The sequence below is a fragment of the Shewanella algidipiscicola genome (assembly GCF_003605125.1).
In the GTDB taxonomy this organism is placed as follows: Bacteria; Pseudomonadota; Gammaproteobacteria; order Enterobacterales; family Shewanellaceae; genus Shewanella; species Shewanella algidipiscicola.
The window spans coordinates 1-57,671 of the sequence record NZ_QPQT01000009.1 but is presented as its reverse complement, the minus strand read 5'-3'; the positions used below and the strand labels follow the sequence as shown (position 1 = coordinate 57,671).

The 57,671-nt window shown below is 47.1% G+C and carries 46 protein-coding genes and 1 tRNA gene (1 of these 47 running past the window's edge); 21 read left to right on the top strand and 26 right to left on the bottom strand.

Annotated features, from left to right (window positions below):
• From DVO77_RS11305 to DVO77_RS11285, 5 genes are all read left to right on the top strand, one after another.
• Positions 1 to 957, top strand: the 3' portion of a protein-coding gene (locus tag DVO77_RS11305; protein ID WP_119978411.1) for a polyamine ABC transporter substrate-binding protein. The gene continues 144 nt to the left of window position 1, outside the view; 957 of the gene's 1,101 nt are visible here — the last part of the coding sequence; its start codon lies beyond the left edge, outside the window; the stop codon is at positions 955 to 957.
• 101 nt (positions 958 to 1,058) lie between these two features.
• Positions 1,059 to 2,195 (top strand): polyamine ABC transporter ATP-binding protein, encoded by a 1,137-nt coding sequence (gene potA, locus DVO77_RS11300; protein WP_119978410.1) that lies wholly within the window; start codon positions 1,059 to 1,061, stop codon positions 2,193 to 2,195.
• Positions 2,192 to 3,118: an ABC transporter permease subunit gene (locus tag DVO77_RS11295; RefSeq protein WP_110456760.1), complete on the top strand. Its 927-nt coding sequence runs from the start codon at positions 2,192 to 2,194 to the stop codon at positions 3,116 to 3,118. The genes potA and DVO77_RS11295 overlap by 4 nt, the downstream gene beginning before the upstream one ends.
• Positions 3,115 to 3,942 (top strand): ABC transporter permease subunit, encoded by an 828-nt coding sequence (locus tag DVO77_RS11290; protein ID WP_110456042.1) that lies wholly within the window; start codon positions 3,115 to 3,117, stop codon positions 3,940 to 3,942. Before DVO77_RS11295 ends, DVO77_RS11290 begins: the two co-directional genes overlap by 4 nt.
• 106 nt (positions 3,943 to 4,048) lie before the next feature.
• On the top strand, positions 4,049 to 5,335 hold the full coding sequence (locus DVO77_RS11285; RefSeq protein WP_119978409.1) for an NAD(P)/FAD-dependent oxidoreductase: 1,287 nt from the start codon (positions 4,049 to 4,051) through the stop codon (positions 5,333 to 5,335).
• A gap of 93 nt (positions 5,336 to 5,428) precedes the next feature.
• Here DVO77_RS11285 and DVO77_RS11280 read toward each other — a convergent pair whose 3' ends face one another.
• Together DVO77_RS11280 and DVO77_RS11275 are read right to left on the bottom strand one after the other, a co-directional pair.
• On the bottom strand, positions 5,429 to 6,367 hold the full coding sequence (locus tag DVO77_RS11280) for an SPFH domain-containing protein (protein ID WP_110456044.1): 939 nt from the start codon (positions 6,365 to 6,367) through the stop codon (positions 5,429 to 5,431).
• A 255-nt stretch (positions 6,368 to 6,622) separates the two neighbouring features.
• A complete protein-coding gene (locus DVO77_RS11275; RefSeq protein WP_119978408.1) occupies positions 6,623 to 9,118 on the bottom strand; it encodes a two-component system response regulator in 2,496 nt (831 codons plus the stop codon).
• Positions 9,119 to 9,391: 273 nt separating this feature from the next.
• Here DVO77_RS11275 and DVO77_RS11270 point away from each other — a divergent pair, with 273 nt between their 5' ends.
• On the top strand, positions 9,392 to 12,910 hold the full coding sequence (locus DVO77_RS11270) for an ATP-binding protein (RefSeq protein WP_119978407.1): 3,519 nt from the start codon (positions 9,392 to 9,394) through the stop codon (positions 12,908 to 12,910).
• A 671-nt stretch (positions 12,911 to 13,581) separates the two neighbouring features.
• Here DVO77_RS11270 and DVO77_RS11260 read toward each other — a convergent pair.
• The 5 genes from DVO77_RS11260 to rpsU form a co-directional block, all read right to left on the bottom strand.
• Positions 13,582 to 13,658 (bottom strand) — tRNA-Ile (locus tag DVO77_RS11260).
• Positions 13,659 to 13,854: 196 nt separating this feature from the next.
• The gene (gene rpoD / locus DVO77_RS11255) at positions 13,855 to 15,693 is read right to left on the bottom strand and encodes an RNA polymerase sigma factor RpoD (RefSeq protein WP_211328805.1); all 1,839 of its coding nucleotides are present in this window, start codon (positions 15,691 to 15,693) and stop codon (positions 13,855 to 13,857) included.
• A gap of 126 nt (positions 15,694 to 15,819) precedes the next feature.
• Positions 15,820 to 17,547, bottom strand: coding sequence for a DNA primase (gene dnaG / locus DVO77_RS11250; protein WP_110456056.1), 1,728 nt, complete (start codon positions 17,545 to 17,547; stop codon positions 15,820 to 15,822).
• A 96-nt stretch (positions 17,548 to 17,643) separates the two neighbouring features.
• The gene (locus tag DVO77_RS11245; RefSeq protein WP_119978405.1) at positions 17,644 to 18,087 is read right to left on the bottom strand and encodes a GatB/YqeY domain-containing protein; all 444 of its coding nucleotides are present in this window, start codon (positions 18,085 to 18,087) and stop codon (positions 17,644 to 17,646) included.
• 6 nt (positions 18,088 to 18,093) lie between these two features.
• On the bottom strand, positions 18,094 to 18,309 hold the full coding sequence (gene rpsU / locus DVO77_RS11240; protein WP_006080725.1) for a 30S ribosomal protein S21: 216 nt from the start codon (positions 18,307 to 18,309) through the stop codon (positions 18,094 to 18,096).
• Between the two features lie 324 nt (positions 18,310 to 18,633).
• Here rpsU and tsaD point away from each other — a divergent pair, with 324 nt between their 5' ends.
• Entirely contained in the window at positions 18,634 to 19,647 is a 1,014-nt protein-coding gene (tsaD, locus tag DVO77_RS11235; RefSeq protein ID WP_119978404.1) for a tRNA (adenosine(37)-N6)-threonylcarbamoyltransferase complex transferase subunit TsaD, read from the top strand.
• A gap of 43 nt (positions 19,648 to 19,690) precedes the next feature.
• Here tsaD and plsY read toward each other — a convergent pair whose 3' ends face one another.
• A complete protein-coding gene (gene plsY / locus DVO77_RS11230) occupies positions 19,691 to 20,302 on the bottom strand; it encodes a glycerol-3-phosphate 1-O-acyltransferase PlsY (RefSeq protein WP_119978403.1) in 612 nt (203 codons plus the stop codon).
• Between the two features lie 296 nt (positions 20,303 to 20,598).
• Here plsY and folB point away from each other — a divergent pair, with 296 nt between their 5' ends.
• The 5 genes from folB (at position 20,599) to DVO77_RS11205 (ending at position 24,203) form a co-directional block, all read left to right on the top strand.
• Entirely contained in the window at positions 20,599 to 20,952 is a 354-nt protein-coding gene (folB, locus tag DVO77_RS11225; protein WP_110456060.1) for a dihydroneopterin aldolase, read from the top strand.
• Between the two features lie 4 nt (positions 20,953 to 20,956).
• Positions 20,957 to 21,448, top strand: a complete 492-nt coding sequence (gene folK / locus DVO77_RS11220) for a 2-amino-4-hydroxy-6-hydroxymethyldihydropteridine diphosphokinase (protein WP_110456061.1) — start codon at positions 20,957 to 20,959, stop codon at positions 21,446 to 21,448.
• Between the two features lie 23 nt (positions 21,449 to 21,471).
• On the top strand, positions 21,472 to 22,272 hold the full coding sequence (locus tag DVO77_RS11215; protein ID WP_119978402.1) for an undecaprenyl-diphosphate phosphatase: 801 nt from the start codon (positions 21,472 to 21,474) through the stop codon (positions 22,270 to 22,272).
• A gap of 35 nt (positions 22,273 to 22,307) precedes the next feature.
• A complete protein-coding gene (locus DVO77_RS11210) occupies positions 22,308 to 23,162 on the top strand; it encodes a methyltransferase domain-containing protein (RefSeq protein WP_119978401.1) in 855 nt (284 codons plus the stop codon).
• Between the two features lie 99 nt (positions 23,163 to 23,261).
• The gene (locus DVO77_RS11205) at positions 23,262 to 24,203 is read left to right on the top strand and encodes a L,D-transpeptidase family protein (RefSeq protein ID WP_119978400.1); all 942 of its coding nucleotides are present in this window, start codon (positions 23,262 to 23,264) and stop codon (positions 24,201 to 24,203) included.
• Between the two features lie 185 nt (positions 24,204 to 24,388).
• Here DVO77_RS11205 and cynR read toward each other — a convergent pair whose 3' ends face one another.
• Positions 24,389 to 25,276, bottom strand: a complete 888-nt coding sequence (gene cynR / locus DVO77_RS11200; protein ID WP_119978399.1) for a transcriptional regulator CynR — start codon at positions 25,274 to 25,276, stop codon at positions 24,389 to 24,391.
• A 105-nt stretch (positions 25,277 to 25,381) separates the two neighbouring features.
• On the opposite strand from cynR, the gene DVO77_RS11195 reads away from it, so the two are divergent.
• From DVO77_RS11195 to DVO77_RS11185, 3 genes are all read left to right on the top strand, one after another.
• Positions 25,382 to 26,041 carry a carbonic anhydrase gene (locus DVO77_RS11195; RefSeq protein ID WP_119978398.1) on the top strand — a complete coding sequence of 220 codons (660 nt, stop codon included), beginning with the start codon at positions 25,382 to 25,384 and terminating at the stop codon, positions 26,039 to 26,041.
• Positions 26,042 to 26,070: 29 nt separating this feature from the next.
• Positions 26,071 to 26,541, top strand: coding sequence for a cyanase (gene cynS, locus DVO77_RS11190; RefSeq protein ID WP_119978397.1), 471 nt, complete (start codon positions 26,071 to 26,073; stop codon positions 26,539 to 26,541).
• A 69-nt stretch (positions 26,542 to 26,610) separates the two neighbouring features.
• Positions 26,611 to 27,828 carry a CynX/NimT family MFS transporter gene (locus DVO77_RS11185; RefSeq protein WP_119978396.1) on the top strand — a complete coding sequence of 406 codons (1,218 nt, stop codon included), beginning with the start codon at positions 26,611 to 26,613 and terminating at the stop codon, positions 27,826 to 27,828.
• A gap of 484 nt (positions 27,829 to 28,312) precedes the next feature.
• Here DVO77_RS11185 and DVO77_RS11175 read toward each other — a convergent pair whose 3' ends face one another.
• Positions 28,313 to 28,579 (bottom strand): Lpp/OprI family alanine-zipper lipoprotein, encoded by a 267-nt coding sequence (locus DVO77_RS11175; protein ID WP_119978394.1) that lies wholly within the window; start codon positions 28,577 to 28,579, stop codon positions 28,313 to 28,315.
• A gap of 188 nt (positions 28,580 to 28,767) precedes the next feature.
• Positions 28,768 to 30,027: a multifunctional CCA addition/repair protein gene (locus DVO77_RS11170; protein WP_119978393.1), complete on the bottom strand. Its 1,260-nt coding sequence runs from the start codon at positions 30,025 to 30,027 to the stop codon at positions 28,768 to 28,770.
• A 166-nt stretch (positions 30,028 to 30,193) separates the two neighbouring features.
• Here DVO77_RS11170 and DVO77_RS11165 point away from each other — a divergent pair, with 166 nt between their 5' ends.
• The gene (locus tag DVO77_RS11165; RefSeq protein ID WP_119978392.1) at positions 30,194 to 31,909 is read left to right on the top strand and encodes an ExeA family protein; all 1,716 of its coding nucleotides are present in this window, start codon (positions 30,194 to 30,196) and stop codon (positions 31,907 to 31,909) included.
• Positions 31,909 to 32,916, top strand: a complete 1,008-nt coding sequence (locus DVO77_RS11160; RefSeq protein ID WP_119978391.1) for a general secretion pathway protein GspB — start codon at positions 31,909 to 31,911, stop codon at positions 32,914 to 32,916. Before DVO77_RS11165 ends, DVO77_RS11160 begins: the two co-directional genes overlap by 1 nt.
• Positions 32,917 to 33,591: 675 nt before the next feature.
• On the opposite strand, the gene nhaD is transcribed toward DVO77_RS11160, so the two are convergent.
• The 7 genes from nhaD to DVO77_RS11120 all read right to left on the bottom strand — a co-directional run bounded on the left by nhaD (position 33,592) and on the right by DVO77_RS11120 (position 41,471).
• Entirely contained in the window at positions 33,592 to 34,839 is a 1,248-nt protein-coding gene (gene nhaD / locus DVO77_RS11155; RefSeq protein ID WP_110456070.1) for a sodium:proton antiporter NhaD, read from the bottom strand.
• A 419-nt stretch (positions 34,840 to 35,258) separates the two neighbouring features.
• The gene (gene hemL, locus DVO77_RS11150; protein WP_110456762.1) at positions 35,259 to 36,545 is read right to left on the bottom strand and encodes a glutamate-1-semialdehyde 2,1-aminomutase; all 1,287 of its coding nucleotides are present in this window, start codon (positions 36,543 to 36,545) and stop codon (positions 35,259 to 35,261) included.
• Positions 36,546 to 37,081: 536 nt separating this feature from the next.
• Positions 37,082 to 37,480 (bottom strand): c-type cytochrome, encoded by a 399-nt coding sequence (locus DVO77_RS11140; protein WP_110456072.1) that lies wholly within the window; start codon positions 37,478 to 37,480, stop codon positions 37,082 to 37,084.
• A complete protein-coding gene (locus DVO77_RS11135; RefSeq protein WP_110456073.1) occupies positions 37,480 to 37,869 on the bottom strand; it encodes a cytochrome C in 390 nt (129 codons plus the stop codon). Before DVO77_RS11135 ends, DVO77_RS11140 begins: the two co-directional genes overlap by 1 nt.
• Positions 37,869 to 39,095: a sulfite oxidase gene (locus DVO77_RS11130; protein ID WP_110456074.1), complete on the bottom strand. Its 1,227-nt coding sequence runs from the start codon at positions 39,093 to 39,095 to the stop codon at positions 37,869 to 37,871. Before DVO77_RS11130 ends, DVO77_RS11135 begins: the two co-directional genes overlap by 1 nt.
• Before the next feature lie 6 nt (positions 39,096 to 39,101).
• The gene (locus tag DVO77_RS11125) at positions 39,102 to 39,416 is read right to left on the bottom strand and encodes a c-type cytochrome (protein WP_119978390.1); all 315 of its coding nucleotides are present in this window, start codon (positions 39,414 to 39,416) and stop codon (positions 39,102 to 39,104) included.
• Positions 39,417 to 39,752: 336 nt separating this feature from the next.
• A complete protein-coding gene (locus tag DVO77_RS11120) occupies positions 39,753 to 41,471 on the bottom strand; it encodes a chloride channel protein (RefSeq protein ID WP_119978389.1) in 1,719 nt (572 codons plus the stop codon).
• A gap of 64 nt (positions 41,472 to 41,535) precedes the next feature.
• On the opposite strand from DVO77_RS11120, the gene DVO77_RS11115 reads away from it, so the two are divergent.
• Both DVO77_RS11115 and erpA read left to right on the top strand, forming a co-directional pair.
• On the top strand, positions 41,536 to 42,369 hold the full coding sequence (locus DVO77_RS11115) for a DUF6776 family protein (protein ID WP_110456077.1): 834 nt from the start codon (positions 41,536 to 41,538) through the stop codon (positions 42,367 to 42,369).
• Between the two features lie 115 nt (positions 42,370 to 42,484).
• On the top strand, positions 42,485 to 42,835 hold the full coding sequence (gene erpA, locus DVO77_RS11110; protein WP_110456078.1) for an iron-sulfur cluster insertion protein ErpA: 351 nt from the start codon (positions 42,485 to 42,487) through the stop codon (positions 42,833 to 42,835).
• Between the two features lie 266 nt (positions 42,836 to 43,101).
• Here the strand turns inward: erpA and DVO77_RS11105 are convergent, their stop codons facing one another.
• From DVO77_RS11105 to DVO77_RS19275, 6 genes are all read right to left on the bottom strand, one after another.
• Positions 43,102 to 43,563 carry a hypothetical protein gene (locus DVO77_RS11105; RefSeq protein WP_119978499.1) on the bottom strand — a complete coding sequence of 154 codons (462 nt, stop codon included), beginning with the start codon at positions 43,561 to 43,563 and terminating at the stop codon, positions 43,102 to 43,104.
• 104 nt (positions 43,564 to 43,667) lie between these two features.
• Complete coding sequence (locus DVO77_RS11100; RefSeq protein ID WP_110456079.1) at positions 43,668 to 44,039, bottom strand: DUF2750 domain-containing protein; 372 nt, start codon at positions 44,037 to 44,039, stop codon at positions 43,668 to 43,670.
• Between the two features lie 151 nt (positions 44,040 to 44,190).
• Positions 44,191 to 45,639 carry an alkaline phosphatase gene (locus tag DVO77_RS11095; protein ID WP_249038157.1) on the bottom strand — a complete coding sequence of 483 codons (1,449 nt, stop codon included), beginning with the start codon at positions 45,637 to 45,639 and terminating at the stop codon, positions 44,191 to 44,193.
• 4 nt (positions 45,640 to 45,643) lie between these two features.
• Positions 45,644 to 48,100 (bottom strand): alpha/beta hydrolase family protein, encoded by a 2,457-nt coding sequence (locus DVO77_RS11090; RefSeq protein WP_119978388.1) that lies wholly within the window; start codon positions 48,098 to 48,100, stop codon positions 45,644 to 45,646.
• A 74-nt stretch (positions 48,101 to 48,174) separates the two neighbouring features.
• The gene (locus tag DVO77_RS11085) at positions 48,175 to 50,616 is read right to left on the bottom strand and encodes a TonB-dependent receptor domain-containing protein (protein WP_249038156.1); all 2,442 of its coding nucleotides are present in this window, start codon (positions 50,614 to 50,616) and stop codon (positions 48,175 to 48,177) included.
• Positions 50,603 to 50,938, bottom strand: coding sequence for a hypothetical protein (locus tag DVO77_RS19275; RefSeq protein ID WP_249038155.1), 336 nt, complete (start codon positions 50,936 to 50,938; stop codon positions 50,603 to 50,605). Before DVO77_RS19275 ends, DVO77_RS11085 begins: the two co-directional genes overlap by 14 nt.
• Before the next feature lie 378 nt (positions 50,939 to 51,316).
• Between DVO77_RS19275 and DVO77_RS11080 the strand changes: the two genes are divergently transcribed.
• The gene (locus DVO77_RS11080; protein WP_119978387.1) at positions 51,317 to 53,503 is read left to right on the top strand and encodes a winged helix-turn-helix domain-containing protein; all 2,187 of its coding nucleotides are present in this window, start codon (positions 51,317 to 51,319) and stop codon (positions 53,501 to 53,503) included.
• 137 nt (positions 53,504 to 53,640) lie between these two features.
• Here the strand turns inward: DVO77_RS11080 and DVO77_RS11075 are convergent, their stop codons facing one another.
• Positions 53,641 to 54,753 (bottom strand): anhydro-N-acetylmuramic acid kinase, encoded by a 1,113-nt coding sequence (locus DVO77_RS11075; protein ID WP_119978386.1) that lies wholly within the window; start codon positions 54,751 to 54,753, stop codon positions 53,641 to 53,643.
• Positions 54,754 to 54,762: 9 nt separating this feature from the next.
• Positions 54,763 to 56,190, bottom strand: coding sequence for a peptidoglycan DD-metalloendopeptidase family protein (locus tag DVO77_RS11070; protein ID WP_119978385.1), 1,428 nt, complete (start codon positions 56,188 to 56,190; stop codon positions 54,763 to 54,765).
• Between the two features lie 127 nt (positions 56,191 to 56,317).
• Here DVO77_RS11070 and tyrS point away from each other — a divergent pair, with 127 nt between their 5' ends.
• Positions 56,318 to 57,514: a tyrosine--tRNA ligase gene (gene tyrS / locus DVO77_RS11065; protein WP_119978384.1), complete on the top strand. Its 1,197-nt coding sequence runs from the start codon at positions 56,318 to 56,320 to the stop codon at positions 57,512 to 57,514.
• Positions 57,515 to 57,671: the final 157 nt, after the last annotated feature.

Here is a 57,671-nt window from a genome sequence, read left to right as displayed (position 1 = left end):
GAGACGGGTATTAGAGTGGTATACGATGTCTTTGACAGTAATGAGGTGGTTGAAGCTAAACTGCTATCGGGTCGTTCAGGCTATGATTTAGTCGTGCCATCGAATAACTTTCTTGCTAAACAAATTAATGCGGGTGCGTTTCAAAAGCTCGATAAAAGCCAGCTGAGTAACTATAACAACCTCAAGCCTGAATTGATGAAGCAACTTGAAGCGGCCGATCCGCGTAATGAGTATTCGGTTCCCTATTTATGGGGCACCACAGGCATTGGTTATAATGTTGCGAAGGTGAAGGAAGTCCTAGGGGAAGACGCACCCGTTGACTCACTCGAGCTGCTATTTAATCCAAAGTATGCTGAAAAAGTGTCTAAATGTGGTATGTCTTTCCTCGACTCTGCCGATGAGATGCTGCCGATGGCGCTTGTGTACCTTGGTCTAGATCCTAACAGTACCAATAGCGATGATTATGTCAAAGCGGGTGAAGTATTGTCGAAAGTACGTCCTTACGTGACCTATTTCCATTCATCACGTTACATTACCGATTTAGCTAATGGCGATATCTGTGTTGCCTTTGGTTATTCTGGCGATGTGTTTCAAGCTGCAGCGCGTGCCGAGGAAGCTGAAAATGGCCAAGAGATTGGTTATGCCATTCCTAAAGAAGGGGCAAACTTGTGGTTTGATATGTTAGCTATCCCTGCAGACGCCAAAAACGCCAAAAACGCGCATACCTTTATTAATTACCTGTTACGTCCAGAGGTTATCGCGCCTATCACGAACTACGTTGCTTACGCTAATCCTAATGTACCAGCGCAAGAGTTTGTCGACGAAGAGATTTTAAACGATCCGGCTATCTACCCAACGCCTGAAGTACTTGAGCGTTTATATGTTGCCGATGTGCGTCCAATGAAAGCACAGCGCGCTATGACTCGCGTGTGGACTAAGGTCAAATCGGGCATGTGATCCACTCAATAAGGGCGAGCCAATAGGTTTGCCCTTTTTATTCACTTTTCATTTTTAGTGTTGCAGTAAGTGCCAGTAAGGCACTGTCGTGGAGAAGTACTATGACCAACAATTCGGGCGTCACCAATAAACCGACAACAAAGACGCAAGGAGAAGTATTGCTGAAGATCGATAGGGTCAGCAAATTATTTGACGACGTTCGCGCAGTGGACGATGTGTCATTGAGTATTAATCGAGGAGAGATTTTTGCCCTATTAGGGGGATCTGGTTCAGGCAAGTCAACATTGCTGCGCATATTAGCCGGTTTTGAAAAACCCTCTGAAGGCCGTATTTATCTTGATGGAGAAGATATTACCGATATGCCGCCCTACGAGCGACCTATCAATATGATGTTTCAATCTTATGCGTTATTTCCGCATATGACGGTGGCGCAAAATATCGCCTTTGGTTTAAAGCAAGACAAAATGTCTAAAGCCGAAATTGATACTCGTGTGCAAGAGATGTTGAAACTGGTGCAAATGGAAGCTTACGCTAAACGTAAGCCTAACCAACTTTCTGGAGGCCAGCGCCAGCGTGTTGCACTCGCTCGCTCACTTGCTAAGCGGCCTAAATTACTGCTACTTGATGAGCCCATGGGGGCACTGGATAAAAAATTACGTACTCAGATGCAACTCGAGGTGGTCGATATTCTTGAGGCGGTCGGTGTGACCTGTGTGATGGTAACCCATGATCAAGAAGAAGCAATGACTATGGCAGAGCGTATCGCCATTATGAGCGATGGCTGGATAGTGCAGACGGGCTCGCCAATCGATATCTATGAAAGTCCTGCTAACCGTATGGTGGCTGAGTTCATTGGCTCGGTTAACTTATTTGAAGGCGATATTGTCGAAGATGAGGTTGACCATGTAATTATCCAATCCCCCAATATAGACCAGCCATTCTACGTAGGTTACGGGGTATCGACTAGCGTAGACACCACGCAAGTATGGTTAGCGATTAGACCGGAAAAAACGCAGATCAGCCGAGAGCAACCCCAAGGACAATATAATTGGTGTGCAGGTGTCGTGGAAGATATCGCTTACCTTGGTGGCATTTCGGTTTACTACATTCGCTTAAGCAGTGGCCAACTGGTTCAGTCGGTGATGACCAACAGCGATCGCCGCTCTGATTCCCCCACCTGGGAGGAGAAGGTGTTTATCGGATGGGAGGCCACCAGTGGAGTGGTATTAAGATCATGAGTGGGGTCGCGATAAAGCGAAAAAAATCGCTAAGAGAACGATTTTTTAAAGGGCAACATTTGACCATAGGCGTGCCTTACCTGTGGTTATTGATGTTCTTTGCCTTGCCATTTGCGATTGTATTGAAGATCAGTCTATCGTCGCCAGCGATCGCGATCCCGCCTTACGATGCACTGTTTCAATATGCCGATGAGTCGCTACAGATCTTACTTAATCTGGGCAATTACATCTTGGTGTTTGAAGACTCCCTGTATGTGAATGCCTATTTAGGGTCATTGAAAATGGCCTGTATCACTACGATTGGGTGTCTGCTGGTGGGGTATCCGATGGCATACGCCATTGCCAGAGCGCCGAAGCAACATCAAACCGTGTTGATTTTGCTGGTGATGTTGCCCTCATGGACCTCATTCTTGATCCGCGTTTATGCCTGGATGGGCATATTAAGTAATAACGGTGTGATCAATAATGTGTTGATGTGGTTGGGGGTTATTTCCGATCCAATTCAAATGCTTAACACCAATTTTGCGGTTTATATCGGTATTATTTACACCTATCTGCCGTTTATGATTTTACCTCTGTATGCCAACTTATCTCAGTTAGATGGCAGTTTACTCGAAGCGGCGGCCGATTTAGGGTCGCGCAGCTTAAATACCTTCTGGAAGATCACTTTGCCTCTATCTAAGGGCGGGGTGATTGCAGGCTCCATGTTGGTCTTTATCCCTGTGGTGGGCGAGTTTGTTATTCCTGAGCTATTGGGAGGCCCAGATTCTCTGATGATAGGTAAGGTGTTATGGCAGGAGTTCTTTAATAACCGTGATTGGCCTGTAGCCTCATCGCTTGCGATTGTGATGCTGGCGCTATTGATCATTCCTATCACGCTGTTTCACCGTTATCAGTCAAGAAGCATGGAGAAAAAGATATGAGTAACAGACTAAAAAAACTCAGCTTTTCTACCGTTATGCTGTGGGCTGGGATGATATTTCTCTACGCGCCTATGTTTATCTTGGTGTTCTACTCATTTAACGAGTCGAAATTGGTGACGGTATGGGGCGGCTTTTCGGCTAAGTGGTATGGCGAGCTGTTTCGCGATGAGCAAATTTTAGATGCGGTTGCCACCAGTTTAAAAGTGGCTTTCTTCGCCTCAACTATGGCGGTGATCTTGGGCACCATGGCCGCATTTGTGATGACACGCTTTGCTCGCTCATGGGGTAGGTTAACCTTGTCGAACATGATCACGGCGCCTTTGGTTATGCCTGAAGTGATCACGGGGTTGTCATTATTGTTGTTGTTTGTCCATATGGCCGATCTGTTCGGTTGGCCTGCTGAGCGCGGTATGTTGACGGTATGGATTGCCCACTCTACCTTCTGCGCCGCTTATGTTGCTGTGGTGGTGTCGTCGCGCTTACGTGAGTTAGATATGTCGATAGAGGAGGCGGCGCAAGATTTAGGCGCGACTCCGCTCAAGACCTTTTTCTATATCACGGTGCCGATGATTTCACCTGCTTTAATTGCCGGTTGGTTGTTGTCATTTAGCTTATCGCTCGATGATCTCGTGATCGCCAGTTTTGCCTCTGGCCCAGGTGCGACCACGCTGCCTATGGTGGTGTTCTCGTCGGTAAGGATGGGGGTATCACCTAAAATCAATGCGTTGGCAACCTTGATCATTTTACTGGTGTCACTGATCGCCTTTATCTCATGGTATATGGCGCGCCGCGCCGATAAGCGCAGCCGGATGGCCAGTGAATAACATCATTAACATTGCAAAATAATGACAAGGTACAGCAGTAAGACTGCAGTACCTTGTTAATACAACAGCATAATTATTATAACGATAACAATTCAGGGTGGTTGATATGAACTGTACACCTCATGCAAATTCCTATTATGCCGCGTCTGCTAATAACAAGCAGTTACGCGAAAAACTGGCCGATAATATTGAGACTGATGTCTGTATTATTGGCGCTGGTTATACCGGGTTATCTTCGGCGATTCATCTATTAGAAGCAGGTTTTAACGTCACAGTGCTAGAGGCTGCCCGTGTGGGTTTTGGTGCTTCTGGTCGTAATGGTGGTCAAATCGTCAATAGTTTTAGCCGTGATATCGATATGATTGAAAAAACGGTTGGTGTGGACAAGGCTAAATTATTTGGTGAGATGGCGTTCGAGGGTGGACGCATTATTAAAAATTTGGTCGCGAAATATAATATTCAATGTGATTTAAAAGACGGTGGGGTGTTTGCTGCGCTCAATAAAAAGCAGATGAGGCATTTAGAATCACAAAAAGCCTTATGGGAGCATCATGGTCACCTTGGTCACCTTGAATTACTCGATGAATCGGGAATCCGTGGGGTTGTCGATTCTGAGCGATACATCGGCGGCCTGCTCGACAAGAGTGGCGGCCATATTCATCCGCTTAACTTAGCGTTAGGCGAAGCCGATGCGGTGGAATCCCTTGGTGGGCAAATTTTTGAAGATTCGGCTGTCATTAAAGTCGATGAGGGGGATAGCCCTGTTGTGCACACTAAGGAGGGCTCGGTTAAATGTAAGTTTGTGATTGTGGCGGGTAACGCCTACCTCAATGGCTTAATACCTGAGCTACAAGCTAAATCTATGCCTTGTGGCACTCAGGTTATCACCACTGAACCCTTAGGGGCTGAGTTGGCACAGTCGTTATTACCGCAAGATTACTGCGTCGAAGATTGTAATTATCTGCTCGATTACTTTCGCTTATCGGGGGATAAACGTCTTATTTACGGCGGTGGCGTGGTGTATGGCGCGCGGGATCCCGCCGATATTGAAGCAATTATTCGCCCCAAGATGCTCGAGACCTTTCCCCAGCTTAAAGACGTTAAGATAGAATTTGCCTGGACGGGGAATTTTCTTTTGACTCTGTCTCGTCTGCCACAAGTGGGGCGCATCGGCAGTAATATTTATTATTCGCAAGGCTGTAGCGGCCATGGTGTGACTTACACTCATTTGGCTGGGCAAATTTTGGCTGAGACAATTAATGGGCAAGCTAAACGTTTTGATGCCTTTGCCAGCTTACCCCATTATCCGTTCCCTGGTGGGCATCTGTTGCAGGTGCCATTTTCAGCGCTCGGCGCTTGGTATTACACCATGCGTGATAAGCTTGGCATATAAATTAGTGTGGGAGCGGTAATCGATGAAATAAGCGTGTAGCCCCTATAAAAAAGCCCGAGAATCTCGGGCTTTTTAGTGTATTAAAGTGGGCGGTTATCGCTTGTTATTCATGTTCCATAACACGCTTTGATCGCTGCCCATTATCGTGGTGGGCATTTGACCATTCCATTGCTGGGCACGCACATAATCAACCAAGGTTTGTGACTCACGTAGCGCGGCTGCTTTCTTCTGAATCGCTTCAGCTTCCGCTAGACCTTTTAAGCGAATGGCTTCCGCTTCTGCTATGGCTTCAGTTTTAATGGCGTAGGCTTTACCGTCTGCAGTGGCTTTAGCCGCATCACGCATTGCGTTGGCGGTATTAACTTCACGCTGCGCTTCTAGGTTTTGTCGCTCTAAACGATGCATCTCTGCGGCGGCCAAGTTTTTTTCGGTTTGTTTAGTTTCGATTGATTGTATGTACTTTTGTGGTAGCCCAAGGTTTTCTAACTGGGCAGAGTCTAACTTGACCGGATACTGCTTCATCTCTTCAATTAACACATCTTCTATCTGGGCAATCACCCGACCACGGTTTTGGATGATCTCTTCGGCTTTATAGCGTGCTAAGGCATCTTTTGTTGCCGAGCGTAACTTAGGATCAAGAATACGTGACTCAAATTGACTCAGGCCGCCATAGCTTTTAAATAGTTCGAAAGCTTGATCGCGGTTAATGGTCCAGTTAATGGAGACTTCCGCGGTAACTGGCATCTGTTCATGAGTTGAGGCGTTGAGTTTTTCGACGTTTTTACGGGTACGAATCTCCAGAACCTCAACCTTATCGACAAAAGGGATTTTAATATGTAATCCTGGGTTAACCTGTTCGGTCGCTTCGCCAAAGCGTTTGATGATACCCACATGACCTTCATCCACGGTATACATGGTTTGTGCCACAAACATGATGATGACCACTATGGCGATAATGAAACTTATAGCGCCTCGTCCTTTGGTTTTTATGTTGGTAAAGTCAGCTATATCAATGGTTTTATTTGTGGTCATTATCTCTCCTTGTGACGCTGTATATTAAGCAAGCTCATACTTGAGGCTTATTGATTAGAGTCAGATTATTGTGACCTGACTTTAGGAGACAAAATAATACGTTAATATTTATGCTCGTCAAGTTGAGTAAATGTTGCTATTTTTTTGGCGGAATCTAACTCTAACCATAGAGGGCTAGAGTCTATTTTAATATTGCTATGCTGAGCCATTATTCAAAGTCAATCTCTGCTGATTAACAATATAGCGATGTCATTATCAATGGCCTGTGTTGTCTATTTCTTGTTTGTTGCCTGTGATGGCTTGTTGTCTTAACAGTTGTTCAAACTCATCTAACGGCAAGGGTTTACTAAATAAGTAGCCTTGGCCAAGTTCACACTGTAATGACTTTAATTTTTCCAGTTGATCATCATCCTCTATTCCTTCTGCCACAAGCTTAAGCTTGAGTGATTTAGCTAGATGAATGACGGCGCGCACTATATCTAGGCTCTGTTCATCGCAAAGCATATCTTTGACAAAAGATTGATCAATTTTTAAGGTGTTGACAGGAAAGAACTTTAAATAAGACAGGCTAGAATATCCAGTACCAAAATCATCAATGGCAATGGTGAGGCCGAGTGCTGAGAGTGTGTTAAGAATGGTCAACGCTTCATCGAAATCATGCATCAATGCACTCTCTGTCACTTCCAGTTCGAGTAGGTCGCTTCTCAGTTGACTCAACTCTAAAATATTGGCGACAGAAGCGCAAAAATGGGGGTTGGTAAATTGCTTGGCCGCAATATTAATGGCAATCTGTAATTCGTAGCCATCTTCATACCACTGTTTAGCGGCAATACAGCTTTTAGTCAGGATCTGCTCACCTAATTCATGGATAAGGCCGGTTTCTTCGGCTAGGGGAATAAAGTCTAGCGGTGAAATAACTTTCCCTGTGGGTGAGGTTAACCTTGCGAGGGCCTCGGCGCCCACAATCTTGAGCGTTTTTAAATCGACTTTCGCCTGATAGTAAACATTAATCGCATCGGTATCGATTGCAGTGCGCAGCAAGGTGATCAGTTCATGACGCTTAAATAACTGACGCTCCAAGTCTTCTGAAAAATAGCAAAAACGGTTACGGCCTAAGTCTTTTGCTCTATACATAGCCGCATCGGCATGGGTGATTAGCTCTTCAGCTCTGATGGCATCTGTTGGGTAAAGACTGATACCAATACTCACTGAAAGAGGATACTCCTTGCCTTGGATCCTAAAAGGCGTATTTATACGAGTAACGATATCTTCGGCTATAGAATCCACCTGCCCAGTAGAATCTATTGCCGGAAGTAAGAGTACAAATTCATCACCACCAATGCGGGCTAAGGTGGTGTTAGGTGCGACCAGTAACTGTAAACGTTTGGCCACTTGCTTAATAATGAGATCGCCATATGAATGGCCTAATGAATCATTGAGGTATTTAAAATGGTCAATGTCAATTAACAATAGCGCCACCTGTTGTTGGTTAGCCTGGGCAACTGTACAAGCATGGGTAACGCGATCGTGTAGGAGAATACGATTTGGTAAGTCGGTTAACTGGTCATGGTTGGCTAAATGGCTCATCTTTATCGCCATTGCTACGGTTTCGCTAATATCATGAAAGACAATAATCGCACCAGTAATATTACCCTCATCATCTTTTATCGGAGCGGCTGAATCTTCGATTCGATATGTGGTCCCATCTTGACTATTGAGTTGGCAATTGAGAGCCATGGCGACAGTGCGCTGTTCCTTAAGGGCTATAGAAATAGGGTTTTGCCCTCGATACTGAGTGGTAGCGTCGCAGATATCCATTACCTCATCAATATGCAGTCCGATAGCATCGCGCATAACCCAGCCTGTCAGTCGTTCGGCAATCGGATTCATAAAGGTAATTTTTGCTTCATTGTCAGTGGCGATCACGGCATCACCAATGGAATTAAGCATAATTTTAAGCCGAGAGTTTTCGATACCCAGCTGCTTTTTAGCTTGTCTTATTGAACTAATATCGGTCAATGTCAGCAGCATACCATTGAGTTGATCTTGCCCGCCTCTTTTGGTCATATTTGCTTGTATATACTGGATATCATTTTGGCTGTTCTCTAGAGCAACTTCAAAATCATCTTCGGTTTCTGCAGAGGCAATTCGGTGTACTATTTCTTGGTAGATGTTATCGGGCAATAGGGCTGAAGCATGTCGAGATATTGCTTTATCTATGGGGAGATTAAACCACTTCCCATCATCATCGTTACAATATTGTAGATATAAGTCTGAGTTCCAATAGGAGACATGGACAGGTATTTGTTGGAGTAATGCTTGAACATCTTGCTTGGCTTCAATGAGCGCTTTCTCTTGCTGCTTGAGGCGTAAATGGTTTTTAACCCTGAGCCGGCATAATATCATGTCGATAGGTTTACTTATAAAATCGATACCGCCCGATTCGAGTGATTTATACTCAAAAGTACTTTCTTGGTGGGCGGTGATAAAGATGATTGAGATCTGGCATGTCTTGGGATTATTTTTCAGTCGAGTACAGATTTCGAAGCCATCCATTTGGGGCATTTCTATATCGAGTAAAATAATTGAGGGTTGGTAAGTTTCAGCTTTCATTAAGGCATCGTTACCACCAGTACTGCAAATAATATCAGCCAAGTCGTTAAGCGACTGTTCTAGCATGTGTAGGTTGAGTTGCTCATCATCAACAATCAACATTTTTTGACGATAATTAACTCCATTACCGAATAGCATAGTAGAAGTCCTTTTCTAATTTAGACACCACTTATTAGTCTCTCCTACTATACTGGGTATCAGTAGGCCAGTGGTCGTTGCATATCTAATAGCTAGTGTGCCGCTACCTGCTAGTCAAATACAGTGATTTCAGTGATATTAGCTAATATTAGTAAATAAAACGAGAGTATGCTTCAATAACAAGGCTTAAATTGATTGTTATCTACTAACTTAACTAATGGAGATCTAATAGCGTAATTTTTAAGGACGAGATTTTTAAAAGGAATTAACACTATGAAACACAACATTATTACGCTATCAAATCTATGGGCTAAGCTAAATACATCTTTGCTCATGCTCTGCTTGGTAGTGGTTTTTGTCGTGTCACTCGCCATTATTTTTACGTTTGAATTTCAACTTAAAAATCGAGTTATCGATGATTTACAGTTAACCCTAGGTGATATCAGTACTCGGGTGGATAAGCAGGTGCAAGATCACTTAAGTAAACATCTCAATGACCTACGTTTTTTACATGCTACTCCCCCCATCAAAGGCTTGTCTCGTGCTGAAGGTCATCAAGGTGTTGATCCGCTGGATGGCACCACTTACCAGCAGTGGCGTGAGCGACTTGAAACCATTTTTATGGCATTTTTACGCAATAATATTGAATATGATCAGCTGAGGATCATTGGTACTGATGGCATAGAATTAGTGCGTGTCAATAAGCGTGATGGTGTCGTACAAGTGGTAAGTGATATCAATTTACAAAATAAACGTAATCGAGATTATTACCAAGCGAGTATGCAGCTGATTGACGGTGAGATCTATACTTCCCCAATTTCACTAAATAGAGAGTTTGATAAGATTGAATACCCTTATCGACCCATGCTGCGAATGGCTATACCGATTCATGATGATTTTGGTCAACGCTTTGGTTTTTTGGTTGCTAACGTAAATGCTAATCAATTATTACATTCGATAGAAGCAATGACCCCGCCGCCGAATCAACTTATTTTAATCGATTCAGGAGGGTATTTCTTACTTCATCCTGATAATGAAATGCGCTTTAGCCGTGACTTAGACCAGGACAAAACATGGGGTAATCGCTATGACGTTGGCGCTAATGTGGCGCGAAACTTTTTAATGGTTACCGATAAGCTTGATGCTAATGAAGTGTATTACGCATTGACCCGACCTATCATCATTTCTAATGACCCGCTAGATGGGCAGTTACAGTTGATATTGCTGACGCCTAAGACTCATGCCGACAAGATGAGTATGGGTAGACGCATAAGTGTTTATACTTACATGCTAGCGTTAGGGGCTTTGTTTGTCTTTGTGGTGGTAATGCTTAATCGTAGCGCTAAGAATAATCAGAATTTAGCTAAGGCGAGAGCGCAATCAGCGGCAATCATTAACGGCTCTAAAGATGCCATTATAGGGTTATCTAACGAGGGTAAAATAACCAACTGGAATCGTGCGGCGCAGTCACTATTTGGTTATGACTACCTTTATGTTATGGACCGTCAACTTGATGAGTTACCGCAACTTTCTGCTATCGAATTACCTAAATTAGTCGCGCAATTAAATGATACTAACAAATTAATCTCACATGAGACTCAGTTACAAAAAGCAGATGATACTCAGGTGGAGCTGTCGATATCGGTATCGGTGATTTTAGGTGAGCATAATGAGATAAGCGGCGTAGCAATAGTGATTAAAGATATCACTATTGAAAAGCTGGCAGCACAAAAAATATTGCAAGCTAATGCTGAATTAGAAGAAAAAGTCGCGGTTCGCACTGCAGAGCTGGAGCAAGCGAGCCATGTGAAGAGCGGGTTTATTTCTAATATTAGCCATGAGATGCGTACGCCGTTAAACGGTATTGTCGGTACGTTAAACTTGGTCAGAAAAGACCCCCTTTCTGATAAGCAGCGCCGCTATTTGGACATGACCGAGGTCAGTGTCAATGCACTTTCTGTTTTAATAAATGATGTGCTTGATCTGTCTAAAATTGAAGCAGGAAAATTAGATCTCGACTTTAAATCATTCAACCCATTAAATCTGGTTGAAAGTATTTGCAGTAGTATGGCGGTTAAGGCCCAAGAAAAAGGCCTTGAATTTATTATTGATGTGGTCGATTTAAGGGTACAAAGTATCATTAGCGACCCTCATCGGGTATCACAAATCTTAACTAATTTAATTAATAATGCGGTCAAATTTACCGATAGTGGATTTATCAAGGTTACGTTAAAAACTGAACTGTTAGCTGATGAGACGTTAACGCTGACGTGTGCGGTGACAGATACTGGTATGGGGGTTTCTGAAGAATATAAAGATAAGCTTTTTAATGCCTTTTCTCAAGAAACCACTAGCATTGCGGCCAAATACGGTGGCACTGGCTTAGGGTTATCAATCTGTCAGCAGCTGAGTGAATTATTAAATGGCAGTATGAGCTTCGAGTCCACTAAGGGGCAGGGGAGTACATTTTCTTTTACTATGTGTTTGGCTCGCCATGATTATAAGTTGATGGCTATCAAGACTAAGCTAGAGGGCGCCGCATGTGCGATTCTAGTGACTCATCCTGAACAACATCTGTGCATTGAACGCTCTCTTTTATGCCTTGATGGGCGAATTGTTTCAGCGCAGCCACTCGTTGAGTGGTTGTGTACTAGTCGTGCATCGTTACCAACAAACTTACCTAAGTTTATCGTGATTGAGCAACAACATAAGTTACTATTCGAACTCGATGCTCGCTGGGCAGTGTTGAACGCTCAGTGCAATCACCTCCCCAAGATATTAGTATTTCAACAAAGTAGCGACATAGTGGCTGGTAGGTCACTGAATAATATTGAGGCTGCCTATTTAAATAATCCATTACTGATGTCTGAGCTACAGCAGAGAATGGTTGGCAGTAGCATCGATTTAACTAAATCAGCCTTAACTACACATGTGACATCGAGTTTACAGTTAATGTCGAGTGATATTAATTGTGTCAAAGATGCTCGAGTATTGATCGTTGATGACAATGATATCAATATTGAGGTGGCTATTGGCATATTGTCGAGTTTACCCATTCATTTCGTTCAAGCATCAAATGGAGATGAGGCCATACAGCGGCTGCTAGATTCAGGGGATCAACCTATCCATAGCATATTGATGGATTGCCAGATGCCAATACTCAATGGTTATGATTGCACTAAACGTGTTCGTCAAGGCGAGGCCGGCGAGGCTTATATTAATGTTCCGATAGTCGCTATGACTGCCAGCGCTATGATGGGAGAGCGAGAGAAATGCATCGATGCGGGTATGAACGATTATGTGACTAAGCCGATTGCAGCAGAGCGTTTAATCGAGGCGGTATTAAGTGCTATTTTATCGTCATATCAAGCGACGGTCATCTCAGCGGATGAGCATGAGTCCGTTGCTCTAGGGTGGGATAAGGCTATTGCAATAGCCCGTCTGATGGACAATAACGCTTTATTTTGTGATATCTGCACTATGTATTGTCAAACTACTCCTAAACAACTTGCTGATTTAGCGAGTGCGATTAAATGTAGCCAATTTGAGGTTGCCCGACAACTGAGCCATTCACTCAAAGGGTTATCCAGCAGTATTGGAGCGAGTGAATTGCAAATGCAGTTTCATAGCTTAGAGATAGCGGCACAGACACAAGATAGGAGTAAGATGGTACTGCAACTGGGACAGATTGAACCTCGTTATCGGCAGCTGCTTATTGCTATACAAGATTATTTGGCTGCCAACGACATATCAAGCGAGGGCGTTCTGTCTACTACCTCTGCGCGAGCCTAAACATTAGATTGTGGTGTGGAGCATAATTATCAACAGAAAAGGCAAGAGCGTAAATTTGCCTATATTTAGGCTAACTTGTTAAAAAGTTAGCGAACAAAAACTAAGGTTTAACGCCCTTGTCTTCGCAGCCTGCCTTTTGCTTATCAATGATAAGGTCACCCTCTACTGTCATACCAATTGAGCCAACGATAAATGAGTGGTTCAACTGACTGACAACACGATTTGTTAGTCCCATTGCATATTTTCTTGTTTAATCGCTCTATCCATTGCCATTTTAACATTATGAATACTAAGCGGAAAAATACAGGGCATTTATCTTCACCTATTACATGTTTGCCTTTGACAAGATTACCAGAGTCTAAATCGAAATTTCAGCTACTGCTGACGGCCATAATAGGCAACTCTGATTGTGTAATCAGAAGTGGTTAAAATGGCTAAAGGCGCTATTGATAGACCCCTTTTTTTCATCCAGCCATTTTCTGGGTAATGATTTTTTAGTCATGGATATAGTGAATTTGCTATTGATTTGGTGAGAGGCTTTAATACAAAAAATAATCTATATATTTGATATACAATCAGAGGTATTTTAATTTGGTCAAAGGCTTACAGCCTCTAGTTCTAGCAGAGATGAAAAAGCCGCTTGAATTTCTTCAAGCGGCTTTTTCATAAATTGGTGGCCCCTCACAGACTTGAACTGTGGACCTGACGATTATGAGTCGTATGCTCTAACCAACTGAGCTAAGGGGCCGACTTAAGATGGTCGTCACCATCGAAAGCGCTGAGAAGTATACGAGGTTTAATTGCCGTTGTCACCCCAGAATATGGTCCAAATCCCAAGTTTGAATTCAATTGGTTATCTGTTAATCAATCTGATGCTAATCTCCATTGAAAACAAAAAGCCCAGCAAGATGCTGGGCTTTTGGGGGTCGTTAAAATCAGTATGACTACTCGTCGAGAAATGACTTTAAGATCTCTGAGCGAGAAGGGTGACGTAGCTTGCGCAACGCTTTGGCTTCAATCTGACGAATACGCTCACGTGTTACGTCAAATTGCTTGCCCACTTCCTCAAGAGTGTGGTCGGTATTCATATCGATACCAAAACGCATACGCAGTACTTTGGCTTCGCGGGCGGTAAGGCCGGCTAACACTTCGTGAGTAGCGTTTCTTAAGCTTTCGCCAGTCGCCGAATCCAATGGCAGCTCGAGGGTAGTATCCTCGATAAAATCACCTAAGTGCGAATCTTCATCGTCACCAATAGGGGTTTCCATTGAGATTGGCTCTTTAGCAATCTTAAGTACCTTACGGATCTTATCTTCAGGCATTAACATGCGCTCGGCCAACTCTTCTGGTGAAGGTTCGCGCCCCATCTCTTGTAGCATTTGACGAGAGATACGGTTGAGTTTGTTAATGGTTTCAATCATATGCACTGGAATACGGATCGTTCTTGCTTGGTCAGCAATAGAGCGAGTGATCGCCTGACGGATCCACCATGTTGCATAAGTTGAGAACTTATAGCCACGACGATATTCAAACTTATCAACGGCTTTCATCAAACCTATGTTACCTTCTTGGATCAGATCCAAGAATTGTAAACCACGGTTAGTGTACTTTTTCGCGATAGAGATAACCAAACGTAGGTTGGCTTCAACCATCTCTTTTTTCGCCCGGCGAGCCTTAGCTTCACCGATTGACATACGACGGTTAATATCTTTGATCGCGGCAATCGCCAAGCCGGTTTCATTTTCAATCGCATCAAGCTTAGCGCGGCAACGTCGTACATCGTCGGCAACCATAGCTAAACCTTCTGAATAAGGTTTCTTCGCGGCGATCTCATCGTTAAACCAGTCGATGCTACTTTCGTTAGAAGTATATACTTTAACGAAGTTTTTCTTTGGCATCTTGGCTTGTTCAACACACAGCTTCATGATGAGGCGTTCTTGAACACGCACTTTGTCCATCATTTCACGCATGCTTTTAACAAGGCGATCGAACTGTTTTGGAACTAGGCGGAACTCTTTAAAGATTTCGCCAATCTCAAATAACGCCTTGGTCGATTCTGGATGCTCACGGCCTTTTTCGGCAATGATTTTTAATGCGCGTTCATGGGCTTCACGAAGTTGAGTGAAACGCTCGCGCGCTTCTTCAGGATCTGGCCCTTTCGGGGTATCATCCTCTTCATCTTCACCATCCTCATCATCGTCGTCATCTTCATCATCGAGTTCGTCATCTGAGAGTTCTGAGCCAATGTGTGTTGCTGTTGGGGCAACATCTTCAGCATTGGGGTCCACAAATCCAGAGATTATGTCTGATAGTCTGACTTCTTCAGCTTCATAGCGGTCGTATTGCTCAAGGATCATGGCGATCGCTTTAGGATACTCAGCTACAGAGGCTTGAACGGTATTGATGCCTTCTTCAATACGCTTAGCGATAACAATCTCGCCTTCGCGGGTCAGAAGTTCTACCGTGCCCATTTCACGCATGTACATGCGCACAGGGTCTGTCGTACGTCCGAGTTCAGCCTCTACCGTAGCCAGTGCTGCGGCAGCTTCTTCGGCAGCATCCTCATCGGTGCTGTCTTCAGACATCATGATCTCATCGGCATCCGGCGCCTGCTCGTAGACGCGAATACCCATGTCATTAATCATCTGGATAATATCTTCGATCTGGTCAGAATCGACCATATCTGCAGGTAAGTGATCGTTCACTTCTGCATAGGTTAAATAACCTTGCTCTTTACCTTTGGCAAGCAACAATTTAAGTTGCGACTGCGGAGTATGCTCCATAGATATCATCCAAGTTGGGTAACTGTTACAACGACGGACAAACGAGTGCCGCGCAAATCGTCAATTATAGCCTTGTGTGTAGCGCTGTGCTAGCCCAAGTCATTACTTTAAGACAAATTTTGCCTTTTAAGCCTGACCCTGTATCACAGCAATGAGCTTTTTTAATTGCATCCGCTCTTCTTTAGTATGGTGCTGTTTTAAGCTCAATTCCTGATATCGTTGTTCAATGTATTGATTGTTTAACCATATCAGTGCTTTTTTGAACTCTTGCTGCAAATTTTCATCCGCCACTTGATGTTCCCATTGGGTCAATTTTTTCAGGGTGCCTAATTGGTCATCACCTCTGAATTGTTCAAGTAGTTGTGCGCTGTTTATCTTGTTGGCTCGAGTTCGGTCTAATAAGAGGGTCAGCAAATCGATGCCGGCCATCTTGATATGTTTTAGCGCTGGTTGCTCTGGTAATCCGTTACCTAAGCTGGGATCTTGTACTAACAGTGCGATGGCTAGTCGCAATGGTGTTCCACGTCCCTTGAGCGCTTTATTGTGCAGCGTTTGACTCTGTTTGGTTGCTTTAAAACCGAGTTTTCGTTGCAGCTCTTCCGCACTGTTCATGCCGAGCTTATAGGCTAGATTTTCTAGTAATAAACTTTGCAGAACAGTATCTTGTACTTTTTCTATCAGCATCATGGCTTGTTTTGCCAAGGTGCCTTTATCTGTGCCATAGCGGCTGGCTAAGGTATCGAATAAAAATTCGGGTAATAGTTTAGCCTCAGTAACTAATTGTTCAAATGCCGGCTTGCCAATTTGTCTGACCATAGAATCAGGGTCTTCGCCTTGAGGCAAGAACATAAACTTGACCTGATCGCCAGGTTTTAACAGCGGTAGCGCCGTTTCTAATGCGCGCCAGGCAGCTTCGATACCCGCTTTATCGCCGTCATAACAGCAAACGACTTCTTTAGCACTACGTAACAGTAACTGAAATTGCTCTGCCGTTGTTGATGTACCGAGCGATGCTACGGCGTAATCCACATCAAACTGAGCCAATGCCACCACGTCCATGTAGCCCTCAACGATTAATATCTGCTGCGGGTCTCTGTGACGCTGCTTTAGCTCATATAAGCCGTATAGCTCATACCCTTTATGAAATATGGGCGTTTCTGGCGAATTCAAGTACTTTGGCGTGCCATCACCGAGTACACGTCCACCAAAGCCGATAACTCTGCCACGTCTATCACGGATCGGAAACATCAGTCTGTCACGGAACCTGTCGTAACGTTTGCCATTATCGTTTTCGATCACCATTCCAGCGGTGAGCAGTTTATCTTGTGAATCTTGGTTGTGCCGATAACGACTGAGTAACCCATCCCAGCCGTCGGGCGCAAAGCCAATATTGAAGTGGTTAATCACTTCATCAGACAAACCTCGATGGCTTAAATAATCGAGCACTTTTTGTTTATCTGGGTGTTGTCTCAATTGGCTTTGAAAAAACAGGCTGGCCTCATCCAATAACTGGTAGAGGTCGCGACTCAAGCCTTCATCACGGCGTTTACCCGTGCCTTGTTCTCTGGGAACTTCTAAGCCTAATTGGCCTGCAAGTTCTTCTATCGCATCGACAAAGTCTAATCTGTCATATTCCATGACAAAGTCGATAGCATTGCCATGAGCGCCACAGCCAAAACAGTGGTAAAACTGCTTGTCTCTGCTAACAGTAAAGGACGGGGATTTTTCGCTATGAAACGGGCAACAGGCAGAATGATTTTTCCCCGCCTTTTTCAGGGGGACTTTAGCATCGATAAGGTCGACTATATCGGTGCGAGCTACAAGCTCATTGATAAAATCACGAGGTATCGCCATTGGTATATAAATGCCGCCTTTTCGCGAAAAAAACTGAAAGAGTACAAACAAACAAGCCGTGCTTTAGCACGGCTCATTCATACATTGAACACTAAGTTACTGAAGCTTAGCCTTAATCATGGCGCCAATAGCCGCCATGTCAGCTCGTCCTTGTACTTTAGGTTTCAACGCTCCCATTACTTTGCCCATATCCGCCATGGATGATGCACCGATCTCTTGGATCGTTGTATCTACTAGCTGAGCGACCTCTTCTTGTGAAAGAGGTTTCGGCAGGAAAGTTTCAAGTACTTGAATCTCACTTGCTTCAGCATCGGCTAGTTCGTCGCGACCCGCTGCGCTATATTGCGCAATAGAATCACGACGCTGTTTAACCATTTTGGTTAAGACAGCTATGGCTTGATCATCATTCAGAGATTCGCGGGTATCCACTTCAATCTGTTTGATGGCTGCCAGTGCCATACGAATAGTTCCCAAGCGCACCTTATCTTTGGAGCGCATGGCATCTTTCATTTGGTCTTTTAGCTGATCAATTAGGCTCATAAGAGATTAGTATAAACGTACGCGACGCGCATTTTCACGAGAAAGCTTCTTAGCAAGACGCTTAACTGCTGCGGCTTTAGCACGCTTACGTGCAGTAGTTGGCTTCTCGTAAAATTCACGAGCACGAACGTCGGCTAAGATACCAGCTTTTTCACAAGAGCGCTTGAAACGACGTAAAGCTACGTCAAATGGTTCATTTTCACGTACTTTAATAATTGGCATACGCCATCACCCCTTAGGTGTAGGTTGTATTGAGTTAACTAATTAACTCAAGTTAATTTAAAAATGGTGCGGAATTCTATACCGACTACCAATAGTTTGTAAACCCCTTTGTAGCGATCTTATGTGCGATCTTTACTCGGTGTTTAGATCAAGTTTAGCACTGGACGCTGGACTTGGTGAGTCCTGAGCCCTGATATAGCGTGATAATCGACCATTATAACGCCGTCGCGGCAAAGGGGGAAGAGGGAGGCTATTTATCGATTGGTATAATTGCCACAGAGCAGGTAAAATTGGCCGCCACTTCATTTAGGTAGACAGGAAACGATGCGAGTTATAGGTATAGAGACATCTTGTGATGAAACCGGTATTGCCGTTTATGACGACGAGAAAGGGCTTTTATCTCATACACTTTACAGTCAGGTTAAGTTACACGCCGATTATGGTGGGGTGGTCCCTGAGCTGGCCTCGCGCGATCATGTCCGTAAAATAGTGCCGTTGATAAAGCAAGCATTAGCCGATGCTAACTGCACCCAAGATGATATTGACGGTATTGCTTACACTAAAGGCCCTGGTTTAGTCGGTGCCTTACTCGTCGGTGCTTGTGTTGGCCGAGCGTTGGCCTTTGCCTGGGGGAAACCCGCTGTGGGCGTTCATCATATGGAAGGGCATTTACTCGCGCCTATGCTCGAAGTTAATGTGCCTGAATTCCCCTTTTTGGCCTTGTTGGTCTCAGGTGGCCATTCGATGATGGTCGCGGTTGAAGGCATAGGTCGTTACCAGGTGCTGGGCGAATCGGTTGATGATGCTGCCGGTGAGGCGTTTGATAAAACCGCCAAGCTGATGGGCTTAGATTACCCCGGAGGCCCAAGATTGGCAAAATTGGCCGCTCAAGGACTGCCTAATTGTTATCGTTTCCCACGCCCTATGACAGATCGCCCAGGGCTTGATTTTAGTTTTTCAGGGCTGAAAACCTTTGCCGCCAATACGATTGCCGCCGAGCCCGATGATGAGCAGACTCGCGCTAATATTGCCCGCGCATTTGAAGAGGCTGTGGTTGATACCTTAGCCATCAAGTGTAAGCGCGCGCTTAAGCAAACTGGGTATAACCGCTTAGTGATAGCCGGAGGCGTGAGTGCCAATAGTCGCTTAAGGGCATCTTTAGCACAAATGATGCAAGATCTTGGTGGGCAAGTTTATTATCCACGTGGTGAGTTCTGTACCGATAATGGTGCGATGATCGCCTATGCGGGTATGCAGCGTTTAAAAGCTGGCCAGATAGAAGATTTAGCTGTTAAAGGTATGCCACGCTGGCCGTTAGATTCATTACCGCCAGTCTAGTCGTGCCGTTAGCCTGTGAATAGCCCAGTACAAAGTAGCCCTTTTACTGGGCTTTTTCTTTCTTTTTACGCGACACTTTCGACTCTTCTCCCTTTAACAGGCGAGCGATATTTTCTCGATGGCGGATCACGATTAACATGGACAACATGGCTACGGGGATGGTGAAGCGGTCGTCGAAATACCAAGTATATAGAGGTGCTAAAAAAGCGGTTATAATGGCCGCTAAGGATGAATAACGGCAGATAATGACTAAGATTATCCATGTCACCATTAAAGCCAGTGATAGGTCAGCACCGATAGGGGCCATGGCGCCAAAGGCGGTGGCAACCCCTTTTCCACCTTTAAACTTAAAAAAGATAGGGAAGATATGCCCTAGGCAGGCGCTAATAGCGATAATGCCTAAGGGGACGGCATCGACACCGAGGCGAAAAGCAATGTAGGTAGGAATGGCGCCTTTAAGCATATCGAAGAGCAATACCGTGGCTGCGGCGCTCGCGCCACCAATGCGCAAGACATTGGTCGCGCCAGGGTTACCAGAACCTTCGTTACGGGGGTCGGGTAACCCTCGAAGACGACACACTAGCACTGCACTGGAGATTGAACCGGCCAAGTAGGCGATCAAAATCATCGCTAGGGTCAACAGCGTTAAGCTCAAATTGGTTTCCTTATCCTTCTTAAGGTATTATCGCGACCTAGCATCGAGGCCTCTCATTAACCTTATATTTTACGCACTGGTTGATAGAGCGGTTGTAATGAGCAGCGGGGCGATGTCATCCGTTCTCATAGACCCTGTTTCGATGCCATTACAGCAGCTTATCCTACTTGGGTTTTTAGCTGTACGAAAGGGGTAAACACAGTTATCTGTGCAATTTTGTCATTATATCAAGGTTGGACTCATTAGCTTATTAGACCTCTTTTTGCCAACACTTAACTTGCCTAGCGGGAGGCATTATGGACAAGGTGCTTATTTCACAACTGAAAGTGGAAACAGTGATTGGGATTTACGAGTGGGAAAAGCAGATCCATCAGCAGTTGTTAATCGATCTGGAAATGGCATGGGATAATGGCCCGGCCGCCGACAGCGACGATTACCAATATGCGTTGTGCTATGAAACGGTTTCTAATCGTTTAGTTGAGCTTATTACCGAAAAGCCAATTGAACTCATCGAAACCGTTGCCGAAATGTGCGCTAAGTGCGTGATGACGGAGTTTGATGTGCCTTGGGTAAAAGTGAAAGTGATGAAGCCCGGAGCCGTCCCTTCAGCATCCGCTGTCGGCGTAGAAATACAACGAGGTCATCTATAATACTATGGCGCGTATTTTTATTAGTATTGGCAGTAATATTGACGCCGAGCATTATTTTAATGTGGCCCTTAAGGCGTTAACAGATCACTTTTCAAACCTGTGCCTATCGTCGGTATTTGAAAGCGAAGCGGTGGGATTTAAGGGTAGTAATTTTCTCAATATGGTGGTGGCTGGCGACACGCCATTATCTGTAGCGCAAGTGGTTGCGCTGTTTAAACGCATAGAACAAGACAATGGCCGCAGTTTAGGGGCCAAAAAATACAGCCCACGAACCTTAGATCTTGACCTGTTACTGTATGACGACTGGGTGGGTCAAATCCCGGTAGAACTGCCTCGCGCAGAGATCACCACCAATGCTTTTGTACTGTGGCCATTAGCCGAGATCGCGCCGACCTTACTGCATCCCGTCGAGCAACAAACCTACCAAACCTTGTGGGATAACTTTGATAAGTCGCAGCAAAAGCTGTGGCCGATTGAATTTCATTGGTGTTACTAACAATCCATCGATAAAGGATAAATATGGATACGTTTCAGGTAATTGTATTGGCACTTATCCAGGGCCTTACGGAGTTTTTACCTATTTCTAGCTCGGCGCATTTAATTCTGCCCGCCCAGCTTTTAGGCTGGCAAGATCAAGGATTAACCTTCGATGTTGCGGTGAATACCGGCTCATTGTTGGCTGTGGTTATCTATTTTCGCCGTGAGTTATGGTCGATGTTTACCGCTTGGACGGGCAGCATCGCTAGCGGCCAGCAAGATGAGCAAAGCAAACTCGCATGGTGGATTATTTTAGCCACCATTCCCGCGGTGATTGTGGGCTTTACTGCCAAAGGGTTTATCGCCACCCACCTGCGCAATATTGAAGTCATTGCCTTTACCACCATAGTATTTGGTCTGCTACTTTGGTGGGCGGACCGCATGACGCGAGAAGGGTTTAGTGAGTTTCAAGTCGGGTGGAAGAAAGCCCTAGTGATAGGTATCGCCCAAGCGATGGCGTTGATCCCGGGGACGTCGCGTTCTGGTGCCACCATAACTGCCGCCTTGATGTTAGGCTTGAGCCGCGAAGCGGCAGCACGCTTTTCATTTTTAATGTCGGTACCAGTCAGTTTAGGGGCCGCTATTTTAGTGGTTAAAGATCTCATTGAAAGTGGTGAGGCGCTAGACTATCAAGCCTTAGGTTTGGGAACCTTGCTCTCTTTTGTGGCGGCATACCTTTGTATTCATTATTTTCTTAAAATTATTAGCCGCATGGGGATGACACCCTTTGTTATTTATCGCCTAGCGTTAGGTGCAGTGTTGTGTGTGGTGATTTTCGCTTAACGTTTTTATTTACCATGAATTATTAAAGAGATCCCATGAACAGCCATTATTTATGTCCCGTTTGCCAAGCTCAGATGTCGATCCATGAGGCTTCACAAGGGCTACATTGCCCAAAGAAGCATCATTTAGATAAAAATGAGCAGGGGTATTGGGTTTTCAGCCAAGCTAAAAAGCCGCACATGGACTCTCGTCAGGTGATGCGCGCTAAGCGTTTCTTGCTTGAGTCTGGCGTGTTTACTCCGCTGCTAGATGCATTAAAACAGCAGCTGACTCTCGCATTGGCAGAATATGTGACAGACCAAAATGTTGCGGTTAACCACTTAGATTTTGACTGTGGTGACGGCTTTTACTTGCGATCCCTGACCGATACCCTCCAAGGCGTGACAACAAACAGCAGTCAAACAGGGATAGGTGAGGCGGAAAATGCCTTATTTGCGGCGGTTAAAAGTCACCCAGAGGCAACCTACATCGTCAGCCAGTTAAAGCAGCTTCCCTTTGTGGATGAGTGCTTCGATATTGTGACACTTATCGATAAGCCACTTAAAGGCAAAGAGTTGTTACGTGTGCTTAAGCCTAACGGTTTGTTTGTACAGGTTTCACCCGGCCCGCGCCATCTGTGGCAAATTAAGCAGTATCTCTATAAGGACTTAGCCGAAAAACCTGCCGTTCCCACTTTAGCGAAAGGGCTTGAGCTTATCCATCAACAGCGAGTGAGTTTTACGCTTAATGTCACCCCTGATGAGGCGGTTACCCTATTGGAGATGACGCCCTATGCTTGGCGAGCGGCCGATAAGGTGAAGCGGCAGATGTCAACTGGGGACTTTAGCCAACTTGAAGTTGATTTTTACCTTACCCTGAGTCGTAAACAAATGATTGAAAAGGTTAATTAGCCTTATCTAACATTGAGCACTAGAAAATAGGCTTGGCTCAAGGTACCCTTTAACTCATTAAGGTTAGGCCATTAACACCCAGATTAGGAAGTAAAATCGATGATGCGTAAAATGCTGTTGGTCATCTTGTGGTTATTGCCGTGCTATACACTTGCTAATGTGTATTCTTTACCAACCAATGGTGGACGCCTGATTGGTGAATTACAGACGCATGTGGTTCAGCAGGGGGAGTATTTTAAGACTATTGCCGATCAATATAATGTCGGTATTTTAGAGTTAATGGAAACGAACCCTGGTGTCGATCCTTTTTTGCCCACGCCTGGCACGGAATTGACCATACCGACACTGATGTTGCTGCCGGATGTTCCGCGTCAAGGTATTGTGATTAATTTGCCAGAACTGCGTCTCTATTATTTCCCCGAAAATGGCCGTGAAGTCCATGTGTTTCCGGTCGGTATTGGCCGTGTTGGGCGTGAAACGCCTGAGATGGTGACTAAAATTAAGTCGCGTATTCCTAACCCAAGTTGGACACCGCCGGCCAGTATTCGCGCCGACCATTTACGCGAACGTGGCGAAGTGTTACCGCGCGTGGTGCCAGCTGGGCCCGATAACCCCTTAGGCCAATATGCAATGCAACTCTCTTATGGCGATGGTAGTTATCTGATCCACGGTACCAATAAAGATTTTGGTATCGGTATGCGCGTCAGTGCTGGTTGTATAAGGCTTAACCCCGACGATATTGAGTGGTTATTTAATCAGTCAAAGTATGGCGATAACGTACGAGTGATAAATCAAGCGGTGAAAATATCGGCTGAGCCAGATGGCAGGCATATTATTGAGGTGCATTCGCCATTATCTGAGTCGGAAGATGAGCCCAGCAATAAGGTGATCACCTTAAACAGTCAAATGGTAAAGTTCATCAGCCAAGATAAGGTCGATAGGGCTAAAGCCAACGATGCCATACTGACTCAAAATGGTATCCCAGTGCTCATCACTCGTGATGACGTAAACAGCTCAGACTTGAGCTGGTCAGGGAATTAATATCCGTGTCAATATGCACAAATTGCAATTAATAAGCGCCCAGTGGGCGCTTTTTTTATGCTTATTTTTTATGGGTAAACTGTGTAGCAGTGCGCCCAAAAGCACTCAGGCGATGGGGGACCTTAAGTGCACTTGTAGGCCTATTACCGTCATGAGCATTTTATTTGCTTAAACAGCGGTACAGCTCAGGTGAATTTATCGGCCACTAACTTATGGGCTAACTCAATAAATGCAGCCGCTGCAGCGCTTTGATAGGCGCCTTTGCGTTGCATTAACACGGCCGTTCGTTGTAACAAAGAGGGCGCAAGGGCAATTGAAACGAGTTCGTCGCGATTACTCGCAATGTTGGATGGCAGCAAGGTGGTCAGCCCTGTGTGGCGCACTATCTCAATCACCGCACTGAGAGAGTTAACTTCCATGAGCACGCGCGGCTGCACTTGATGCTGGCGACAATAGCGATCAATCTGTTCTCGGGTGGCAAACTCACTGCTTAGCAAGACCAGTGACTGTTCACTTAGTGTGGGCAGGTCAATCGCGTCCATCTTGGCAAGTGGATGCTCGCGTCCCACCACCAATGCCAGTGTTTCCTCTAACAGTGTTTGCGCGGCAATATCGGCAGACTGTACATCTTCAAAGGCGATTCCCAGATCAAACTTATCATCGAGCAGGTGATCTTCCATCCGTTCTTGTGACATCTCCTGCACGCTCAGTGTGACGTTAGGATAGCGCTGATGAAATCCCTGTATTAACGGGCCAATAAGATAGGCGGTAAAGGTCGGGGTAATGGCAATGCGCAGCGTGCCGCGACTCATATCTTGGACATCATGAATCGCCCGCTGACCCTCTTCTAAATCTTGCTGGGCGCGCCGAGCATAGCGGGCATAGACCTCTCCTGCATCGGTCAGCTTTATGGTGCGGCCTGTGCGATCGAACAGGGTTGCTCCAAGGCTCTCCTCTAATTGTTTTATCTGTTGTGATAACGCTGGCTGCGACACATACAGGGAGCTTGCGGCTCGCGTAAAGCTGCGGTGCTGTGCAACCGCGAGAAAATAATTGATATGTCGTAATAGCATGGCTTACCTATAAGTATTGCTTATAGCGGTAATAATATATCGGTCTTTTACCTTATTACAAGGCGGGCGTAACATTCACTGCATCAATTAGAGAGAGGCACCGCCATGAAAGAGATCATTGAAGGTTTTTTAAAGTTCCAGCGCGACGCATTTCCCGAGCGCGCCGAGCTGTTCAAAAATCTGGCCACTAAGCAAAATCCGCGCACGCTGTTTATCTCCTGTTCGGACAGTCGCTTAGTGCCTGAACTGGTTACCCAGCATGAACCTGGTGGACTGTTTGTTATTCGTAACGCTGGCAACATAGTGCCATCTTACGGCCCAGAGCCTGGTGGTGTATCAGCTTCAGTGGAATACGCAGTTACGGCACTGCGCGTCACCGATGTCGTCATTTGTGGTCACTCAGATTGTGGCGCTATGACCGCGATAGCCGCATGTAAGTGCATGGATCATATGCCTGCAGTTGGCAGCTGGCTGCGCTATGCAGACTCGGCTCGTATCGTTAACGAAGCACGTCCCCATGTCAGTGAACGAGACCGTATTGCAGCTATGGTACGCGAAAATGTCATAGCTCAACTCGAAAATATTAAAACGCATCCATCAGTACGCCTGGCTTTAGGCGAGGGGCGCTTGGCTTTACATGGTTGGGTTTACGATATCGAGTCGGGCCGTATTGATGCGTTAAATGGTGCCACTAACACCTTTGTTTCCCTTGCGGACAATACCGATGTCCGCGCCTATCCAATACAGCTACCTGTCGCTGTATAACCCTTACTTAACTCAAAAGAGGTATTATTATGATCCAATCTCAAGTTAGCAATACCGCTCGTCAGGCGTTAACTGACGTGATTATTGCTGCCAAAGCAGAAAAAAAATTGTCGTTCGAGCAAATTGCCGAGGGTACGGGCCTAAGTGATGTGTTTGTTACTGCCGCCTTGTTAGGTCAGCAGCCATTACCTGCCGAAGCCGCCCAAAAGGTGGGTAAAACTCTTGGTCTTGATGATAGCGCGATTGCACTATTGCAAACGATTCCATTGCGTGGCAGCGTTGAAAACAACATGCCAACCGATCCGACTATCTATCGTTTTTATGAGATGATGCAGGTTTACGGCACAACGCTAAAAGCCCTAGTGCATGAGCAGTTTGGTGATGGCATCATCAGCGCCATCAACTTCAAGATGGACATCAAGAAAGTCGAAGATGCCGAAGGTGGCTCTCGTGCGGTGATCACCCTTGATGGTAAATTCCTGCCTTACAAGCCTTTCTAACCATCCCTTGATATGACGACAGTCGGCGCCGTGCGCCGACTTTCTCCTCTGATCGGCCAGCATTTACCTATGAACACTGACAATAACAAGGCGCCCACGCCCCTTACGCGCCAACTTAGCCTGGCTGCTTTTTGGCCTATGATCATCATTGCCGTATTGGCACTCAACCTGCGCCCGGCGATCACTGCCATAGGTCCGTTACTGCTAGAGATCCGCTGTAGTATGGCAATGGGATTACAAGCGGCGTCACTGTTAACCGTATTGCCTATGTTTTGCATGGGGCTGTTTCCTTTGCTGCTGCCTTGGCTAGGACAGCGGATGAGTGAAAGTGTGTGGATAACAGTTGGGTTACTGGCCATCGTTTTAGCGAGTCTATGGCGTTTATGGTTAGGTGATGGCGCCGCGCTCATTGGCAGTGCGCTGCTGGCGGGGACGGGAATTGCCATAGTGCAGGCGATAATGCCCTGTGTCGTTAAACGCTGGTATCCACAACGTGTGCCTCTGGCGATGGGGATTTACTCAGCGTCTTTGATGGCTGGCGGTGGCCTTGCTGCAATATTCAGCCCTATGGTGGCGCATTACTACGGTAGTTGGGGAGCTGGGTTAGGCCTTTGGTTAGTGCCTGCTATCCTCGCTATGCTGCTGTGGGGGTTAAGACCACGCGAAGCTTTAGCGGCTGAGAATCATGGCGTCTCAATTCACTTTTTTTTCCATCGCCGTGCGTGGTTGTTGGCATGCTACTTTGGACTGGCAAACGGTGGTTACGCCTGCATGATCGCTTGGTTACCAAGTTATGCTCAGGAATTCGGCTGGAGCGCGCAGAGCAGTGGTGAGCTCATAGGTATCATGACGTTGTTTCAAGTAATCGCCGCATTGGCGGGACCTGCGTTGTCAGGTGAACGAGACCGACGCCTATGGCTGTTTTTGGGGATAGGTATTCAGTTGGTAGGATTCATTGGGCTAGTGCTGGTACCAGAGCCAATGATGCTTGTGTGGGTTGCGATGATAGGTACTGGACTTGGCAGCTGCTTTGCACTGACTTTAACTGTGGCTCTTGAACATCTGGCAACTCCCAAGATAGCAGGCGCATTAACCGCATTTATACAGGGGATTGGTTTTATCATCACGGCTGTCATTCCTTATGTTGCTGGAATACTTCGCCAATCGACCGGTAGTTTTCAGGTTGCTTGGTTGATGGTGATCTTCGCTCTGCTGTTGATGCTTATTATCACATCGAGATTTTCCCCAGCAGGCTACGCCAAGGCGATGGAGCCCTATAATGCTTAATGAGGCTCTATTTTGTGGTCGAGTATGGCTGAACTAGGGCTTCAACAATCGTTGGAATTACCGTCACCCCTATGGATGCCTTGGTACAAATTGAGGCCGTTGTTGTTAATGGAGAAGGTACGCCGCCATCAACATAGCGTGGATGTTATTGTCGTTGAGCCACTCTTCAATAACGGTAAGTCAAGTTTGGCTTACATAACATATGACATTTATGGTCGAGGTGAGGATTTGAAAAGGACGCCAGATGCTAACTTTGTATTAGAATCTGCAGGGAGTTTAGTTGTATTAACCGCAAGGTATAGAGGCGCTGGGCGAGTAATGATTGTTATGACTAACGGCTTTGATTCGCTTTGGCTGTGAGAGTCTGGATAACGCCAAAAATTAAGGCTTGGTCTGGTGTGTGTCACGATAAGTGGCACATTTATTCACCATTAACCAAGCCTTGAAAGTTCACTTATAAAAATAAGCTTAACTTTGAGACAAATTACTTCTTGTAAGAAGAAGCGATGTTGTCGATACGGCCGTTAGCACGCTTAGCTTCAGCTTGTGCGTCCATAGCTGCTGCTTTTGCATCTTTAACGTCTGCAGAAAGAGCGCCTTGCTCAGACTTAAGAGAGCTCACTTCAGCAGATAGTTGATCAACCTTGTTGCCTAGGTTTGCAACGCTTTCTTCTAGAGCAGTAGTGTTTGCACAACCACCAAGAAGGGCCGTCATTGCTACGCCAGCAAGCATAAGTACTTTTTTGTTCATGGGAAATCCCTTTAGAGTGTGTTGGATTTAAATGGAGCAGTTGAAACTCAACTGCAACCAGTTAATTATGTCATAGCTATATTATTTTGCTATGAATTTTCGTGTTTACCTTGCAATACAATATCTCACGAGTGACCAAAAGCAAGACTCTGTGGATAATTTCTGTCAATTTTGATCCTTGATCACCATCAATCAATCTTATGTGAGTGCTCGGTATCCTTTTTGGGATGTTTAACTTTATACTTTGTAATAATTTCAATGCGCTGGCGCTGTAGTTCGGTTTTGATGTCGGCCCCAGTAAAACCTGCATCGATAATGGGTTTTATAGCGACGTTTTGTGCCGCCTCAAAGCAGTCTAGTAAGTATTGAGCCTGCGGGTAGTCGTGCTCTTCAAATCCGCTACGGCCTTTCATGTCGGCCTCACAGGCAATCAACAGTTGAGATAACCGCTGTGGCTTGCGCCAGAGATCGGCTTTGTCGAATATTTTGACTATAGTTTGCGGCTTTAGCTCAAAAGCTTGATGCACATTTTGATGTTGATCGCTCACCAGTAAAGCCAGATCGCGATATTCATTAGGCACCCTAATGCGTGTGCACAGCGCCCTGATCGGCGTCAATCCTTTTTGTCCATGGCCGTGATGCTTCGGCAGTAGTTCTGGCGGCGTAAGGGCTTTGCCTAAGTCGTGTACTAGGGCGGCGAAGCGGATAGCGGGTTCTGGTGATAATTTTGCGGCTTGTTCGAGTACCATCATGGTGTGCACGCCAGTATCGATCTCAGGGTGCCACTTCACTGGTTGGGGGACACCAAATAGAGCATCAATTTCGGGGAATAAAATAGGTAGCGCAGCGCACTGGCGCAATACTTCAAAAAACACTTGCGGGGCATCGGTTGCCAGTGCCTTGTCTAATTCTAAAAATACCCGTTCTGGGGTTAATGTGTCGAGTTCGCCGCTGCGACTGATCTGCTGCATCAGCGCCATGGTTTCTGGCGCAACACTAAAGCCTAAATGGTGAAAACGGGCGGCAAAACGGGCCACCCGTAACACACGCAGTGGGTCTTCGACAAAAGCTGCCGATACATGGCGCAGTAAACGCAGTTCTATGTCGCGTTGGCCGTCATAAGGGTCGACGAGGGTGCCATCTTCATCTTGTGCGATAGCATTAATGGTTAGGTCGCGGCGCAGCAGATCTTCTTCCAGGGTGACATCGGGGGCGGCGTAACAACTAAAGCCACCGTAGCCAGCGCCCGTTTTACGTTCGGTGCGCGCTAAAGCATATTCTTGCTGGGTTTTAGGGTGCAGAAACACTGGGAAATCTTTACCCACTTGATTGTAACCTTGAGCCAGCATCTGCTCTGGCGTCGCACCGACCACCATGTAATCACGATCTTTGATAGGCTGTTGCAGTAATTGGTCACGGACGGCGCCGCCTACGAGATAAATTTTCACCAGTTAGAGTCTCTTTGCTTACTTTGCCTCTAGCTTATCATGCTAACGAGGCGTGATTGTACTGTTTGCAATGCGGCGGCACGCAAATATTTTAGGCTAATTTTTGACAATGGATCGGCTAAAGATTAGTTTGGAGTGTCAATTATTTTTTGGGACTACAGCCTGCATGTACAAAGCGTTTTATGGACTTAACGATAACCCATTTTCTATTGCACCCAACCCGCATTATCTGTTTCTAAGTGACCGTCATCGTGAGGCGTTGGCGCATTTGACCTACGGCCTAGGTGAGACGGGGGGCTTTGTACTGCTTACGGGCGAAGTTGGCACAGGAAAAACCACGGTATCGCGTACCTTGCTCAATCAGTTACCGGACAATACCGACACCGCCTTTATTCTTAATCCTTCGCTAACCGAGTTAGAGTTGTTAGCCACCTTGTGCGATGCATTGAATATCGAATATGGCCCCGAGCCGAGTCTTAAGCAGCTTACCGATAAAATAAGCCAGTTTTTATTGGCGAACCATGAACGCGGACGTAATACCGTGATGATCATTGATGAAGCGCAGCATCTGCGCGCCGAAGTTCTTGAGCAGCTGCGTCTGTTAACCAATCTCGAAACTGACACTAAAAAACTATTACAAGTCATTTTGATTGGTCAGCCAGAGCTGCAGCAACTACTTAAACGCCAAGAGTTACGTCAATTAGCCCAGCGCATCACCGCCCGTTATCACTTATTGCCTTTGACTCAGCAAGAGATTGCCTTGTACGTGCAGCACAGATTGCAGGTAGCGGGGCGGCATGAGCCTTTGTTTCATCGCAGTGCAATCAAAGCCTTGCATCAATACAGTGGCGGTATTCCGCGGTTGATTAATCTGTTGTGTGAGCGCGCCTTGATGGCCGGTTACGCGCAATCTAAGGTGCCGATTGATGCCAACATGGTGCGCACAGCGGCAACGGAAGTGCTCGGCGAAGAGGTTAAGTCGCGATCGCTTTTTTGGCCTACGGCAGCGGCCGCCGCCGTGGTATTCACCTTTGCGGGGGCATTTTATCTATTTAACCACACTGATGAGCGTGGCGAGCTTAATCTGGTTGCAGAGCCGAGTACCAATTCCAGTGCTGCGCTAAGTTCAGGTGCGGGCGCTTCAGCGAGTCAGATGCCTAATCAAGTGGCGCAGCGCGAGCGCTCAGGCGATTGGGGGGCGATTCCTCAACCGTCAGATGACCTTGATAGCATGAGCGCGCCTAAGTCGGCGCAACTGAGCGCCAGTCAACAGATTTTGCGTCAAGCTATAGAGCAGAGCCGCAACATAGATAGCGCCTACGCCAGTATTTTAGGCTTGTGGGGCAAGTCGCCCTATATCGGCTTAACGGCTTGTCAGTCGGCGCAGCAACAAGGGCTCGATTGTTTTCAGCAACAAGGTAACTGGTTTTCGCTGCTACGGTTAAACTACCCTGCGGTGGTGTATCTGCAAGATGAAAATCAGCAACCATTTTATGGCACTGTGGTGTCGCGCCAAGGTGAGCAACTGTTGTTGCAACTGGGCGAGCAGCAATTGTGGGTCGACAGAGCTTGGTTTACTCGCCATTTCAGTGGCACCTTCGAAATTTTATGGCAGGCGCCCAGTTACCAGCCTAAAGAGATAGGTCGCGGCGCGCCAATTGCGCAGGTGCAATGGCTTGAAAATGCGCTGGCACATATCCAACAAAAATCTCCGCGTTTGGTTAACCAATTTGACGATGAGTTAGAGCAGGCGCTGCGGGCGTTTCAACGCCAGCATGGTTTACGGGCCGATGCCATTGCCGGCAGCCAAACCTTAGTGCAGCTTAATCTTTACTTGAGTGACCAAGGGCCGCGGCTGCAAGAAAGTGGGGGGCGCTACTGATGTCTATTTTACTCGATGCCGTGATGCGGGCGAAACAGCAAGAGCAGCCTCTGGATGCAATTATTACCCCGCGTGCTCAATATCAGGCGATGAACCGTACTCGTCACCTTGGATTGAAGTGGGCGCTGTTTGCCACTCTGCTGGGGTTAGCAGTATTGGCGGCATGGTTGCTTAGTAGTGCCAGCCCGCTACGCCAAAGTGCCTTTAAGGCGCCGTTACCGGAGCGCTCAGTGACACGACAGCCTGATGCGCTAGCGTCAATGTCGCCCCCTAAGGTCAGTCGCAGCCCACAAGCTAATCCTAGCCCACAAGCCGATGTGTCCGTCGGTACTCAGCCGTCGAGCCCAAATGTGCAGCTGGCGGGAAAAGTCGCATTGCCTGTACCCATAGCACGGCCTATGGATTATCAAGCGCAGCCAGTACCTATCAGTGAGCGACCTAATTTGGCGCAGGGATCGCGCACCATCGCCATGGCAACCGAAGTGACAGATTACGATGCACAAGAGCCCATCATTTTAGGCGCGAATAGTAATCAACGTGGTCAAGACTTGCTTAATTCACTGCAGGCACAAGTCGATGAAGCTGCTAAAGATGTGGGCTTTAGCAACGCAACCAACGCACAGGCGCGCAATGCAACAGTGAGTCAAAGTGAGCCGCCAAGCGATAATTTACTCGCGGCCTTTGAGGCGGCATTAAAAGCAGTAGAGATAGATAAGGCGGTGGCAACGCCAGTGACCGAGCCTAAGCTTGATCCTATTCCTGAGCCTAGCGCCGATACACTACCTAAATATGGGCAGTTACCGGCAGGTGTGCAGCTACAGGTCCCTGAGTTTACAATTTTGGCCCATGTTTATGCCAGTAGCCCTGATAACCGCTGGCTTAATGTCGATGGCGCCGAATTACAGCAAGGAGATATGATTGGCGGCGTATTACGCATCGTCGAGATAAGACCTCGCGATGTGGTGCTTGAAGTGGCTGGCACCGAGTTTAAAGTCCCCGCCATTTGATTGTTCTGTTCTTAATTGATCTGTTCTTATTCATAAAAAAGCGCATAAAAAAGGCCATGTCTTCTGATACAGAAGGCATGGCCTTTTTATTACTGACTCATGGTTTTTTGACCGTAGACTCAACCCGACTCACTCAATGGCTATCGCTTAAGTATCACAGGTGCCGCTTAGGTCTGTGGTCAGAGCCTCATAGGTTGCCGAGCTTGAGCGCTTGCCCTCTGCCTTTGGCATGAGTTATTGGGCTGCAACCGCAACACTCCCTGACTTAGCGAGCTGGTGGATGGTTTTAAAGGCTTCCTTAGACAAAGGCATAGTGAGATTCGCTTATGGTAAATTTTTGGCTGTATATGCTTTTGGTCGCAGTAACCCAATCCCTTCAGTTGACTCTATGCTGGGGACTATTCATCGAGAGGCAGTTTGGGTCTCATGCCGTGATAACCATCAACTAAGTTGGTGCTGCTTATCTTAAAATTGCGCTGGCTTGCAATGAAGTGGCTTTTAATAAAGCGGGTAGGTCATCGCTGATGACTTTTAATCTAGGTGGTTTTTAATCAAGATGACTGGTAGTAAAGCGGGTTTGTAATAGAAGGCGACGGATAACGATAGGCTGAGTTAAATAAAAATGCGATGAGCAGGCTCATCGCATTTTTAAGTGGTAAGGATAGCTTGGGCGCTTTAGCCAAAAAACTCGTAGGCTAGGAATAAGGTTAAGCCGTAACCGCAGGTATAACACAGCATGAGTGCAGGGACATATTTTAAATAGGCCACAAAGGTCAGCTCTTTGACCTTGCTCATGGCGATGATGCCCGCCGCGCTACCAATGACCAGTAATGAGCCGCCAACCCCAACAGAATAGGTGAGGCCTAACCATTCGGGGGTGGTCAGCACGGGCTCGGCTTTCAGTAATGCGGCCGTTAACGGCACGTTATCGAGCAGCGCAGAGCCTATACCTGTGACAAAGTTAGAGATATTGGGATCAAATTTGGCATACACCTCGGTGAGTAGATGCAAGGTGCCAATCTCTTTAAGCATGCCCACCAATAATAATATGCCGAGGAAAAACAGTAGGGTATCGAATTCGACCTGACGAATATATTCGAGGATCTGTAACTCCTCTTTATTACTGCGTGAGGTGGTGCCCACTAAAAACATCACTGACAAACCCGACAGGAAAGTCAATACCGGCGGAATACCAAACAAGATATTCAGCACCATGGTTAATATGATGGTGATGAGAAAAATAACAGCGATCAGCACATCAATGTAGCTGTACTGACGTTTTATTGGTGTGGTGCTCACGCGGCCTTCGGCTTTAAGCGAGAACAACACTGCCAGTAACATGACACTCACCGCGGCAGGGATAAACAGCACCAGTAGCTGTGAGATATGCACATGGCCCGCGAGGAAGATCATCAAGGTGGTGACATCGCCTGTGATTAATGCGACACCGCCTGAGTTGACTGCAAAGATGATCAATACCGACATGCGGCGTTTCATCTGGCTTTCAAGTTGAAAGGTGGTTAATAATCCGAGTGAAACCAAGGTGGCGGTGACGTTATCACAAATGGCCGACAACACCAGCGAGAACAAGGCCACTAAGATCATCAGCATGCGCACCGATACCTGCTGTGGAAATAACTTTTGTACTAAGACTTGGATCATGCCTTTGGCATTGAGATAAGCCACAAAGGTCATCGTCGACATGAGGAACAGCCATAAGGTGGCGATTTCTAATAGGTTGTGATTAAGCTCTTGGGCAATTAAGCGCTGGTGGTCGACATCGTTTGCGGCAACAAACAGGGTTATCCAGGCTATACAGCCAAAAAACAGGGTGGTTTTGGCTTTGTTAAGATGGGTGACCTCTTCAAAAATGATACTTAATAGCGCTAGCACAGCAAGGGTTATCAGGAAAATGTCGAGCATACATTGGTCCTACAGCCGACTTAAGTCCGCGCCTCAACGGGGTGAGAATGCAGATTTAAAATCAAGGTTATATTAAGGTTGTTGTGGTAGCTGGCGATCTGACCATAGGAAAGTGGAATAGGCAAGTGTTACCTTAGTCTAATTTTGCAGTAAAACTGTGATGAGTCTTGGGTTTTTCGGGGTGAGTTGTGTAGGTTCTGCTAATATTGCTGCTTTTGGTAGATGATTTAACTATTTTTTAGCCGTTGAACATCCGTTAGCATTAGCTTCTGCTTTATTATGGGATTACTCATTTTATGTGACTTTATCGGCTTAGCGTGGCGGGCACATTATGGCAACGGGGAGATACATAAAAAGAGGACACTAGGTCCTCTTTTTATGTTATGCGTGCGCGTTATCGCTACTGCTTAACGCTGGGGCTATTTAGCCATTTTGGCAAACACGCGATCGGCAGCGGCAAGCGTTGCTTCAATCTCTTTGTCGCCATGAGCCATAGACAAAAAGCCTGCTTCATAGGCGCTTGGCGCTAGATATACACCTTCATCTAACATGCCATGGTAAAACTCTGGGAAGGCCTTAGCATCACACTGAGTGACTTGATCGAAACGTGTGACTTTCTCTTCGTCAGTGAAGAACAAGCCAAACATACCGCCAACATAGTTGATACTCAGTGGAATACCATGTTTGTTGGCCGCTGCTTTAAAGCCTTCGGCAACACGTTTTGTTTTATCGGCAAGCGCTTCGTAAAGACCCTCTTCACAAAGTGCTTCCATCTGCGCAAGACCCGCTGACATGGCAATAGGGTTACCAGACAGGGTACCGGCTTGATAAACTGGGCCCGTTGGTGCGATAAACTGCATCACATCTTTACGGCCACCGAAAGCGCCTACTGGCATGCCGCCGCCAATCACTTTACCTAAGGTAGTGAGATCAGGCGTGATCCCGTAGTGGCCTTGAGCCCCGCTTTTCGATACACGGAAACCTGTCATGACTTCGTCGATGATCAGTAGCGCACCGTATTGGTCACACAGGGCACGAAGACCCTCAAGGAAACCAGGGATTGGCGGAATGCAGTTCATGTTGCCTGCTACTGGCTCAAGAATGATGCACGAGATCTCTTCTGGATACTGTTCAAACAGCGTTTTAACCGATTCAAGTTCGTTATAAACGGCGGTTAAGGTGTGCTTAGCAAAGTCTTCAGGGATACCCGGTGAGCTTGGCTGACCCAGCGTCAGAGCGCCAGACCCCGCTTTAACCAGTAGGCAGTCCGCGTGGCCGTGATAGCAGCCTTCAAACTTCATGATCTTATCGCGGTTGGTAAAGCCACGTGCCAGACGAATGGCGCTCATAGTCGCTTCAGTTCCTGAGCTCACCATACGGACTTGTTCCATAGATGGCACCATCTCGATCACTTTTTCAGCCATGCGCACTTCAAGTTCAGTCGGTGCACCAAATGACAAGCCATTTTCCACAGCGGCCAATACCGCGGCCCGAATTTTTGGATGGTTGTGACCTAAAATCATCGGTCCCCAAGAGCCAACATAATCGATATAGGCTTTGCCATCGGCATCATAAATATAAGCACCGTCCGCTTTTTCGATAAACAGTGGCGAACCACCGACACCGTTAAAGGCACGTACTGGCGAGTTAACGCCACCAGGAATGGTTTTTTTAGCCTGTTCAAATAGGGTTTCAGAGCGGGTCATGCTAGATCCTTTAAAGTCAGTTGCCAGATTAAAAATCGGCTTTGTGAATATCAAGTAACGGCTCATTAGGGTTGCTCAACTTGTGCCACAACCCCTTAATATCACTGCAAATAGTGCCATGGTGATTGTTCGAACCTTATCTGCCTATTTTTCTCGCGTTCGTGACAGCGGGGCATAAGCACAGTGTTTGCAATGCTGTGTATCAATTTTGTGGGTTAAGTGCAACTTAACAGCGCTTGGTTAGCGTTTTACTGTGAGGCAAAACCGAGCGCTTGAATATGAGCCGCTAGAGTATATCAGCCCATACTAAATTGTCTTCAAGTTGATCTGTTATTGTGACCGTATGCTCAGCATTTTCAATGTCATCGATCACAGAGTCGGCGATTACTCGCGCTCGGGCAAGCTGGCCGGTTTTTGTTAACGTTAGACTTTGGAACTTGTTTGGGGAGGACTCAAAACAATGGGCGGGCCTTGATGGCGTCGCCCAGATATGCATTCATCGATAAGGCTCGCAGCGCTGCGAGCCTTATATAATTTTAGCGCAGTGTAAGTGTTGGTTGCTGCGAGTAGTACAGCGCCACATCTTTCATCTGCTGCTCTGACAGCATGGCAGCTTGCCCTTGCATAATCGGGTTGCTGCGCTCGCCGTGCTTAAACGCCACCAGTTGTTTAAACAGGTAAGCGGCTTTTTGCCCTTCTAGCATGGGGTAGCTTGGCATCAGCTTAAGCATAGTCGCGCCATGGCAAGCGATACAGCGAGTCGAGGCTAGCTGTTTTCCCTGCTCAACATCGGCCGAATATGCCAAGGTACTAGGGCTTATCTTTAGCCCCATATTTTCGATCGTTTGGTTGAACTCTCGGCGCTCATTGCCGCTGACAATAGCGGCAAATAGCAGTGCAGCGATGAGGCCAAGGCTCACAAATAAACGTTTCATCAGTGGTCTCCTTTAGCCGTTGGCATGGGGGGCATCAGCTCAGGATCTAACGGTTTACGCCTAAAGATCTGCATGTCGATACCAGTCTCGTTATAGTAAGTCGACAGGTAATCGAGCACAGGATCCCAGGTGTCTGACAGATCCCATAACCCTTGAGTGTCTATCATCCATTCAATGGTCTCGCGCCACACGGCTCTGCTACCGGGATTTTGCGGGATAATATGACTGGTGTGACAGGCGTTACACTGATCCCTTACCATCTCCCAACCCGGAGCCATGATTAATCCTGTTTCGGTATCCACCGGATAAGTGGCCACCTTTGGCGAGTCAGCCGCAAGTGCAGGCGCATTTGCCAATATTAGTGCTGCCGCAACTAAGTGTTTTCTCATTACCCCACCCTTAACGCAATGCGGTGGCAACCGTTAAACAGATAACCTTTGGGGTTCCACTGGGGTTGTACCATAGGCTGGCTATCACCTTGGCTATCGGTAGCACGCGCCCAAATTTCGTAGTAACCAGTTTGTGGCAGTTTGAGTGTGATGGCCCATTGTTGCCATGCTGTTGGGTTAGCGGGTTTGGTGAGTGACGCGCTTTGCCAAGTGGTACCATAGTCATAGCTGACCTCCACTTTGGTCACTTCACGCACGCCAGCCCAAGCATGACCCCGTACTTCAATGCTGTCACCTAGTGCCACTTCGCCACCAGTTTGTGGTGAGGTGATTAAGGACTTAACAATCATCTCTTCGATGATCTTAAAGTCTTTGTTGTCGACCTTTTCACCTGGGGCAACCGGATTTTTTGGCACCTGGTAGGCGGGAGCCGCCATCTTTTTACCATCGTGCACGCGATCGCGTACACCAATGCCGGTAGCACATTTTTGTGATACCGAGCCTGGGCGGCCACCAAAGACAATACGCAGCGGGTAACCGTGCATGTAAGGGATATCTTCGCCGTTCATGGCCCACGCGATAAGGGCGTTTTCATTCATGGCTGCTTCAATCGGTACGCCACGAGAAATAGCCGCACCTTTGCCACTAATGTGTTTGTCGGCGCCATAGTGTGCCGTGTACACAGCATCACTTTTTACGCCACAATCGGCTAGTACGTCTTTAACTAAAACCCCCGTCCACTCAGCGCAAAAGACGGCCGAGTTGCTCCACTGGTTACCTTTGGCGTTAGGATAGAAGTTGACTCGACTATTACCACCGCATTCGAGCACCAGTTGTTGAGTATGAGTCTTAAACTTCTTTTTCAACTCGGCGATGGTGTAGGTTTTAGGCGTTTCGATTGATTCGCCATCAACGGTAAATTCCCAAGTGTCGGGATTTATATTCTCGAAGTCGGGCATCTGGCCATTCCAGCGAATAAAGGCGACATCCGATGGCGTTGTGGCTGGGTCAAGCAGATGTTCAGGTGGAAAGGCATTAAGCGGGCTGCTATTGAGTACCTTAAAGTGTTCAGGTAGGTGGTCGACTTTACTCCACTTCACCGCAGACACATCCATGGCTGCCATGCCTGCTGGACGGTTTTGCGCAAATACCCAATTGACTGGCAACATGGCCGTTACTGAAGTGGCTACCGCCCCTTTAAGAAAATTACGTCTATCGATTGCCATGGTGATTTAATCCTTACCTTTAGAAAAATAGTGCGCCATCTGCTGCATCTGTTCAGTGGTTAATAACTTGGCGACTTTGCTCATGGTTTTGTCTTGGCGTTGGCCGTTTTTAAATGCGGTTAATTGCTCAACCATATATTGACTGTTTTGCTGAGCAAGATTGGGAATGCTGGGAAACGGATTATGACCAGTCTGTCCATGACATGCTTTACACATGTTGAGCAGTTTCTCATCCGATGCTGCAAAGCTGTTGGTGCACAGGCTTATACTTGCCAATGTGACTGAAGCAATAAGCCAGCGGCTGTTACGTTGTCGCTGCATGTTATTTAGTACTCATAGTTATATTTAGTCGTAACCGTCAGTGAGTCATTGGCGTCAATCGAGCTGCCTATCGAATGCGCATAAAAAAACATCACTAAATTCACGTTAATACGCGCAAGTGTTACCGGGGTCACAAAATTAAGGTTAAATGAGAGTAATAGCATGTAAAAAGTTATGAAAAGTTATAAAACTACTTACTAATCAGTTGGTTAGTTGTTTGTGGTTTGGGTGAGCTAGGGGATGGGTTGTCATTATACCAACAAAGGTATGCCGAAAAAGTGAGCGTTAGCGGTTTGTCGCATTAGCGCAAGCTTCATACGGCCGAGCTCGTTAGCATTAAATTTGACCAGAATTGATCTGTTTCTGTAACGCCGACCAGCCGATCACGCCAACGATATTATCGACCTCACCTTGATAGACGAATACCTCGCCGCGACGTTCGATGGCTAAAATTTCGTAGACCTCTTTTAAAGTACTGCTATCGGCAACGCCTTGTATCGGGTGGCGGCTTAAGGTGCTTTTACTGTCGTCATGCTGCAGCTCTAATTGCAACATCTCTATTTCGCCTTGGTGGTTACGCATTAATACCGAGCGTCCTTCAGCGCGTTTTAGCACTTCAAGCAGCAACTCATCGTTGTCTTTAACAATAACAAAGCGCTTATCCATGATGGCGCGCACACCGGTTTTTTGCAGTCCCAGTTTGACCGGTGAAATTTTGTAGTCCAGCCCCATCAGCTCCATCTGTTTATAAAACAGCGACTGAGTATTAAAGGCTTGGTGGGCAATTAAGAAGGCAGGGATGGTGACAAACATCGAGGGCAAGATGATGGCGGCGTTATGGGTGAGTTCCAGCAATGCGACCAAGGCGGCCAGCGGCGCACTGAGGCACACGCCCATCATGGCGGTCATGCCTATGATGGTGTACAGGCCAATATAGGGGCTAATGCCGGGGAAAAACTGCGCGCTGATGATGGCTAAAATAGCGCCAATTAAGGCGCCTATCCCAAATAAAGGGCCGATAATCCCACCCGGGATCCCAAGGCCTATGGCGGCAATGGTGGCGATAATCTTGCCTATCAGCAAGCCCACTAATATCCACAGGCTGGGGTGTTCACTAATGGCGTAACTTATTGCCAGCTCACCACTGCCCAAGGCTTGGGGTAATAATAGCCCAATAGCGCAGGTGACTAAGCCTGCCAGCATGAGCCTCGCAAACAGCGGCCATTGTTGGCCTTTAGCGGTCACCATTAGCAGGCTGTGATTAAACAGGGCGGCGATGCAGCCGAGCGTTAGGCCACACAGGGCTAAGATAGGGTATTGTGACAAGGGGATTTGGTCGATGCCTATCTGTTCATATTCATGAATGTTACCAAATACCAGCTGGCTACTGAGTGCACCGCAAATGGCTGAGAGCATAATGGGAAAAAAGTAATGCACCTTGTATTCCCTAAGTATCACCTCAAAGACAAAGATCACCGCGGCCAGTGGCGCATTAAAGGTTGCGGCGATGCCTGCGGCAATTCCGCTGGCGCACATAATGCGTACACTGTTGTCTGGTAGCTGGAACTTTTCAGCCATAACACTGGCACTGACAGCTCCTAAGTGGATGGCAGGGCCTTCGCGGCCCACAGAAAAGTTGCTGGCAAGGGCAAATAAGGCTTGGAAGAATTGCCCCGGTGCCGATTGTAAGGGAATTTTGCCGTAGTGCAGTTTCATGCGGTGCATGACATAGGCGATACCCATGCGTTTGTAACGTTTAGAGCCCAATAGCGCCACGAGCCAGATCAACAATCCACCAAAAAGCGGTAATAGCACTCGCCAGTCGCTAAAGTTGTCAGTAAAATCCCATGCTTGGGTGTGGGTAAAGGTATTTAACCACTGCAGTAATAGCCTAAATAATATAATGACTCCAGAAGCGACCAAGGCAAATGCGAGTGCCAAGCCGCACAATTGCACACTGATCTGGGCTTGTGACAATTTATCTTTAAGTGCTGTATTAAGGTAATGTCGGCATTGAGTAATAAGGCGATTAACGAGTTGCTGCACAGAAACCATGGTGGTAAACCTTTACCGTACTGAAAGCGTGAGTGTCGATTTTTTTATAAGGGGTTAATGTTTAATGTCAAATTATCATCGTTGGATCGATCGCTTGCAAGTGATGGAGCGAAAAATTCGACCTTCGAGCGTTTATCTTTTCTTTTTGATCTTAGTGGCATTTTTTACCGGTGTATTGACCTGGGATCTCTGGTCATCGCAACATCAAATCCAGTCAGCTCAGCCGAAAAATAGCACCGAATTAAACCAAGCGTTAACGCAGCAAGCCGAGATGTTAGCTTCGCGAAATTTGGAATTGGCGTTAGCCCAAGAAGCCAATGACAATATGCAAAAGATGTTTTTAACTCAACATCAAAAACAGAAAGAGCTCGAACGTGAGCTGGCATTTTATCGCAGCATTATGGCGCCAGAAAATCAAGCAGACGGTGTCGCAATTCATGACTTAGGCCTAAGCCCTGGCTTATTGCCTAACCAGTTTAGGGTTAAATTGGTATTAACCCAACTTCAAAAACGTAAGCAAGCATTGAAAGGTAAGGCCGAGCTCACGTTTATCGGCCTACAGGATGACAAAGTGGTGAGCCTGCCGTTATCGTCGCTCACTGATGATAAGCTTAACTTCAGCTTTCGTTATTTTCAGATTTTAGCAACCGTGGTGCAATTCCCTGAAGGCTTCGTACTTTCTCAGGTCGAAGCTAAAGTCACTGTGCCAGCCAGTCGCTGGAGTAAAGGCGACAGTGCCGAGTTGGTGTTTGCCGCCACGGATCTGTTACAAGTGGAGTCGACGGCAGATAGCGCCGATGAGAGGGTCATTAAAGAAGATGAAGCTCATGAAGAGGCGCCACAGCTTGAGGATGAACCCCAAAATGGCAATGAGGCCATTGACCCTGTCATTCAATAAGAGTGTGCGTGCTAACACAAAAATAAACTGATTTTATCTGAGCCAAGACTATTACTTGAACAAATTGGTCAGGTATTGGATAATTCGCTCAGCAAACCGATGTATAGAGGTAGTAATGACTGAACAAGTTGAAGATACAATGCCAATCCGTTTTACCGACGCGGCAGCTTCAAAGGTAAAAACCTTGTTGGATGAAGAGCAAAATGATGCACTTAAGTTACGTGTGTACGTGACTGGCGGCGGTTGTTCAGGTTTCCAGTACGGTTTTACGTTCGATGAAAAAGTCAACGAAGGTGACTTTACCATCGAGAAACAAGGGGTTCAGTTAGTAGTTGACCCTATGAGCTTGCAATATCTTATGGGTGGCGAAGTGGACTATACTTCGGGACTCGAAGGCTCGCGCTTTTTTGTGAAAAACCCTAATGCCACCACCACCTGTGGCTGTGGTGCTAGCTTCTCGGTATAACCTAGTTGCTTGACCACCTATGGTGAGTCTGACGCATAAAAAAGCCAGCATTGCTGGCTTTTTTGTGTCTGGAACACTTATGCCAATTTACCAAGGACGGTAAAAATTGGCGTTGTGTCTGGAACACTTATGCCAATTTACTAGGGACGGTAAAAATTGGCGTTGTGTCTGCGCTAATCCAGCCTGAATGTCTTAACGTCACAAAGCACAAAGCACAAAGCCTAAATCACTGCGTGATAGCACCTGACTCTATGTAGCGATAAAGGTTAACGCATGATGTTCATGTTATTTTTGACATGACAATAGGCTGACACTTGGGCGGTAAATGCTATCCACACTTGCAATATTGCTAATAAAATCAGCGCGCCAAACACCAGATAATCGGGGATTTTGCCTTGCCATTCGCCTAACTGAAAGGTCGATGGGCCTGTAAGCAAATTATCTGGGTCATATAGCAACACTGGTAAAATGCTAACCAATCCCAGTTGCACTACAGTGTAACCGCGCAGTAGATACAATCCCGCGCGCTGGCGGCCCAGTACGGCGATCACCATCAGCAGTGTCAACAAGCAAAATAACACCCCTTGTTTGGCCACAAGACCACTAATCGATGCGATGCTTAAGAAGAGTAACAAGCCAATTAAACGTTTGGGTAGCCGCGCTTTGACTGGCGTAGAGCTGGTTTGCTGCGGCTGATGGAGGTCATGTAACTGTGAGGGTGGTTGCACGAGTGAGGCTCCGACATCTAAGGACAAGATAAGCGCCTTAGTCTGGCTAAAGCGCTGTTGAGCGACTGGCTGATTGCGCGGTGGCGAGCCAGTGATAGTCGAGCTTAGTGGCTCTGCTTAGGCGTTAAGCGCTGCTCTAGCTCATAAGGCGGGATCACCACGCCAAGATCTTCTTGCACTGGGAATACAGCCACAAACAGATCATCATCTTGCATACCTGGAACCCAACGCTCTAGCCATTCATCAAGGGCAATGGCTAAAGGAGTACAGTCAGCCCAATCATCAACGGCCCACATGGCTGCTGACTCTTCGCAAGGCCACATCGGGATGCAATCTTCATCATCTGTGGTGAGCATGACGCAGCCATCAGCGTCTTGCAATGTCCATAGGGTTTTGTGGGCCTTGGCTTGTTCGACAAGGTAGTCGTAACGCGCTTCTGGCGTCATCTTGCTGGCATCTTTTGCACTTTTGCTCATGGTGTTCTCTTTCATCTTAATGGGCTAAACCGATTGGCGGCAATGATAACATTTGTTACGCCGCAGTATAGAGGATTTTGTTGCGAGGTGAGGCGGGGAGTCAGCCGGCCGCAATACATTGGCGGCCAGCATCTTTACCCAAGGAGCAGGTTCAGTGAATTAAGTCGATCAATTTTTTGGCGATTTGGGTATTGTCTTGATGACCATTAAATTGCGCTGCACCTTGGCCATAAGCAAATACTTGTACGTCGACGGCGTCGTGGCCTCCGGTTGTCCAGCCGGTAGAGGTCAGGGTGTCAATTTGTTGCTTTAATAGCCTAGTGGCTTCTTTTACCCCATTATCTTGTGCTAATGCCGTTTGCAGCTGCTGGCGATACTCATTGCGTTGCTCGGCATCGATAGGTAAGCCTAAGTGTGTTTGCCAGAAATCGTAAAAGGCCTGCTCACTTGCCAAATGTGCTGGCGATTCGTAGAGCCACTTGGCTAAGGTGCTGGGCATCTGCTTGACGCTATGCAGCAGTTGACCACGCCATTGATAGATCCCATCTGCGCCGAGGCTAAGGCCGCCCGTCGAGTGATCCGCTGTCATCACCAATAAGGTGTTGGGATGTTGGTCGATATAGTCGACGATCCGTTGGGTCGTGGCGGCTAAATCGGTCATTTCTGCCATAGCACAGGCAATATCATTGCTGTGGCCACACCAATCGATTTGGCTGGCTTCTATCATCATCACAAAACCTTTGGGATTAGCTGGCAGCAATGTGAGCGCATGCTCGGTCATTTGGCTTAAGCGCAATGGGGCTGGGCTGTCCAAGGCTGGCGCTAACCCTTTGGGGGCAAATAGTCCCAAGGCGGGTAGGCGATCGAGTTGGCTCAGCGCATTGAAGTCGTCTTGATATTGATAACCTAAGGCGCGCAGTTCGGCGACTAAATCTCTATCTTCACGTACGAAATATTGTTGGCCGCCACCCAGCATTAGGTCAGCAACTGGCTTGTTGTCGATGAGATTGCTGAGGAAATCATCGGCTATCTCATTGTAGTTTCTGCGATGTTCATTGTGGGCCAAAAAGCTTGCTGGGGTGGCGTGGTTAATCTGTGAGGTTACCACCACGGCGGTAGTGCGCTGCTTAGCTTTGGCATATTCGAGCAAGGTCGGCAAGACTTGTTTGTCGCTATTAACGGCAATGGCGCCGTTATAACTTTTATGGCTGGTGGCTAGCGCGGTTGCTGCCGCCGCCGAGTCGGTGACATAGGTGTCATCATCGGGATAGGTGCTCGCCATGCCGACTAACAGCTTATCAAAAATGGTCGCTTCAACCACCTTTGTGCTGGGATCATCATTGAAGTAGCGATAGGCGCTGGTGTAGGCGGGACCCATACCGTCGCCTATGATGTAGATGATATTGGTGGGCGATGCCGAAGCGCCGCCATGCAGGATTAGGGCTAGGGGCACGATGCTCCGAGAAACCCAACGTGAGCGAGCCGAACGGCTCAAGCCCCGACGGAGGGCCGCAGCCAGACGTACCATAGTGGCAAAGCATGACTCTAATATAAGTTTTGATGCCAGTTCTGATGTCGATTGCAATGTGGATTGTGTCATTATATTACTCCAACGACTCGATAGATTCAGGGGCTTCAGCGCTATGGGCCTTGTCGATGCCAGCGTTAATGGGCTTAACGTACTGCTCTAGCCATTGCTGCTGCTCCCAAAGCATGTGTTGTAACGATTCTTTGGCTGCGTAGCTGTGGCTTTCATAGGGCAGCATCACCAATTTTGCCGTGCCCCCTAGACCGCGGATCGCGTTAAACAGTCGTGATGATTGCATCGGGTAAGTGCCTGAGTTGGCATCCATCTCGCCATGGATAAGCAGTAGTGGCTCATCGATTTTATCGGCATGGGTAAAGGGTGACATCTGCTGGTAGAGATCGGGGGCTTCCCAGTAGTTACGCTTCTCATATTGGAAGCCAAAAGGGGTTAAAGAGCGGTTATAAGCGCCGCTTCTCGCGATACCGGCTTTAAATAGATCCGAGTGAGCCAAGAGGTTAGCGACCATAAACGCGCCATAGGAGTGACCGCCGATGGCGACTCTGTCTGGGTCGGCAACCCCCATGCCACTTAAGATATCAATGGCCGCTTTGGCATTCGCCACCAGTTGGGAGCGAAAACTGTCATTGGGCTGAACATGACCTTGACCGACAATCGGCATAGCCACTTTATCGAACACGGCAAAACCTTGGGCGACAAATGGCAGTGGCCCTTTGGCGCTGATCCCTTGGTATTGATGCACTGAATAGTTCACTTGAGCGGCGACTTTCGCATCTTTATACTCGCGCGGATAGGCCCACATTAGCAGGGGCAGTGGCCCTTGTGATTTATCATATCCGGCAGGTAAGTAGAGCATGCCTGAGAGGGGTAAGCCATCGGCACGCTGATAGTTAACCAGTTGGCGAGTCATGCCTTTGTAGGCCGCCAGCTCATTATCGGCCTGATAAAGCAGTTGCTCGCTGCCTGTGTGTGGCTCAATTAACACTAAATGTGGTGGGGTTATAGAGTCTTCACGCTTAATGATTAATTTAAGTGGTGACAAACTGATGACATATTTGACCTGCTCAAGTTTATCGTTCGCGCTTTGCCAGATAATCTTAGCTTCTTTGGTGTCGAGGTGAGTTTGCTTAAGGAAAGGGCGGTAGCCCTTGGCCGATGCACCAATGCCATAATGACTGAATTTACCTTGGGTTATATCCACAAGGGCAGGCACTTGTTGCCTGTCGCGATAGAGCTTACCGGGGGCTTTATAGGTGTCGCGTTGGGCCTTTTGGTACCAGAGGTTAGCGGGCTTAGCGTTGTCTGTACCCAGTAAGCTTACATCCAAAATGCTGACGCGTTCCTGCTTCTTGTTGGCATTGTTTTCAGTGACAAACAGTTGGCCTTGTTCAGCCCAATCAAGGTCGTTAATGCGCCATGGCATTTGCAATAAAGTCTGGGGGACTTGAGTAAATGGCGCAGGCCAGTTGAGCACTTCATCACGCAGCGCTGCAGGTTGTTCACCATCGCCGTTATCCAGTGGCAGGACAAAAACCAAGGTGTCGGGTTGATCGGGTCGCCAGTGAATAAGGCGCGGGCCACCGCTGACCGAGTCGGCGCCAGCAGCGCGAAACTCGCCACTGTCGATATGACCTAAGGTTTTGATATGTTGGCCATCACGGCCAAATAGCTCAACCTGCTGGGCAAAGTCATAGTATTTAACGATGTAGGAATAGGGCGCGTGTATCTGTTTTGCGATCAGGTACTGATCGTTTGGTGATAGGGCAAAGTGACTGTTAATCTGCGGTTGGCCGACATTGGTGCGTTGACCATCGAGGGTAATGATCGCCAATTGGCTGGTGGTTAACTGCTTAAATGCCTGCTCATCTTGCTGATTTTGAATTAAATCTTGATAAGTACGCCTTGGGGCTTTTTCGCCCAAGGCATGGCTAATGTTAGGGCCTATATCAGCAAGGGGAGCTTGCTTATCTTGTGGCACTGCGAAGGTGGTGACGATGGCCTTGCTGTCATGTTGCCATTGGTATTTGGCGCCAAATACCGCATTGAGCGGGCTGGCGTTGAGGCGGCGGGTTTGACCGCTAGCCAGTTGATATAGGTAGAGATCAACGGCGCGAGGCGTAATGGCAATGTAGCTTAGGTATTGACTGTCGGGTGAAAACTGTACGTTAGCAATGTTAGCGCCTTGCTGCTGTATGGTGAGGCGTTTATTGTTATCAAGATTAATTAACGTAATGAACTGGTAGCGTTTTTTCGGTCGGCTTTGGGCTAAGTTGTCTGGCGAAATTCGTAGGCCTGCCAATTTTTTTTCGCTCTGGGCCAACTCATGAATACTGGGATGGGTCTGAGGATGCAATAGCGCTATATGGCGTGCATCGCGTGCCAGTCGTGTATCGACCATTTTGGTTTGTTCGAGCACCTGTTGCAGTGGCGCCGAAGGCCGCTGATAGTCGCTAGCCGTGGCGTGGAGGCTGGACAGCAAGATCAGGGCAGCCATTAAGTATTTTAAAGTGTGCATTAGTTATCCTGACTTAAATGCATGACGGATGAAAAAGCGCCCATTTGGGCGCTTTTTATGACTTATTCAAAAGCTTAAAACTTTTGTGAATAACCTAAGAATAAGGTGCGACCCACGATAGAGTAGCTGCTGTTGCCTTCTTCGAAGAAGGGCCAATCGTTATGATTGTCGCTGCGTACATCAAACAGCGGTGGCATTTCATCGGTGAGGTTTTTCACCCCAGCAGTAAACTTACCATTCCACGGCGCGTTGTAACCTAGGGTTAAGTTGATCACCTGATAAGCATCGAGTGTATCGGGATAATCATCTTGTTCATAGCTATCGCCATTGGCATCAATAAGATCAAAGGTATCGGTACCCGTGGCTTCCCCTGTGTAGTAGTAGGCTAAGGTTGCGCTAACATCTTGATAGTTCCAAGTCAGGCTAGCATTACCTTTCCATTTAGGCACAAAGTTAGTGTCGGTTTCTTCTTCAACCTCACTGTCGACGTTCTCTTGGTACTCTTTGTTAAGCAGGTAAGAGGCGGCCAGTTTCAGTTTAAAGTCGCCTGCTGCGGTTTCAGCAAAACGATAGTTAAAGCTGGCATCGATACCCTGTGAAGCTTCATAAGCACTGTTAATCGGCCCTTTACGCATACACGCTAAGTTGCTGATCCCATCATCATCGAGCTCGTTGAGGTAGCCGACTACATCCATCTGATCACAGCTCGTGTAGTTGCCCGTTTGGTTATAGCTTGGATCATCGAGCATCTCACGAGTAGAGATGGTTTTTACCGCTCCTTCCAGTTCAATGTTCCACCAATCTAATGAAATATCAGCGTTCTCACTAAGGTTGGCAACAACCCCAATGTTCCAGAAATCACCCTTTTCTTCAGTTAGGTTCAGGTTGCCTGAGCTAAAACCATCGTAGCTATCTTCATAGATCTCATTGGGTATGGTGGGATGTGGGTAATCTGTGCTGCCAAAGCTGCGAGTTAGGCCAGCATACAAGCGATGCATATCGGGGGCTCGGAAGCTTTTACCTATGTTGGCACGCACCATTACTTCATCGATAGGGCGATACATAATACCTAGTTGCGGTGTGGTAGCGCCGCCCACGTTTGAATCGTCTAAATAGCGGTCATAACGCAGTGCCGCAGACAAATCTAATGATTTTACCCCAGTCATGTTAGCCAACACCGGGATCTGTACTTCACCTGCGATGGCAACGCGATCGCGATCGCCTTCACCACCCGTCCCCCCCATGCCGATAAAGCCGCCGCTCTTAGTGACTTCATCTAGGGTATCTTCATAGCTTTCACGCGCCCATTCGGCTGTGGTGGCAAAGCCAACGCTGCCTGCGGGTAATTCCATGAGGTCGCCAGTAAATACCGCTTGGAACTGATGCATGCTCGAGGTGGAGTCTTTGGTTGAGGCGCCAATCAAGGCTTCAATTTGGGTATCGGTAAGCTTATTGTTTGGATACCATTTAGTCGGATCTGTGTTGTTAGGATCGAAGGTGATGATATCGAGTAGTCCATCGGCACTCACCATATGATTATTTTGTTTCTCATAACGGTTAAAGCCACTCGACCAAGAGAGATCCAGTTCATAATCGCCTATTACGCCGCTGGCACCCAATGAAAACGCTAGCTTGGTATTTTGGGTGTCATAGATACGATCGCCTGGGAACTCTTCCATACGACGACGCAGCTGGAACTTGTTGTCGTTAGCAAATTCACCAGAATCATAGCTCAGCGCGCCAGTGGCTTGATCTTCATAGATGTAGGTGCCAAAGCCTTTCTCATCTTTGTACTTCTGCGCCTCTTTATATGAGGCGTTGATCATGCCGTACAGCTGCCAGGCATCATTAAGATCGTAAGTGCTGTTAACGACTAGGTTGATTCTGTCATAGGCCGATTGCAGGCCACGGTCGGCATATTTGTCATAGTAGCAATCGTAAGTTCCCACTGGGGTATAAATGCCTTTGTCACCGAACAGGTCGGTACATTGCGCCTGGTCTAGTGGGCTATATTTGTCACTGGTATAGACCTTGTCATAGTCGCGGATCCACGAGGCCCAGCTAGAGGCTGCTGCATCTCCATAAGGACCTGCGCCCCAACGTATATTGCCATCTTCATCTTCATAGTAAGCAGGGTTGAATAAGCTGTCGCGCTGCGAGGTTTTAATCGCTTCAACTTTCTTGTATTCGAACATGATTAAGGTTTGGCTATTTTCGGTATTAATACCCTGCAGGTATGACAGATCAAGTTGCTCGCCACCACCTTGGGTCGGTGAGTTGTACTTAACCGCCGCCTTAGCGCCGTCATATTCTTTCTTTAAGATAATATTAACCACACCGCCGACGGCGTCTGAGCCGTAAATGGCCGATGCCCCGCCGGTGAGAATTTCGATACGCTCTACTGCTGCGGTAGGGATATCAGAGGTATCAACGAAGTTACTTGAACCGCCAGCAGCACTGGGGAATGACGCTTGACGACGACCATTGATCAACACCAGTGTTCTATTGGCGCCCATACCGCGTAGGTTGACAGAGCTTGCGCTGTCGGTAAAACCGTCGCTTTCGCCATATAAGTGAGCCGCCGGTATTGGCGACAGATGATTGCAGCACTTCTGCAATAGACGTTAAGCCACTGTTAGCGATATCGTCGGCAGAGATCACTGTCACTGGTGCTACACCTTCAAAGTCTGCACGTTTAATACGTGAACCCGTGACTTCGATTTTTTCTATTTTTGCTTCATTGTTATCGGTGTCGCTTTGTGCCGCTATCAGTGTGGTGGGTGCAAAGGCCAGTGCCAGCGCTATGCTTATGGCTGAATGCTTAAGTTGGGGTTTCATCTAATATGATCCTTATTATTATCGTTAACTATCTTTTTTATCTGCAAACCTAAAGAGCTTTACTGGCTGCTCCGTGTGATGTGCGGAGAGCGCAAATGACGGTGTTGTTTAACCATCAAGATAGCTTGCTGTTTACTGCGCCTAGTTGTAACTAACTTGTTACTCTCTCACAATGCCTAGCGTGTCGTTTATAGGTTGTTTATATCTCTATTTAAAGTCTATTGTGTTTTTAAACATGGTCTTACGTATCTATTATTGTCTATTTTTAATTGTGTTGTTTTAGCGTTAACATGACAGTTGGTGTTACACTAGCTCTACCTTCTGATGACTTTAATGGGTCATATTTTTATTAATTGCTAACAAAAAATGGGGGTTTAGGTGGCTGTAGTAAAAGAATTGGGGTTTAAATTGGGTAGGTGTGAGGTGTCTCCATTGGGGCACAGTTTAGTGTTTTCCCCTGAAACGCCTGGACAAGATGCGATGCAGGTTTCTTTGCAGCCTAAGTTTATCGATGTGCTGTGTTACCTTGCTCAGCATTATCCTAACGTGGTGACTCGTGGAGCGTTAATCGATGCTATTTGGGATGGTAATCGTTATGTGGGGGCAAAAGCGCTGACCAATGCCATATGGCACCTGCGTAAACAGTTAAGCCCGGTAGCAAACGGGCAAGAGATCATTGAAACGGTAAGAAAGTCGGGTTATCGACTGCTTATCGCACCAGAATTTAATCCTGAAGACGTAGCCGATAAACCCGATCTATTACAACAGACGCAGGAACAAGTGACGAGACTCAAGCGAGGGTATCGTCAAGGCCTGTTGGCCGCTGCGGTCCTAGTACTATTGCTGACAGGTTTTACGACTTGGCACCTGTATCATGATGAGGCGCATTTTATCCCCACTACCAAAAAACAATTAACCACGGCCACAGATGCCGAATTGTTTCCTAACGTGTCGCCCGATGGGCGTTGGTTGGTGTATGGCAGCCGGGGTAATGACCAAAGCTACAGTTTGTATCTGAAAGATCTTAATGCCTTAAGCGATACCCCTAAGCGACTGACCTCGGTTAATTCGGCTGAGATCCGCGCGGTATGGAGCCCTGATGGTAATACGCTCTATTATCCGTCACAGCACAGTACAACTCGCCAGTGTCATATTATGCAGTTAACCATAGAGAGCGGCGAGGTGACGCCGTTGGCACCTTGTAACTCGTTTAATACCGCGTTAGATCTCGCGCCCGATGGCGATCAATTAGCTTATATTTGGCTAGCGGAAGGTGATGAGTCATCAGGTATCTATACCTTGGCGCTTGAGTCATTAGGCTCACAGCCTCAAAGGTTGTCGTGTCAACAAGATTGCTTGCATCGCGACAGGGATCTTGCGTATAGCCCCGATGGGCGCTGGATGGCGATAGCGCGTCGTTTTGGTAATATTTCAGAAGATATTTTTTTACGCGATTTAAGCTCGCAGCAGGAGCTACGTTTAACCACTGGGTTGGAAGATATCCGTGGTTTAAGCTGGCACCATGATAGTGAGCGATTAGTTTTTAGCACCGAAAACTCTGGCGTGCGCAATGGTTATATCGTCGATATTGACGATAAGCAGATCCAACCTCTAGATGTGGAAGGGATGAGTTATCCCCGCTTTATCCCCGAGCGCAGTGAGTTAGTATACGCTAACTATATTCGTGATCATCAGATCTCACTGCTAGCGTTAGATCAATCGATCCCCACCACGCCGTTTTCGTTATTAAATGTGGAATACAGCTACCGTAATCCAAGTTATTCCGCCAGTCGTCAACGTATTGCCTATGTGTCAAATCAAACCGGTTTTAATGAGGTGTGGAGCGTCAATACACAAGGTGGCGATATTCGTCAGCATACACAATTGAAACGGCGCGTGGCTTACCCCAGTTGGTCCCACGATGGCAGTAAAATCGCATTTTTAGCGCCTGATGATAAAAATGAAGGTAATAAAATCCATGTGCTCAATCTCGACACTGGCTCTATAGCCATTTTGGCGACGCCCTATTTAGATCACAACCGTCCCAGTTGGGGCTGGGATAATGAAACTGTATTTGCGAATACCCTCGATGGCATTACCGAGTTTTACCTCGATAATCGCCCGCCCAAGGTGTTAAGTTCGCTTAATATGCGCCTTGGTCAGTCTATTACGGCAGATAAGTTAGTCTTCACTCGCCTTGATAAAGCGGGTTTATGGGCCTTAGCACTTGAGGAGACCGAGGCGCCATTATCTGATGAACCGCGGCGAAGTTCTACGACGAGTAAGCTTGAGCTGCTACTGGGTGGCGACAAGTTTAATGAAGGCTACAACTGGGTCGCAACAGAGAAAGGCGTCTATTATCGAGCTAACCATAGCGACCATCAGTTAGTTAATTTTTGGCGATTTAATACCAATTTGGTCACGCCCATTATTAAGCTTCCCCCCACGGTTATCCCGCGTGCGGGCTCGATGGCTTATATTGCTGATTCGCATAGCTTACTGCTGACCCAGTCACAAAACTCGAAACGCGATGTGATTAAGTTACAGCATAGATTATTGCTATAGCGATAGAGATCTGCGGCAAGATTTACGACCATCAGTGATTGATGGCCGTGAACATTTTTTTGGGGGGGTAAGGGCTAGTCGGCCAGAACGCAAATCGTGTTAATCGACAGTGGTCTACTCGCAATGATTAATCGACGTTAGGCGGCAGGAAACAAGCCACCAAGCACGGCTAAGCGTGAAGCGCCGGTCACGGCTGGCAGGTTGCCCGGTAGGCTATCATGATAGCGCTTAGCCAGCCAAGCAAAGGCGATCCCCTCAACCCATTGCGGGTCTATGCCCAGCGCTGCTGTGGTATCGATGTGATAATGGGGCAGCAACTTGGCCAGACGGCGCAGTAGCTCTTGGTTAAATGCACCGCCACCGCAAACAAACAGCTCGGCCTTGTCAGCCAGTTTAAGGCAATCGTTGGCAATGCTGTGGCAGGTTAAGTCCAATAAGGTTGATTGAATATCGGCTTCATCTAAATAGCCAAAGTCTGCGGTTTGCTGCTCTAACCACGCTTGGTTGAAAAGCTCGCGTCCTGTGCTCTTAGGTGCGCTTAAAGAGAAATACGCATGGGACAACATCTGGTTGAGTAATTTTACATCTGTCTTGCCGCTGGCAGCCCATTGGCCGTCGTCGTCATAAGGCTCATCTTTGATCTGCTTTATCCAAGTGTCTATTAGGGTATTACCAGGGCCGTTATCAAAGCCGATCACCGCGCTGGCATCACCGGGTAGATAAGTGATGTTAGAGATGCCACCGATATTTAATATGATGCGCTTGCTGCCCGTTTGAGCAAAGCTTTGCTGATGAAAGGCGGGCACCAGTGGCGCCCCTTGGCCACCTAAGGCGATATCTTTGCGTCTAAAGTCGGCGATAACGTCGATGTCGGTGAGGGCAGCGATGGTATTTGGGTCGCCTATCTGCAAGGTAAAGCCCATCTCAAGGTTCGGCATATGGCGCACGGTTTGGCCGTGGCTGCCTATGGCCTTGATATGTGCCTTATCGATATCCGCTTTGCTTACCAGCGCATTAACGGCCTTGGCAAACAGTTGTCCCACACTTCTGTCGAGCGTGCCTAAATAATTGATTTCATCATGACTGCCAGACTGGCAAAGTCGCTGTAATCCACTCAACAGATGGCTGGGCAGTGGCTCGGTATGGGTGTCGATAAGCGTGAGCTTATCGCCCTCAAATTTCACTAATACGGCATCGACACCGTCCATGCTGGTGCCTGACATTAGGCCGATATAGTACTGAATGCTCATCTGTTTACCTTACTGTGCGGCAAGCTGAATATCGTTATTTTGCTTCAGTTTTGCCATCATCTGTTGACTAACGGCTAAGAATTGTTGCTTCTCTTTGCTGTCGATAGGCATCGACTGCGGTAGCTTAACCGTGCGCGGATTACGGTGTACGCCATTGACGATAAATTCATAATGCAAATGGGCGCCTGTGACCCGACCGGTAGAGCCGAGCGTGCCGATGATTTGCCCTTGTTTTACCGTTTGGCCTTGCTTGACTTTACGCTTATTGAGATGCAGATATTTAGTCGTGTAGGTTTCATTGTGTTTAATAAACACATAGTTGCCATTGTACTGGTTGTAACCTGACTTTATCACGCGCCCCTTGCCCGCGGCTTTAATCGGTGTGCCAACGGCGGCAACATAATCCACACCACGATGAGCTCTTACTTGGCCTGTGACCGGGTGTAATCGGCGTGGATTGAAGCTTGAACTGACATATTTAAAGTCTACTGGTGAGCGTAAGAAGGCTTTACGCATGCTGCGCCCTTCCGCCGAATAGTAGTTGCCATCTTTATAGCGCACCGCGGTGTAGGTATCGCCTTGGTTTACAAACTCGGCAGCTAAAATATTGCCATTTTGCAGGAACTGGCCATCGGCAAACTCCTCTTCAAATAAGATGGCAAACTTGTCGCCTTGACGCAGGTCGAGCGCAAAGTCGACGTCCCAACCAAAAATGGTAGCCAACTGCATAATTTGGTTCGGGGTTAATCCCGCGGTCACCCCAGCATTCCAAAAGTTACTGTTAATGGTAGCGCTGGCAAATTTAGTCCGTTGTTCTACCTGTTTAGTGATCACCTCTTCACTATAACCGTCTGTCTGCTTGTTAATGACTAAGGTGGAGATGGGATCAAGGTGATAACGTAACTGGCTGAGCTCGCCGCTGCTATTTTTGACAATGGCTATCTCTTCACCGGGTAATATTTTAAGTAGATTCTTTTTAGCTTTAGGCAGTTGGGTGATTTCGTATACATCACGGGGGGTGAGATCGGCACGTTTAAAAAGTTTGGCTAAGGTATCACCACTGCGTACGGTAAAGTGCTCTGTGTATTGCTCACTGGCAGAGGGGGGCGTTGCATTTTTTACTGCTGTCTCGTGTTCAGATGTTTGGTGTAACTGGTTTATTTCGTTTGCTATATCGTCTGCGCTGGGGGCTTCTGGAGTTCTAAAGGCGAGTGGTACAGGATAGACTTTGGCATTGCCATTAGGATTAATATCGCGCTGTGGGTTAGCGTCATCGCCTAAGGGGATGGTGCCAGAGCGCGTGCTATTGGTGGCGCGCGAAGCTTGTGCATCGTCGGTAGGTAACAGTAACACTGTTAGGGTGACGACCATGAGTATGCCCAACAAAATTTGATGTGGCTTGGGTAGTAATTTTAAGAGTGTAATGACCTTTCCCATTGACTCCGATACCAATTTTCAAAACTTAAGCGATTCCTAGTAGTGTACACCCTTTCATTTGTGCTGGCTAACAAGTAACATGAGTACCCCGTAATTTATCTATAGGCTCTTAGGAGTAGCTGCCAAAATGGCTGATTTAGACCAAGCATTAGCAGAAATACAACGTGGTACCGATGAGATCCTTCTCGAAGCGGATTTACTGGAAAAACTGAAAGAGGGGCGTCCGCTGCGCATTAAGTTGGGAGCCGATCCTACCGCACCAGATATCCATCTTGGCCATACCGTTATCTTAAATAAGATGAGAACTTTCCAAGACTTAGGTCACGAAGTAATCTTCTTAATTGGTGATTTCACTGGTATGGTTGGCGACCCAAGTGGTAAAAATAGCACTCGTCCTCCGTTGACGCGCGAGCAGGTATTGGCTAATGCCGAGACCTATAAGCAGCAAGTGTTTAAGATCCTCGATCCCGCTAAGACCCGTATCGAATTTAACTCAAGCTGGCTTGAAGATTTGGGGGCGGCAGGCATGATCCGCCTGGCATCACAGCAGACCGTTGCCCGCATGATGGAACGTGATGATTTTAAAAAGCGCTATGCATCGGGTCAGTCTATTGCCATCCACGAGTTTATGTATCCTCTGCTACAAGGTTATGATTCAGTTGAGCTTAAGGCTGACGTAGAGCTAGGTGGTACCGACCAGAAGTTTAACCTGCTTATGGGGCGTGAGTTACAAAAAGCGGCAGGGCAGAAGCCGCAAACCGTGATCATGATGCCACTGCTTGAAGGCCTAGATGGCGTGAAGAAGATGTCTAAATCGGCGCATAACTATATTGGTGTTAGCGAGCCAGCTGGTGAGATGTTCGGTAAAATCATGTCGATTTCAGATGATTTGATGTGGCGCTACTTCGAACTGCTCTCTTTCCGTCCGCTAGGCGAGATTGAGCAGCTTAAAGCCGATGTTGCTCAGGGTACTAACCCAAGAGATGTGAAAATTGCCTTGGCTAAAGAGATCATCGCCCGTTTCCATGATGAAGCCGCAGCAGAAGCGGCTCATCAAGAGTTTATCAACCGTTTCCAAAAAGGGGCGCTGCCTGAGGATATCGAAGAGGTTGAACTTGTTGCGGGCGAGGGCATTGCCATTGCCAATGTGCTCAAAGAAGCAGGCTTGGTTGGCTCGACGTCTGATGCCATGCGAATGATTAAGCAAGGCGCGGCAAAGATTGATGGCGTTAAGATTGAAGATACCCGTCTGCAGCTGAGTGCTGGCACCTCGGGTGTGTTCCAAGTGGGTAAGCGTAAGTTTGCCAAGATTACGTTAGTCTAAGCTATAACGCTGATTGACTCACTTGCTATAGTAAAAAAGCCTGCAACTGCAGGCTTTTTTGTGTCTGGAACACTTATGCCAAAAGCCAGGGAGGGATACTTTTGGTAATTGTGTCTGGAACATTGATGCCAAAAGCCAAGGAGGGATACTTTTGGTA

What these genes read in the sequence shown, in the direction of transcription:
- potA (WP_119978410.1), top strand. Translation starts at nt 1,059, where the DNA reads ATGACCAACAATTCGGGCGTCACCAATAAACCGACAACAAAGACGCAA.
- DVO77_RS11295 (WP_110456760.1), top strand. Translation starts at nt 2,192, where the DNA reads ATGAGTGGGGTCGCGATAAAGCGAAAAAAATCGCTAAGAGAACGATTT.
- DVO77_RS11290 (WP_110456042.1), top strand. Translation starts at nt 3,115, where the DNA reads ATGAGTAACAGACTAAAAAAACTCAGCTTTTCTACCGTTATGCTGTGG.
- DVO77_RS11285 (WP_119978409.1), top strand. Translation starts at nt 4,049, where the DNA reads ATGAACTGTACACCTCATGCAAATTCCTATTATGCCGCGTCTGCTAAT.
- DVO77_RS11280 (WP_110456044.1), bottom strand. Translation starts at nt 6,367, where the DNA reads ATGACCACAAATAAAACCATTGATATAGCTGACTTTACCAACATAAAA.
- DVO77_RS11275 (WP_119978408.1), bottom strand. Translation starts at nt 9,118, where the DNA reads ATGCTATTCGGTAATGGAGTTAATTATCGTCAAAAAATGTTGATTGTT.
- DVO77_RS11270 (WP_119978407.1), top strand. Translation starts at nt 9,392, where the DNA reads ATGAAACACAACATTATTACGCTATCAAATCTATGGGCTAAGCTAAAT.
- rpoD (WP_211328805.1), bottom strand. Translation starts at nt 15,693, where the DNA reads ATGGAGCATACTCCGCAGTCGCAACTTAAATTGTTGCTTGCCAAAGGT.
- dnaG (WP_110456056.1), bottom strand. Translation starts at nt 17,547, where the DNA reads ATGGCGATACCTCGTGATTTTATCAATGAGCTTGTAGCTCGCACCGAT.
- DVO77_RS11245 (WP_119978405.1), bottom strand. Translation starts at nt 18,087, where the DNA reads ATGAGCCTAATTGATCAGCTAAAAGACCAAATGAAAGATGCCATGCGC.
- rpsU (WP_006080725.1), bottom strand. Translation starts at nt 18,309, where the DNA reads ATGCCAATTATTAAAGTACGTGAAAATGAACCATTTGACGTAGCTTTA.
- tsaD (WP_119978404.1), top strand. Translation starts at nt 18,634, where the DNA reads ATGCGAGTTATAGGTATAGAGACATCTTGTGATGAAACCGGTATTGCC.
- folB (WP_110456060.1), top strand. Translation starts at nt 20,599, where the DNA reads ATGGACAAGGTGCTTATTTCACAACTGAAAGTGGAAACAGTGATTGGG.
- folK (WP_110456061.1), top strand. Translation starts at nt 20,957, where the DNA reads ATGGCGCGTATTTTTATTAGTATTGGCAGTAATATTGACGCCGAGCAT.
- DVO77_RS11215 (WP_119978402.1), top strand. Translation starts at nt 21,472, where the DNA reads ATGGATACGTTTCAGGTAATTGTATTGGCACTTATCCAGGGCCTTACG.
- DVO77_RS11210 (WP_119978401.1), top strand. Translation starts at nt 22,308, where the DNA reads ATGAACAGCCATTATTTATGTCCCGTTTGCCAAGCTCAGATGTCGATC.
- DVO77_RS11205 (WP_119978400.1), top strand. Translation starts at nt 23,262, where the DNA reads ATGATGCGTAAAATGCTGTTGGTCATCTTGTGGTTATTGCCGTGCTAT.
- cynR (WP_119978399.1), bottom strand. Translation starts at nt 25,276, where the DNA reads ATGCTATTACGACATATCAATTATTTTCTCGCGGTTGCACAGCACCGC.
- DVO77_RS11195 (WP_119978398.1), top strand. Translation starts at nt 25,382, where the DNA reads ATGAAAGAGATCATTGAAGGTTTTTTAAAGTTCCAGCGCGACGCATTT.
- cynS (WP_119978397.1), top strand. Translation starts at nt 26,071, where the DNA reads ATGATCCAATCTCAAGTTAGCAATACCGCTCGTCAGGCGTTAACTGAC.
- DVO77_RS11185 (WP_119978396.1), top strand. Translation starts at nt 26,611, where the DNA reads ATGAACACTGACAATAACAAGGCGCCCACGCCCCTTACGCGCCAACTT.
- DVO77_RS11175 (WP_119978394.1), bottom strand. Translation starts at nt 28,579, where the DNA reads ATGAACAAAAAAGTACTTATGCTTGCTGGCGTAGCAATGACGGCCCTT.
- DVO77_RS11165 (WP_119978392.1), top strand. Translation starts at nt 30,194, where the DNA reads ATGTACAAAGCGTTTTATGGACTTAACGATAACCCATTTTCTATTGCA.
- DVO77_RS11160 (WP_119978391.1), top strand. Translation starts at nt 31,909, where the DNA reads ATGTCTATTTTACTCGATGCCGTGATGCGGGCGAAACAGCAAGAGCAG.
- nhaD (WP_110456070.1), bottom strand. Translation starts at nt 34,839, where the DNA reads ATGCTCGACATTTTCCTGATAACCCTTGCTGTGCTAGCGCTATTAAGT.
- hemL (WP_110456762.1), bottom strand. Translation starts at nt 36,545, where the DNA reads ATGACCCGCTCTGAAACCCTATTTGAACAGGCTAAAAAAACCATTCCT.
- DVO77_RS11140 (WP_110456072.1), bottom strand. Translation starts at nt 37,480, where the DNA reads ATGAAACGTTTATTTGTGAGCCTTGGCCTCATCGCTGCACTGCTATTT.
- DVO77_RS11135 (WP_110456073.1), bottom strand. Translation starts at nt 37,869, where the DNA reads ATGAGAAAACACTTAGTTGCGGCAGCACTAATATTGGCAAATGCGCCT.
- DVO77_RS11130 (WP_110456074.1), bottom strand. Translation starts at nt 39,095, where the DNA reads ATGGCAATCGATAGACGTAATTTTCTTAAAGGGGCGGTAGCCACTTCA.
- DVO77_RS11125 (WP_119978390.1), bottom strand. Translation starts at nt 39,416, where the DNA reads ATGCAGCGACAACGTAACAGCCGCTGGCTTATTGCTTCAGTCACATTG.
- DVO77_RS11120 (WP_119978389.1), bottom strand. Translation starts at nt 41,471, where the DNA reads ATGGTTTCTGTGCAGCAACTCGTTAATCGCCTTATTACTCAATGCCGA.
- DVO77_RS11115 (WP_110456077.1), top strand. Translation starts at nt 41,536, where the DNA reads ATGTCAAATTATCATCGTTGGATCGATCGCTTGCAAGTGATGGAGCGA.
- erpA (WP_110456078.1), top strand. Translation starts at nt 42,485, where the DNA reads ATGACTGAACAAGTTGAAGATACAATGCCAATCCGTTTTACCGACGCG.
- DVO77_RS11100 (WP_110456079.1), bottom strand. Translation starts at nt 44,039, where the DNA reads ATGAGCAAAAGTGCAAAAGATGCCAGCAAGATGACGCCAGAAGCGCGT.
- DVO77_RS11095 (WP_249038157.1), bottom strand. Translation starts at nt 45,639, where the DNA reads ATGACACAATCCACATTGCAATCGACATCAGAACTGGCATCAAAACTT.
- DVO77_RS11090 (WP_119978388.1), bottom strand. Translation starts at nt 48,100, where the DNA reads ATGCACACTTTAAAATACTTAATGGCTGCCCTGATCTTGCTGTCCAGC.
- DVO77_RS11085 (WP_249038156.1), bottom strand. Translation starts at nt 50,616, where the DNA reads ATGGGCGCCAATAGAACACTGGTGTTGATCAATGGTCGTCGTCAAGCG.
- DVO77_RS19275 (WP_249038155.1), bottom strand. Translation starts at nt 50,938, where the DNA reads ATGAAACCCCAACTTAAGCATTCAGCCATAAGCATAGCGCTGGCACTG.
- DVO77_RS11075 (WP_119978386.1), bottom strand. Translation starts at nt 54,753, where the DNA reads ATGAGCATTCAGTACTATATCGGCCTAATGTCAGGCACCAGCATGGAC.
- DVO77_RS11070 (WP_119978385.1), bottom strand. Translation starts at nt 56,190, where the DNA reads ATGGGAAAGGTCATTACACTCTTAAAATTACTACCCAAGCCACATCAA.
- tyrS (WP_119978384.1), top strand. Translation starts at nt 56,318, where the DNA reads ATGGCTGATTTAGACCAAGCATTAGCAGAAATACAACGTGGTACCGAT.